Annotated in this window: 47 protein-coding genes, 1 pseudogene and 1 other annotated feature (2 of these 49 cut by a window edge); of the genes and pseudogenes, 17 read left to right on the top strand and 31 right to left on the bottom strand. The window is 55.8% G+C overall.

Translation table 11 applies throughout. The annotated features are described in order from the left end of the window. The 5 genes from araA to rluA all read left to right on the top strand — a co-directional run. Positions 1–1,169 carry the 3' portion of an L-arabinose isomerase gene (gene araA, locus AC2FAJ_RS12110; RefSeq protein WP_485454213.1) on the top strand. Its footprint begins 334 nt before the window's first position, so 1,169 of the gene's 1,503 nt are visible here — the last part of the coding sequence; the start codon falls outside the window, past its left edge; the stop codon is at positions 1,167–1,169. A 47-nt stretch (positions 1,170–1,216) separates the two neighbouring features. After that, on the top strand, positions 1,217–1,912 hold the full coding sequence (gene araD, locus AC2FAJ_RS12105; protein WP_028015487.1) for an L-ribulose-5-phosphate 4-epimerase: 696 nt from the start codon (positions 1,217–1,219) through the stop codon (positions 1,910–1,912). Between the two features lie 74 nt (positions 1,913–1,986). Beyond that, positions 1,987–4,344 (top strand): DNA polymerase II, encoded by a 2,358-nt coding sequence (gene polB / locus AC2FAJ_RS12100; RefSeq protein WP_319880057.1) that lies wholly within the window; start codon positions 1,987–1,989, stop codon positions 4,342–4,344. 128 nt (positions 4,345–4,472) lie between these two features. After that, positions 4,473–7,379: an RNA polymerase-associated protein RapA gene (gene rapA / locus AC2FAJ_RS12095; protein WP_485454184.1), complete on the top strand. Its 2,907-nt coding sequence runs from the start codon at positions 4,473–4,475 to the stop codon at positions 7,377–7,379. Between the two features lie 12 nt (positions 7,380–7,391). Next, entirely contained in the window at positions 7,392–8,051 is a 660-nt protein-coding gene (rluA, locus tag AC2FAJ_RS12090; protein WP_485454183.1) for a bifunctional tRNA pseudouridine(32) synthase/23S rRNA pseudouridine(746) synthase RluA, read from the top strand. A 30-nt stretch (positions 8,052–8,081) separates the two neighbouring features. Here rluA and djlA read toward each other — a convergent pair whose 3' ends face one another. Further along, a complete protein-coding gene (gene djlA, locus AC2FAJ_RS12085) occupies positions 8,082–8,897 on the bottom strand; it encodes a co-chaperone DjlA (RefSeq protein WP_028015483.1) in 816 nt (271 codons plus the stop codon). A 239-nt stretch (positions 8,898–9,136) separates the two neighbouring features. On the opposite strand from djlA, the gene lptD reads away from it, so the two are divergent. Genes lptD through apaH form a run of 6 tightly spaced genes read left to right on the top strand, consistent with a single transcriptional unit; the run spans position 9,137 to position 15,866 of the window. Then, the gene (lptD, locus tag AC2FAJ_RS12080; RefSeq protein ID WP_041911258.1) at positions 9,137–11,488 is read left to right on the top strand and encodes an LPS assembly protein LptD; all 2,352 of its coding nucleotides are present in this window, start codon (positions 9,137–9,139) and stop codon (positions 11,486–11,488) included. A gap of 53 nt (positions 11,489–11,541) precedes the next feature. After that, positions 11,542–12,828, top strand: coding sequence for a peptidylprolyl isomerase SurA (gene surA, locus AC2FAJ_RS12075; protein ID WP_028015481.1), 1,287 nt, complete (start codon positions 11,542–11,544; stop codon positions 12,826–12,828). Further along, positions 12,828–13,814 (top strand): 4-hydroxythreonine-4-phosphate dehydrogenase PdxA, encoded by a 987-nt coding sequence (pdxA, locus tag AC2FAJ_RS12070; RefSeq protein WP_041911259.1) that lies wholly within the window; start codon positions 12,828–12,830, stop codon positions 13,812–13,814. Before surA ends, pdxA begins: the two co-directional genes overlap by 1 nt. Then, on the top strand, positions 13,811–14,632 hold the full coding sequence (gene rsmA, locus AC2FAJ_RS12065; protein ID WP_028015479.1) for a 16S rRNA (adenine(1518)-N(6)/adenine(1519)-N(6))-dimethyltransferase RsmA: 822 nt from the start codon (positions 13,811–13,813) through the stop codon (positions 14,630–14,632). The genes pdxA and rsmA overlap by 4 nt, the downstream gene beginning before the upstream one ends. 3 nt (positions 14,633–14,635) lie before the next feature. After that, complete coding sequence (apaG, locus tag AC2FAJ_RS12060; RefSeq protein ID WP_014882505.1) at positions 14,636–15,013, top strand: Co2+/Mg2+ efflux protein ApaG; 378 nt, start codon at positions 14,636–14,638, stop codon at positions 15,011–15,013. A 4-nt stretch (positions 15,014–15,017) separates the two neighbouring features. Then, complete coding sequence (gene apaH, locus AC2FAJ_RS12055; RefSeq protein WP_028015478.1) at positions 15,018–15,866, top strand: bis(5'-nucleosyl)-tetraphosphatase (symmetrical) ApaH; 849 nt, start codon at positions 15,018–15,020, stop codon at positions 15,864–15,866. Positions 15,867–15,901: 35 nt separating this feature from the next. Here the strand turns inward: apaH and folA are convergent, their stop codons facing one another. From folA to kefF, 3 genes are all read right to left on the bottom strand, one after another. Next, positions 15,902–16,381: a type 3 dihydrofolate reductase gene (gene folA, locus AC2FAJ_RS12050; RefSeq protein WP_006173915.1), complete on the bottom strand. Its 480-nt coding sequence runs from the start codon at positions 16,379–16,381 to the stop codon at positions 15,902–15,904. 114 nt (positions 16,382–16,495) lie between these two features. Then, positions 16,496–18,361, bottom strand: a complete 1,866-nt coding sequence (kefC, locus tag AC2FAJ_RS12045; RefSeq protein ID WP_045631139.1) for a glutathione-regulated potassium-efflux system protein KefC — start codon at positions 18,359–18,361, stop codon at positions 16,496–16,498. Further along, positions 18,354–18,884: a glutathione-regulated potassium-efflux system oxidoreductase KefF gene (gene kefF / locus AC2FAJ_RS12040; protein ID WP_045631138.1), complete on the bottom strand. Its 531-nt coding sequence runs from the start codon at positions 18,882–18,884 to the stop codon at positions 18,354–18,356. The genes kefC and kefF overlap by 8 nt, the downstream gene beginning before the upstream one ends. 373 nt (positions 18,885–19,257) lie before the next feature. On the opposite strand from kefF, the gene AC2FAJ_RS12035 reads away from it, so the two are divergent. Next, positions 19,258–22,161, top strand: a complete 2,904-nt coding sequence (locus AC2FAJ_RS12035) for an autotransporter family protein (RefSeq protein ID WP_485454182.1) — start codon at positions 19,258–19,260, stop codon at positions 22,159–22,161. A gap of 47 nt (positions 22,162–22,208) precedes the next feature. Here the strand turns inward: AC2FAJ_RS12035 and AC2FAJ_RS12030 are convergent, their stop codons facing one another. The 10 genes and pseudogenes from AC2FAJ_RS12030 to AC2FAJ_RS11985 all read right to left on the bottom strand — a co-directional run bounded on the left by AC2FAJ_RS12030 (position 22,209) and on the right by AC2FAJ_RS11985 (position 34,469). Continuing rightward, positions 22,209–22,442 (bottom strand): YgdI/YgdR family lipoprotein, encoded by a 234-nt coding sequence (locus AC2FAJ_RS12030; RefSeq protein WP_021240552.1) that lies wholly within the window; start codon positions 22,440–22,442, stop codon positions 22,209–22,211. Between the two features lie 180 nt (positions 22,443–22,622). Then, positions 22,623–25,847 carry a carbamoyl-phosphate synthase large subunit gene (carB, locus tag AC2FAJ_RS12025; RefSeq protein WP_041911263.1) on the bottom strand — a complete coding sequence of 1,075 codons (3,225 nt, stop codon included), beginning with the start codon at positions 25,845–25,847 and terminating at the stop codon, positions 22,623–22,625. Between the two features lie 18 nt (positions 25,848–25,865). Then, positions 25,866–27,014, bottom strand: coding sequence for a glutamine-hydrolyzing carbamoyl-phosphate synthase small subunit (gene carA, locus AC2FAJ_RS12020; protein WP_048957861.1), 1,149 nt, complete (start codon positions 27,012–27,014; stop codon positions 25,866–25,868). A gap of 454 nt (positions 27,015–27,468) precedes the next feature. Further along, positions 27,469–28,290, bottom strand: coding sequence for a 4-hydroxy-tetrahydrodipicolinate reductase (gene dapB, locus AC2FAJ_RS12015; RefSeq protein WP_333043315.1), 822 nt, complete (start codon positions 28,288–28,290; stop codon positions 27,469–27,471). Positions 28,291–28,495: 205 nt separating this feature from the next. Continuing rightward, positions 28,496–29,446: a 4-hydroxy-3-methylbut-2-enyl diphosphate reductase gene (gene ispH / locus AC2FAJ_RS12010; RefSeq protein WP_028015471.1), complete on the bottom strand. Its 951-nt coding sequence runs from the start codon at positions 29,444–29,446 to the stop codon at positions 28,496–28,498. A gap of 1 nt (position 29,447) precedes the next feature. Continuing rightward, a complete protein-coding gene (fkpB, locus tag AC2FAJ_RS12005; RefSeq protein ID WP_003856450.1) occupies positions 29,448–29,897 on the bottom strand; it encodes an FKBP-type peptidyl-prolyl cis-trans isomerase in 450 nt (149 codons plus the stop codon). Between the two features lie 57 nt (positions 29,898–29,954). Next, a complete protein-coding gene (gene lspA, locus AC2FAJ_RS12000) occupies positions 29,955–30,455 on the bottom strand; it encodes a signal peptidase II (RefSeq protein WP_028015470.1) in 501 nt (166 codons plus the stop codon). Further along, on the bottom strand, positions 30,455–33,271 hold the full coding sequence (gene ileS / locus AC2FAJ_RS11995; RefSeq protein WP_047363421.1) for an isoleucine--tRNA ligase: 2,817 nt from the start codon (positions 33,269–33,271) through the stop codon (positions 30,455–30,457). Before ileS ends, lspA begins: the two co-directional genes overlap by 1 nt. 45 nt (positions 33,272–33,316) lie before the next feature. Further along, positions 33,317–34,243 carry a bifunctional riboflavin kinase/FAD synthetase gene (gene ribF, locus AC2FAJ_RS11990; RefSeq protein WP_047363419.1) on the bottom strand — a complete coding sequence of 309 codons (927 nt, stop codon included), beginning with the start codon at positions 34,241–34,243 and terminating at the stop codon, positions 33,317–33,319. Positions 34,244–34,250: 7 nt separating this feature from the next. Further along, positions 34,251–34,469: pseudogene (locus tag AC2FAJ_RS11985) on the bottom strand (DUF2575 domain-containing protein). Between the two features lie 101 nt (positions 34,470–34,570). On the opposite strand from AC2FAJ_RS11985, the gene rpsT reads away from it, so the two are divergent. Next, a complete protein-coding gene (gene rpsT / locus AC2FAJ_RS11980) occupies positions 34,571–34,834 on the top strand; it encodes a 30S ribosomal protein S20 (protein WP_003856458.1) in 264 nt (87 codons plus the stop codon). A gap of 57 nt (positions 34,835–34,891) precedes the next feature. Here the strand turns inward: rpsT and nhaR are convergent, their stop codons facing one another. The 4 genes from nhaR to dnaK form a co-directional block, all read right to left on the bottom strand. Beyond that, positions 34,892–35,791 (bottom strand): transcriptional activator NhaR, encoded by a 900-nt coding sequence (gene nhaR, locus AC2FAJ_RS11975; RefSeq protein ID WP_028015467.1) that lies wholly within the window; start codon positions 35,789–35,791, stop codon positions 34,892–34,894. Between the two features lie 58 nt (positions 35,792–35,849). Then, entirely contained in the window at positions 35,850–37,025 is a 1,176-nt protein-coding gene (gene nhaA / locus AC2FAJ_RS11970; protein ID WP_041911268.1) for a Na+/H+ antiporter NhaA, read from the bottom strand. Between the two features lie 169 nt (positions 37,026–37,194). Next, positions 37,195–38,340 carry a molecular chaperone DnaJ gene (gene dnaJ / locus AC2FAJ_RS11965; RefSeq protein WP_008502040.1) on the bottom strand — a complete coding sequence of 382 codons (1,146 nt, stop codon included), beginning with the start codon at positions 38,338–38,340 and terminating at the stop codon, positions 37,195–37,197. Between the two features lie 87 nt (positions 38,341–38,427). Further along, positions 38,428–40,341, bottom strand: a complete 1,914-nt coding sequence (dnaK, locus tag AC2FAJ_RS11960; RefSeq protein ID WP_028015465.1) for a molecular chaperone DnaK — start codon at positions 40,339–40,341, stop codon at positions 38,428–38,430. 298 nt (positions 40,342–40,639) lie between these two features. Here dnaK and satP point away from each other — a divergent pair, with 298 nt between their 5' ends. Then, on the top strand, positions 40,640–41,206 hold the full coding sequence (gene satP, locus AC2FAJ_RS11955; protein ID WP_041911269.1) for an acetate uptake transporter: 567 nt from the start codon (positions 40,640–40,642) through the stop codon (positions 41,204–41,206). On the opposite strand, the gene AC2FAJ_RS11950 is transcribed toward satP, so the two are convergent. The 3 genes from AC2FAJ_RS11950 to tal form a co-directional block, all read right to left on the bottom strand. Further along, on the bottom strand, positions 41,183–42,505 hold the full coding sequence (locus tag AC2FAJ_RS11950; protein WP_485454181.1) for an MFS transporter: 1,323 nt from the start codon (positions 42,503–42,505) through the stop codon (positions 41,183–41,185). The two genes, satP and AC2FAJ_RS11950, sit on opposite strands and share 24 nt — an antisense overlap. A gap of 122 nt (positions 42,506–42,627) precedes the next feature. Next, positions 42,628–43,215 (bottom strand): molybdopterin adenylyltransferase, encoded by a 588-nt coding sequence (gene mog, locus AC2FAJ_RS11945; RefSeq protein WP_041911271.1) that lies wholly within the window; start codon positions 43,213–43,215, stop codon positions 42,628–42,630. Positions 43,216–43,325: 110 nt separating this feature from the next. Beyond that, the gene (tal, locus tag AC2FAJ_RS11940; RefSeq protein WP_003856481.1) at positions 43,326–44,279 is read right to left on the bottom strand and encodes a transaldolase; all 954 of its coding nucleotides are present in this window, start codon (positions 44,277–44,279) and stop codon (positions 43,326–43,328) included. 262 nt (positions 44,280–44,541) lie between these two features. On the opposite strand from tal, the gene AC2FAJ_RS11935 reads away from it, so the two are divergent. Next, positions 44,542–45,972 (top strand): alanine/glycine:cation symporter family protein, encoded by a 1,431-nt coding sequence (locus tag AC2FAJ_RS11935; protein ID WP_485454180.1) that lies wholly within the window; start codon positions 44,542–44,544, stop codon positions 45,970–45,972. 66 nt (positions 45,973–46,038) lie between these two features. Next, on the top strand, positions 46,039–46,812 hold the full coding sequence (gene yaaA / locus AC2FAJ_RS11930) for a peroxide stress protein YaaA (protein ID WP_028015460.1): 774 nt from the start codon (positions 46,039–46,041) through the stop codon (positions 46,810–46,812). 32 nt (positions 46,813–46,844) lie between these two features. On the opposite strand, the gene AC2FAJ_RS11925 is transcribed toward yaaA, so the two are convergent. The 7 genes from AC2FAJ_RS11925 to yjjY form a co-directional block, all read right to left on the bottom strand. After that, positions 46,845–47,138, bottom strand: a complete 294-nt coding sequence (locus AC2FAJ_RS11925; protein ID WP_028015459.1) for a DUF2502 domain-containing protein — start codon at positions 47,136–47,138, stop codon at positions 46,845–46,847. Between the two features lie 247 nt (positions 47,139–47,385). Further along, positions 47,386–48,672, bottom strand: coding sequence for a threonine synthase (gene thrC / locus AC2FAJ_RS11920; protein WP_045259424.1), 1,287 nt, complete (start codon positions 48,670–48,672; stop codon positions 47,386–47,388). 3 nt (positions 48,673–48,675) lie between these two features. Next, positions 48,676–49,605, bottom strand: a complete 930-nt coding sequence (thrB, locus tag AC2FAJ_RS11915) for a homoserine kinase (RefSeq protein WP_041911275.1) — start codon at positions 49,603–49,605, stop codon at positions 48,676–48,678. A gap of 1 nt (position 49,606) precedes the next feature. After that, complete coding sequence (gene thrA / locus AC2FAJ_RS11910) at positions 49,607–52,069, bottom strand: bifunctional aspartate kinase/homoserine dehydrogenase I (protein WP_045631127.1); 2,463 nt, start codon at positions 52,067–52,069, stop codon at positions 49,607–49,609. Positions 52,070–52,094: 25 nt separating this feature from the next. Continuing rightward, positions 52,095–52,212, bottom strand: a sequence feature (Thr leader region). Then, positions 52,151–52,219, bottom strand: a complete 69-nt coding sequence (thrL, locus tag AC2FAJ_RS11905; RefSeq protein WP_015572623.1) for a thr operon leader peptide — start codon at positions 52,217–52,219, stop codon at positions 52,151–52,153. It overlaps the preceding feature by 62 nt. 211 nt (positions 52,220–52,430) lie before the next feature. Continuing rightward, a complete protein-coding gene (locus AC2FAJ_RS11900; RefSeq protein WP_485454179.1) occupies positions 52,431–53,117 on the bottom strand; it encodes a tRNA/rRNA methyltransferase in 687 nt (228 codons plus the stop codon). A 399-nt stretch (positions 53,118–53,516) separates the two neighbouring features. Then, on the bottom strand, positions 53,517–53,657 hold the full coding sequence (yjjY, locus tag AC2FAJ_RS11895; protein WP_085928893.1) for a YjjY family protein: 141 nt from the start codon (positions 53,655–53,657) through the stop codon (positions 53,517–53,519). A gap of 95 nt (positions 53,658–53,752) precedes the next feature. On the opposite strand from yjjY, the gene arcA reads away from it, so the two are divergent. Then, entirely contained in the window at positions 53,753–54,469 is a 717-nt protein-coding gene (gene arcA / locus AC2FAJ_RS11890; protein WP_003856501.1) for a two-component system response regulator ArcA, read from the top strand. Positions 54,470–54,514: 45 nt separating this feature from the next. Here the strand turns inward: arcA and creD are convergent, their stop codons facing one another. The 3 genes in view from creD to creB are tightly spaced (at most 56 nt apart) and all read right to left on the bottom strand, a layout consistent with a single transcriptional unit that may run on beyond the window. Continuing rightward, positions 54,515–55,867 carry a cell envelope integrity protein CreD gene (gene creD / locus AC2FAJ_RS11885; RefSeq protein ID WP_041911278.1) on the bottom strand — a complete coding sequence of 451 codons (1,353 nt, stop codon included), beginning with the start codon at positions 55,865–55,867 and terminating at the stop codon, positions 54,515–54,517. Between the two features lie 56 nt (positions 55,868–55,923). Further along, a complete protein-coding gene (creC, locus tag AC2FAJ_RS11880; RefSeq protein ID WP_485454178.1) occupies positions 55,924–57,348 on the bottom strand; it encodes a two-component system sensor histidine kinase CreC in 1,425 nt (474 codons plus the stop codon). Continuing rightward, positions 57,348–57,671, bottom strand: the 3' end of a protein-coding gene (creB, locus tag AC2FAJ_RS11875) for a two-component system response regulator CreB (RefSeq protein ID WP_049137697.1). Its footprint extends 366 nt past the window's final position; the window shows 324 of its 690 coding nt (coding positions 367–690); the start codon falls outside the window, past its right edge; its stop codon occupies positions 57,348–57,350. Before creB ends, creC begins: the two co-directional genes overlap by 1 nt.

Genomic DNA, 57,671 nt, shown 5'->3' with positions numbered 1-57,671 from the left:
CGTGGGACAGCATCGACATGGACTTTATGAACCTGAACCAGACCGCGCACGGCGGCCGCGAGTTCGGCTTCATCGGTGCGCGCATGCGCCAGCAGCACGCTGTGGTCACCGGCCACTGGCAGGACGGCAAGGCGCAACAGCGTATCGGCTCCTGGATGCGTCAGGCGGTCTCTAAGCAGGATACCCGCCACCTGAAAGTGGTGCGTTTCGGCGACAACATGCGTGAAGTGGCGGTGACCGACGGCGATAAAGTCGCGGCGCAGATCAAGTTCGGCTTCTCCGTGAATACCTGGGCGGTGGGCGACCTGGTGCAGGTGGTGAATGACATCAGCGACGGCGACGTGAGCGCGCTGGTGGACGAGTACGAAAGCAGCTACCGCCTGACGCCTGCGGCGCAAGTTAACGGCGACAAGCGCCAGAACGTGCTGGATGCCGCACGCATTGAGCTGGGCATGAAGCGTTTTCTGGAACAGGGCGGCTTCCATGCTTTTACTACCACTTTCGAAGACCTCCACGGCCTGAAACAGCTGCCGGGTCTGGCAGTACAACGTCTGATGCAGCAGGGCTACGGCTTTGCGGGTGAAGGCGACTGGAAAACTGCCGCTCTGCTTCGCATCATGAAGGTGATGTCGACCGGTCTGCAGGGCGGCACCTCCTTTATGGAGGACTACACCTACCACTTCGAGAACGGCAACGATCTGGTGCTCGGTTCGCACATGCTGGAAGTGTGTCCCTCCATCGCGGTTGAAGAGAAACCGATCCTTGACGTGCAGTACCTCGGCATCGGCGGCAAAGCGGATCCGGCCCGTCTGATCTTCAACACCCGTACCGGTCCGGCCATCAACGCCAGCCTGATCGACCTCGGCGACCGCTTCCGCCTGCTGGTGAACTGTGTCGATGCGGTTGAAACTCCGCACTCTCTGCCGAAGCTGCCGGTCGCCAATGCCCTGTGGAAAGCGCAGCCGGACCTGCCAACCGCGTCAGAGGCGTGGATCCTGGCGGGTGGCGCGCACCACACCGTCTTCAGCCACGCGCTGGACCTGAACGATATGCGCCAGTTTGCCGAGCTGCACGATATCGAGCTGACCGTGATTGATAACGACACCCGTCTGCCAGCCTTTAAAGACGCGCTGCGCTGGAACGAAGTCTATTACGGTTCAAAACGCTAAGTACGTAATGCCCGGTGGCGCTGCGCTCGCCGGGCAGGGAGACAACGATGTTAGAAGATCTCAAACGTCAGGTACTTGAAGCTAACCTGGCGCTGCCAAAACATAACCTGGTGACCCTGACCTGGGGCAACGTCAGCGCCGTTGACCGGGAAAAAGGGGTATTCGTGATCAAGCCTTCGGGCGTGGATTATACGGTGATGACCGCAGAGGATATGGTCGTGGTCAGCATCGAAACGGGTGAAGTGGTGGAAGGTAACAAAAAACCGTCGTCCGATACGCCCACCCACCGTCTGCTGTATCAGTCCTTCCCGACTATCGGCGGCATCGTGCATACCCATTCGCGTCACGCGACCATCTGGGCGCAGGCGGGCCAGTCCATTCCGGCCACCGGCACCACCCACGCGGACTACTTTTACGGCACCATTCCCTGCACGCGTCTGATGACCGATGCGGAGATTAACGGTGAGTACGAATGGGAAACCGGGAACGTGATCGTCGAAACCTTTGAAAAACAGGGGATCGACGCGGCGCAAATGCCCGGCGTACTGGTGCATTCCCACGGCCCGTTTGCCTGGGGTAAAAACGCGCAAGACGCAGTGCATAACGCAATAGTGCTGGAGGAAATCGCCTACATGGGGATCTTCTGCCGCCAGCTGGCACCGCAGTTGCCGGATATGCAGCAAACCCTGCTGGATAAACACTACCTGCGCAAGCACGGCGCGAAGGCCTATTACGGACAATAAACTGTATATATCCCCAGCATAAAACATTCAACCAGGCTATAATCAGGCCTGGTTTTGTTTTATGGGATGGCGGCGTGGCACAGGCGCAAGAAGGCTTTTTACTGACCCGACACTGGCGGGATACCCCTCAGGGCACCGAGGTTGCGTTCTGGCTGGCGACAGATAACGGCCCGCTGCACGTTACGCTTCCTCCTCAGGAATCCGTGGCGTTTATCCCTGAACATTACGTCGAGAAGGTAAAACAACTGCTGCGCGATGAGAACGGCTGGCGCCTCACTCCTCTTGAGCTAAAAGATTTCCATCGTCAGCCGGTGTATGGCCTATACTGCCGCGCCCATCGCCAACTGATGCGCTACGAAAAATTACTACGCGAAGCGGGCGTGACGCTCTATGAAGCGGACATTCGTCCGCCGGAACGCTTTCTGATGGAGCGGTTTATTACCGCCCCCGTCTGGGTTTACGGCGCTGAGCAAAACGGCACCCTTATCAACGCTCGCCTGAAGCCTAATCCGCATTATCGCCCCCCGCTAAAGTGGGTTTCCCTGGATATCGAAACCACCCGTCACGGCGAGCTATACTGCATCGGCCTGGAAGGCTGCGGGCAGCGGGTTGTCTATATGCTCGGGCCGCCGAACGGCGATGCGTCCGCGCTCGATTTTCAGCTTGAGTACGTCAACAGCCGACCGCAGCTGCTGGAGAAGCTTAACCAGTGGTTTGCCGAGCACGACCCGGACGTGCTGATCGGCTGGAACGTGGTGCAGTTTGACCTGCGCGTACTGCAAAAACACGCAGAGCGGTATCGCATCCCACTGATGCTCGGGCGCGGAAATACGGAGCTGGAGTGGCGCGAGCACGGCTTTAAGAACGGCGTGTTCTTTGCGCAGGCCAACGGCCGCCTGATTATCGACGGCATCGAGGCGCTGAAATCCGCGTTCTGGAATTTCTCCTCCTTCTCTCTGGAAGCGGTAGCGCAGGAATTGCTCGGTGAAGGCAAATCCATCGACAATCCGTGGGACCGCATGGACGAGATTGACCGGCGCTTCAACGAAGACAAACCGGCGCTCGCCACCTATAACCTGAAAGACTGCGAGCTGGTGACGCAGATATTCCACAAAACCGAGATCATGCCGTTCCTGCTGGAGCGCGCGACGGTAAATGGCCTCGCGGCTGACAGGCACGGCGGCTCGGTAGCCGCCTTTAGCCACCTCTATTTCCCACGAATGCACCGTGCGGGCTATGTTGCGCCCAACCTCGGGGACGTGCCGCCGCAGGCCAGCCCTGGCGGCTACGTGATGGACTCACGGCCCGGGCTGTATGACTCGGTTCTGGTGCTGGACTACAAAAGCCTCTACCCGTCAATTATCCGCACTTTCCTTATTGACCCGGTGGGGCTGGTGGAGGGGATGGCGCAGCCAGACGACGCGCACAGCACCGAAGGTTTTCTCGGGGCACGCTTCTCGCGCGAAAAACACTGTCTGCCGGAGATTGTGGGGAACATCTGGCACGGCCGCGACGAGGCGAAACGTCATGGCAACAAGCCGCTCTCGCAGGCCCTGAAAATTATTATGAACGCTTTCTACGGCGTGCTGGGTACCAGCGCCTGCCGCTTCTTCGATCCGCGTCTGGCGTCGTCCATCACCATGCGCGGACACGACATCATGCGTCAGACCAAAGCGCTGATTGAATCCCGGGGCTATGACGTTATCTACGGCGACACGGATTCAACCTTTGTGTGGCTTAAGGGCGCACATTCAGAAGACGACGCCTCACGAATCGGCAAAGAACTGGTGGCCTTCGTAAACGACTGGTGGCAGGAACATTTGCAAAAAGAGCGGTTAACCAGCGCATTAGAACTGGAATTTGAAACCCATTTTGCCCGTTTTTTAATGCCCACCATCCGCGGAACCGACCAGGGCAGCAAGAAGCGCTACGCCGGGCTGATCCAGGAGGGTGAAAAGCAGAGAATGGTCTTTAAAGGCCTGGAGACGGTGCGCACTGACTGGACGCCGCTGGCACAGCAGTTCCAGCAGACGCTCTATCTGCGGATCTTCCGCAACGAGCCCTATCAGGACTACATCCGCGAAACCATCGCCAGCCTGATGGCCGGCGAGCTGGATGACCAGCTGGTATATCGCAAGCGCCTGCGCCGCCCGCTGGCGGAGTACCAGCGCAACGTCCCGCCCCACGTGCGCGCCGCGCGCCTGGCGGACGAAGAGAATATACGCCGGGGACGCGCGCCGCAGTATCAGAACCGGGGGACGATAAAATATGTCTGGACAACGAACGGGCCGGAGCCCGTTGATTACCAGCAGTCGCCTCTCGATTACGATCACTACCTGACCCGCCAGCTTCAGCCGGTTGCGGAGGGAATTTTACCGTTCATCGATGACGATTTTGCTACACTTGTGACAGGGCAACTTGGCCTATTTTGACGCGTGACGAAATGGCTGCCATCCAGTACCATAGCGCCCTTTCCATTCCCGGACCCATTTTTCGATGACCGTCTTTTTTGACGGGGGTCGAACTATTGCCTGCAATTAAAGATTAGAGCCGAACAACTATGCCTTTTACACTTGGTCAACGCTGGATCAGCGATACAGAAAGCGAACTTGGATTAGGAACCGTCGTTGCCGTTGATGCGCGCATGGTTACCCTCCTCTTCCCTGCTACCGGTGAAAACCGCCTGTACGCCCGCAATGACTCCCCTGTGACCCGCGTAATGTTCAATCCGGGCGACACCGTGACCAGCCACGAAGGCTGGCAGCTAAAGGTTGAAGACGTAAAAGAAGAGAATGGACTGCTCGCCTACATCGGAACGCGTCTTGATACCGACGAGACGAACGTCATCCTGCGTGAAGTGCTGCTCGACAGCAAACTGGTGTTCAGCAAGCCGCAGGACCGCCTGTTTGCCGGGCAAATCGACCGTATGGATCGCTTCTCCCTGCGCTACCGCGCGCGTAAGTTCCATAGCGAACAGTACCGCATGCCGTGGAGTGGCCTGCGCGGCCAGCGCACCAGCCTGATCCCCCACCAGCTGAATATCGCCCATGACGTGGGCCGTCGCCATGCGCCCCGCGTGCTGCTTGCTGACGAAGTGGGCCTGGGTAAAACCATCGAAGCGGGCATGATCCTGCACCAGCAATTGCTCTCTGGCGCTGCCGAGCGCGTGCTGATTGTCGTGCCGGAAACCCTCCAGCACCAGTGGCTGGTGGAGATGCTGCGCCGCTTTAACCTGCGCTTCTCCCTGTTCGACGACGAGCGCTATGCCGAAGCGCAGCACGACGCGGACAACCCGTTTGAAACCGAACAGCTGGTAATCTGCTCGCTGGATTTCGTGCGCCGCAGCAAGCAGCGTCTTGAGCATCTGTGCGATGCCGAATGGGACCTGATGGTCGTCGACGAAGCGCACCACTTGGTGTGGAGCGAAGATGCCCCAAGCCGCGAATATATGGCGATTGAACAGCTTGCCGAGCGCGTGCCCGGCGTCCTGCTGCTGACCGCAACGCCGGAGCAGCTCGGTCTGGAAAGTCACTTCGCCCGTCTGCGCCTGCTCGATCCAAACCGTTTCCACGACTTCGCTCAGTTCGTGGAAGAGCAGAACAACTACCGTCCGGTTGCGGATGCCGTCGCGCTGCTGCTGGCGGGTAAACGTCTCTCAAACGATGAACTTAACACTCTGAGCGATCTGATTGGCGAGCAGGATATCGAACCGCTGCTGCAGGCTGCGAACAGCGACAGCGAGAATGCGGGATCCGCGCGTAAAGAGCTGATCGACATGCTGATGGACCGTCACGGCACCAGCCGCGTACTGTTCCGCAACACCCGTAACGGCGTGAAAGGGTTCCCAAAACGCGAACTGCACACCATCAAGCTCCCGCTGCCGACGCAGTATCAGACGGCGATTAAAGTCTCCGGCATTATGGGGGCGCGCAAAACCCAGGAAGAGCGCGCGCGTGACATGCTCTACCCGGAACAGATTTATCAGGAATTTGAAGGGGATACCGGCACCTGGTGGAACTTCGACCCGCGCGTGGAGTGGCTGATGGGCTACCTGACCGCGCACCGCTCCCAGAAAGTGCTGGTGATCTGCGCCAAAGCCGCCACCGCGCTGCAGCTGGAACAAGTTCTGCGCGAGCGCGAAGGCATTCGTGCCGCCGTGTTCCACGAAGGCATGTCCATCGTCGAGCGCGACCGCGCGGCGGCGTGGTTCAGTGAAGAGGACAGCGGCGCGCAGGTGATGCTGTGCTCCGAAATCGGTTCTGAAGGGCGTAACTTCCAGTTCGCCAGCAATCTGGTGATGTTCGATCTGCCGTTCAACCCGGATCTGCTGGAGCAGCGTATCGGCCGTCTGGATCGTATCGGCCAGGCGCATGATATTCAGATCCACGTGCCGTACCTGGAAAAAACCGCTCAGTCGGTACTGGTGCGCTGGTTCCACGAAGGTCTGGATGCGTTTGAGCATACCTGCCCAACGGGCCGCACCATTTATGACCAGGTGCATGGCGATCTGATCGGTTACCTGGCCGCGCCGGAAAATACCGACGGTTTTGACGATCTGATTAAATCCTGCCGCGAGAAACATGAAGCGCTGAAGGCGCAGCTTGAACAGGGGCGCGACCGCCTGCTGGAGATCCACTCCAACGGTGGCGAAAAAGCGCAGGCGCTTGCCGAGAGCATTGAAGAACAAGATGACGACACCAGCCTGATCGGCTTCTCCATGAACCTGTTCGACATTGTCGGGATTAACCAGGACGATCGTGGCGAGAACCTGATCGTGTTAACCCCATCAGACCACATGCTGGTGCCCGATTTCCCGGGTCTGCCGGAAGATGGCTGTACCATCACCTTCGAGCGTGACGTGGCGCTGTCCCGCGAAGATGCTCAGTTCATCACCTGGGAACACCCGCTGATCCGCAACGGGCTGGATCTGATCCTCTCCGGAGATACCGGCAGCAGCACCATCTCCCTGTTGAAAAACAAGGCGCTGCCCGTAGGCACGCTGCTGCTGGAGCTGATCTATGTTGTGGAAGCGCAAGCGCCGAAACAGCTGCAGCTCAACCGCTTCCTGCCGCCAACGCCGGTGCGTTTGCTGCTGGATAAAAACGGTACGAACCTGGCAGGACAGGTGGAGTTCGAAAGCTTCAACCGCCAGCTGAGCGCGGTGAACCGCCATACCGGCAGCAAGCTGGTGAACGCGGTGCAGCAGGACGTGCACGCCATTCTCCAACAGGGCGAAATCCAGATTGAAAAAGCGGCCCGAGACCTGATTGACGCCGCGCGCAATGAAGCCGACGAGAAACTGTCTGCGGAGCTGTCCCGTCTGGAAGCGTTAAAAGCGGTCAACCCGAACATCCGCGACGACGAACTGGCGGCGATTGAAAGCAACCGTCAGCAGGTGCTGGAAAGCCTGAATCAGGCGGGATGGCGTCTCGATGCCCTGCGTCTTATCGTTGTGACGCATCAGTAAACGGAGCGCAAGATGGTGATGGAGCCGTATAATCCGCCGCAGGATCCCTGGCTGGTCATTCTGTATCAGGATGAACACATTATGGTGGTCAACAAGCCGAGCGGCCTGTTGTCCGTGCCGGGCCGTCTGGATGAGCACAAGGACAGCGTGATGACGCGCATTCAGCGCGATTATCCGCAGGCCGAGTCCGTCCATCGCCTGGACATGGCCACCAGCGGCGTGATTGTGGTGGCGCTGAATAAAGCAGCGGAGCGCGAGCTGAAGCGTCAGTTCCGCGAGCGCGAGCCGAAGAAGCAGTATGTTGCCCGCGTCTGGGGCCACCCGTCGCAGGCGGAAGGGCTGGTGGATTTACCGCTGATTTGCGACTGGCCGAACAGGCCAAAGCAGAAGGTGTGTTATGAAACCGGCAAGGCCGCGCAAACCGAATATGAAGTGCTGGAGTACGCGCCGGATAACACCGCGCGCGTCCTGCTTAAGCCGATTACCGGGCGTTCACACCAGCTGCGCGTGCATATGCTTGCGCTGGGTCACCCGATTCTGGGTGACCGCTTCTACGCCCCGCCGGAGGCCCTGGCGTTAGCGCCACGCCTGCAGCTCCATGCGCAGACGCTCACCATCACCCACCCTACTTTCGGTAACGCGATGACGTTTAAAGCCCCGGTGGACTTCTGAAAAAAAAGCCCGACATTGTCGGGCTTTTTCTTATTTGAAACCTTTCTTCTCTTTAATGAGCTCGTACGCCTTCTGGATTTCCTGCGCTTTTTGCTTCGCCATCTCCATCATTTCCGGCGGTAAACCTTTCGCCACCAGCTTGTCAGGATGATGCTCGCTCATCAGCTTACGGTAGGCACGTTTAATCGTGGTTTGATCGTCCGTGGGCTTCACGCCAAGCACGTTGCAGGCATCTTCCAGCGTCGGGCCACGCTGCGCCTGCTGCCATGCACCGCCGGAAGACTGCTGGTGATAGCCGCCGCCAAACTGGGCGCCGCCCTGCATCATGCGCAGGAACTGGTCAAACTGCATACGGGAGATACCCAGTTCTTCCGCAATAACGTACAGGACATCGCGTTCATTGGGGTGAAGCGAGCCGTCGGCAAACGCCGCCTGGATTTGGATTTCCAGAAACATCCGAATTAAATCAAAACGTCCGAAGCAGATGCTGCGGAACTGGCGCATCTTTTCACGCAGCGGATAGTTATCCGATTTACCTATGCGAAACGCATTCTGCGCCGCCAGGCGGGACTCACCATGCAGGTTCATGCGATCCATAAAAACGCTGGCAATCTGAATATCCGCTTCGGTCACGCGTCCTTTGGATTTGGTTAAGTGCCCCATGACCTCAAAGGTGGTGGAGAAAAAGAGCGACTGGCGCTCGCGCTGATTGGCAAACCAGGCCATTTTGCGGCTGCGTGCCTTATCAAACATATGGCCAATGATAAGCCCAAGCACAATTCCCCAGAACCCGGCACCCATGATGATGGCGAACGCAACGCCGATTATTTTACCCCAATACTGCATATACTCCCCGGATAGTCATATTCCCTGCCGACGCAACGTCATCATCACAGTGTTCAAGCCACGGTCAATTGAAGGACATCGCCTATAATTTGCTTTATCATACTCGTCATTCGATAGCGAGCCTAACACTCTGGCGCGCAAACGGGCAGGATTAACGCTGGTACTGCGCTGATGAGTAAGATAGTCTCTGAGCGTTTGTAAGCCGTAGCCACTGATGACGGAACAATAAAATATAACGTATGAAAAAACGTATCCCCACCCTCCTGGCCACAATGATTGGCTCCGCCCTGTACAGTCAACAGGGGCTGGCGGCCGATCTCGCCTCGCAGTGTATGCTTGGCGTCCCAAGTTATAATCGCCCACTGGTGGAGGGCGATACAAATAGCTTGCCGGTAACCATTACTGCCGATAGCTCCAAAGGTACTTATCCTGACAATGCCACGTTTACGGGCAATGTGGATATTAACCAGGGCAATAGCCGCCTGCAGGCTGATGAAGTGCAGTTGCACCAGAAGCAGCCGGAAGGCGCGGTCGAGCCGGTACGAACGGTGGATGCGCTGGGTAATGTGCACTATGACGACAATCAGGTCATCCTGAAAGGTCCGAAAGCCTGGTCAAACCTGAATACCAAAGATACTAACGTCTGGGAAGGTGATTACCAGATGGTGGGTCGCCAGGGACGCGGTAAAGCGGACCTGATGAAACAGCGCGGTGAAAACCGCTATACGATTCTGGAGAATGGCTCCTTTACATCATGTCTGCCGGGCTCAAATACCTGGAGCGTGGTCGGGAGCGAAGTTATCCATGACCGTGAAGAGCAGGTCGCAGAGATCTGGAACGCACGCTTTAAGCTGGGTCCGGTGCCGGTATTCTACAGCCCTTATCTCCAGCTTCCCGTGGGTGACAAGCGTCGCTCGGGCTTCCTGATCCCGAATGCCAAATACAGCACCACGAACTACTTTGAGTTCTACCTGCCGTATTACTGGAACATCGCGCCCAACATGGACGCCACGATCACGCCGCACTATATCCACAAGCGCGGCAACATCATGTGGGAAAACGAGTTCCGCTATCTGACTCAGGCCGGTGCTGGCCTGATGGAGCTGGATTATCTGCCGTCGGATAAGGTCTTCCAGGATGAGCATCCCACAGAAGGCGATAAACACCGCTGGCTATTCTACTGGCAGCATGCCGGAGTGATGGATCAGGTGTGGCGCTTTAACGTTGACTATACCAAAGTTAGCGACTCATCTTATTTTAACGACTTCTCGTCTAAATACGGTTCGAGCACGGATGGCTATGCCACGCAGAAGTTCAGCGTAGGCTATGCGGTGCAGAACTTTGATGCAACCGTCTCAACCAAACAGTTCCAGGTATTCTCTGACCAGTCCACGCCTACCTATGGTGCAGAGCCGCAGCTGGACGTTAACTGGTATCAGAATAACGTAGGTCCATTCGACACCCGGGTTTACGCTCAGGCGGTACATTTCGTGAACACGGATTCGGACATGCCGGAAGCTACGCGTGTTCACCTGGAGCCGACGATCAATCTGCCGTGGTCTAACAACTGGGCAAGCCTGAATACCGAAGCCAAGCTGATGGCGACGCACTATCAGCAAAAAAATGTTGATAATTACAACACCACGAACAATGCGCATCTGGAAGAGTCGGTTAACCGAACGCTCCCGCAGTTCAAAATGGACGGGAAGCTGATCTTCGAGCGTGATATGGGCCTGCTGGCGGATGGTTATACCCAGACGCTTGAGCCGCGTATGCAGTATTTGTACGTGCCATATCGCGATCAGAGCAAGATTCAGAACTACGACTCGTCTTTACTGCAGTCTGACTATAGCGGCCTGTTCCGTGACCGTACTTACGGCGGTCTGGACCGTATCGCCTCCGCTAACCAGTTAACGACCGGCGTCACAACACGCGTTTATGATGATGCCGCCGTTGAACGTTTTAACGTTTCTGTTGGTCAAATCTACTATTTCACCGAGTCACGTACCGGTGATGACAACATTAACTGGGAGAAGGACAACAAAACGGGCTCGCTGGTTTGGGCGGGAGACACGTACTGGCGCATGACTGACCGTTGGGGCCTGCGTGGTGGTGTGCAATATGACACTCGCCTCGATAATATCGCCACAAGCAGTGCCGCTATTGAGTACCGTCGCGATGAAGACCGCATGGTACAGTTGACGTATCGTTATGCCAGCCCGGAATATATTCAGGCAACATTGCCTTCTTATGCAGGCGCAGAACAGTATAAAGACGGCATCTCGCAGGTTGGTGGTGCAGCAAGCTGGCCTATCGCCGACCGCTGGTCAATCGTAGGCGCTTACTACTTTGACACCAACGCGAATAAGCCAGCGGACCAGATGGTTGGTCTGCAATATAACTCCTGCTGTTACGCGCTGCGCGTCGGTTACGAGCGTAAGCTTAACGGCTGGAACACTGTAAACAATCAGAGCAAATACGATAACGTGATTGGCTTTAATGTCGAACTGCGCGGCCTGAGCTCCAACTACGGCCTGGGCACGCATCAGATGCTGCGTTCGAACATTCTGCCGTACAGTAGTTCTTTGTAATGTGCTTGATTTACAACGTAATCCGCTTTGCGGTTAATTGAAATGGAAAAAGTATGAAGAACTGGAAAACGCTGCTGCTTGGTGTCGCTATGGTTGCGAATACCAGCTTCGCGGCCCCCCAGGTTGTTGATAAGGTCGCCGCTGTCGTTAACAACGGCGTCGTGCTCGAAAGTGACGTTGATGGTCTGATGAAATCCGTGAAGCTCAATTCGGGCGAAGCGGGTCAGCAACTTCCGGATGACGCCACGCTGCGCCACCAGATCCTGGAGCGTCTGATCATGGATCAGATTATCCTGCAGATGGGTCAGAAAATGGGCGTGAAGGTGACCGACGAGCAGCTCGATCAGGCTATCGCTAACATTGCAAAGCAGAACAACATGTCGCCGGACCAGATGCGCAGCCGTCTGGCCTATGACGGCATCAGCTACGCTACCTACCGTAACCAGATCCGTAAAGAGATGCTGATCTCGGAAGTGCGTAATAATGAAGTCCGTCGCCGCGTTACCATCCTGCCTCAGGAAGTGGATGCGCTGGCAAAACAGGTGGGCAACCAGAACGATGCGAGCACAGAGCTGAACCTGAGCCACATTCTGATCCCACTGCCAGAGAACCCAACGTCAGATCAGGCTGCTGAAGCAGAAAGTCAGGCACGTTCAATTGTCGATCAGGCGCGTAACGGCGGCGACTTTGGCAAGCTGGCTATCACCTACTCTGCTGACCAACAGGCCCTGAAAGGCGGCCAGATGGGCTGGGGACGTATCCAGGAGCTGCCATCTATCTTTGCTCAGGCGCTGAGCACGGCGAAGAAAGGCGATATCGTCGGTCCAATCCGTTCAGGGGTGGGCTTCCACATTCTGAAAGTGAACGATCTGCGCGGTCAGAGCCAGAATATCTCCGTGACTGAAGTTCACGCTCGCCACATTCTGCTGAAGCCGTCACCGATCATGACTGACGATCAGGCGCGTGCGAAGCTGGAGCAAATTGCCGCAGATATTAAGAGCGGTAAAACGTCGTTTGCCAATGCAGCGAAAGAGTTCTCTCAGGATCCTGGCTCTGCGAACCAGGGCGGCGATCTGGGCTGGGCGGCTGCGGACATTTACGATCCTGCCTTCCGCGATGCGCTGATGAAGCTGAATAAAGGCCAGATCAGTGCCCCGGTTCACTCTTCATTTGGCTGGCATCTGATCGAGCTGATGGACACCCGCAACGTGGACAAAACGGATGCGGCGCAGAAAGACAGAGCCTACCGTATGCTGTTTAACCGTAAGTTCTCCGAAGAAGCGGCAACCTGGATGCAGGAACAGCGCGCCAGTGCTTACGTGAAAGTCCTGAGCAACTAATGAAACAGCATCGTGTTGTTATCACTCCCGGCGAACCCGCCGGGATTGGGCCTGACCTCGTTGTCCAGCTCGCCCAGCGCAGCTGGCCAGTAGAATTGGTTGTCTGCGCGGATGCAACACTGTTACAAGACCGGGCGAATCTGCTCGGTCTGCCCTTAACGCTCATCCCCTACGTTGAAGGCCAACAGCCCGCACCACAGCAGGCCGGTACGCTCACTCTTCTTTCTGTTCCCCTTCGTACTCCCGTTGTTCCAGGCCAGCTCAGCACGGAAAATGGCCACTACGTCGTGGAAACCCTTGCCCGCGCCTGCGACGGTTGCCTGAAGGGCGAATTTGCCGCTCTGATTACCGGCCCCGTGCATAAGGGCGTCATCAACGAAGCGGGCATCCCTTTTACCGGGCATACGGAGTTCTTCGAAGAGCGCTCGCACAGCCCGAAAGTGGTGATGATGCTGGCGACGGAAGCGATGCGCGTTGCTCTCGTGACCACCCATCTACCGATCAAGGCCATTCCTGATGCCATCACCCCGGAACTGCTGCGGGAGATCATCGGGATCCTGCATCACGATCTGCAGACAAAATTCGGGATCCCGCAGCCGCATGTGCTGGTCTGCGGCCTCAATCCGCACGCCGGCGAAGGCGGGCACATGGGCACCGAAGAGATCGACACCATTATTCCGGTGCTTGAAGAAATGCGCGCCAAAGGGATGAATCTCAGCGGGCCGCTGCCTGCGGACACCCTTTTCCAGCCAAAATACCTGGATAATGCCGACGCCGTCCTCGCGATGTACCACGATCAGGGTCTGCCCGTGCTAAAATATCAGGGTTTTGGCCGCGGGGTGAATATCACCCTCGGTTTACCCTTTATTCGAACGTCCGTTGACCACGGCACTGCGCTGGATCTGGCAGGCCAGGGGAAAGCGGATGTCGGCAGTTTTATTACGGCGCTTAATCTCGCCATCAAAATGATTGTTAATACTCAATGACTAATCGAGTCCATCAGGGCCACTTAGCCCGTAAACGCTTCGGGCAAAACTTTCTCAACGATCAGTTCGTGATCGACAGCATCGTCTCTGCTATTAATCCGCAGAAGGGTCAGGCTATGGTCGAAATCGGCCCGGGCCTTGCCGCACTGACCGAGCCGGTAGGCGAACGCCTCGACGAGCTGACCGTTATCGAACTGGACCGCGACCTGGCCGCACGCCTGCAAACGCACCCGTTCCTCGGACCAAAGCTGACCATCTATCAGCAGGATGCCATGACCATGAACTTTGGCGAACTGTCGGAAAAAATGGGTCAGCCGCTGCGCGTGTTCGGCAACCTGCCGTATAACATCTCCACGCCGCTAATGTTCCACCTCTTTAGCTATACTGATGCCATTGCCGACATGCACTTCATGTTGCAAAAAGAGGTTGTTAACCGTCTGGTTGCAGGGCCGAACAGTAAAGCGTATGGTCGTTTAAGCGTGATGGCACAATATTACTGCAACGTGATCCCGGTACTCGAAGTACCGCCATCAGCGTTCACGCCGCCACCGAAAGTAGATTCTGCGGTTGTGCGCCTTGTGCCGCACAAAACGAAACCGTATCCGGTTAAAGATCTGCGTGTACTGAGCCGCATCACCACGGAAGCCTTTAACCAGCGCCGTAAAACGATCCGTAACAGTCTGAGCAATTCGTTTACCGTTGAGGTGTTAGCAGAGCTGGGGATCGACCCGGCAATGCGTGCGGAAAACATTTCCGTAGAGCAGTACTGCAAGCTGGCTAATTACATCAGCGAAAATGCGCCGCCGAAGGAGAGTTAAGCCATGATTGATTCGCCCCGCGTATGTGTCCATGTACAAAGCGTCTATGTTGAATCGCAATCCTCGCCGGATGAAGAGCGTTTTGTCTTTGCTTACACCGTGACCATTCGCAATCTGGGGCGGATGCCCGTGCAGCTGCGCGGGCGCTACTGGCTTATCACCAACGGCAATGGCCGCGAAATTGAAGTTCAGGGTGAAGGTGTGGTCGGTGAACAGCCCCACATCGCCCCTGGCGAAGAGTATCAGTACACCAGCGGCGCGGTAATTGAAACGCCGCTGGGTACCATGCAAGGCCATTATGAAATGGTCGACGTCGATGGCAATGTGTTCCGCGTTGCTATTCCTGTGTTCCGTCTCGCCGTAACCACACTCATTCATTAATCTAATGTCTACATATCTGATTGGCGACGTTCACGGTTGCTACGATGAACTGATCGCATTGTTAAAACAGGTCGACTTTACGCCAGGACAGGACACGCTCTGGCTGACGGGCGATTTAGTCGCGCGTGGCCCTGGCTCGCTTGAGGTTTTACGTTTCGTCAAATCTCTGGGCGACAGCGTGCGCATGGTGCTGGGCAATCACGATCTTCACCTGTTGGCCGTATTTGCCGGGATCAGCCGCAACAAACCTAAAGATCGCCTCTCTCCCCTGCTGGATGCGCCAGACGCGGACGAACTGATTAACTGGCTGCGCCGCCAGCCTTTACTGCAGGTCGATGAGGAGAAAAAGCTGGTTATGGCTCATGCCGGGATCACCCCGCAATGGGATCTTGAGACGGCTAAAACCTGCGCGCGTGACGTTGAGGCGGTGCTGGCGAGCGACTCGTACCCCTTCTTCCTTGATGCCATGTACGGCGATATGCCGAATCACTGGAGCGAGGATCTCAGCGGTCTGGCCCGCCTGCGTTTTATTACCAACGCTTTTACGCGCATGCGTTTCTGCTTCCCGAACGGGCAGCTGGACATGTATTCCAAAGAGACGCCGGAAAGCGCGCCTGCCCCGCTCAAACCGTGGTTTGCCATTCCTGGACCCGTGACAAGCGAGTACAACGTCGTCTTTGGCCACTGGGCTGCGCTGGAAGGAAAAGGCACGCCGGACGGGATCTACGGTCTGGATACCGGATGCTGCTGGGGCGGAGAGTTGACCTGCTTACGCTGGGAAGATAAAACTTACTTTGTTCAGCCGTCCAACCGACAGCTGGACTTAGGGGAAAGTGAGGCCGTTGCCTCCTGAATCATTCCCTCTCCCGGGCGGGAGAGGGACATCACTTAACGACGTTCCAGAATCTCGAAGCAGTAGCTGTGGGAGTTCTGTGCATCCGCGTCGTGGAACTCGCTGAATACCGATTCCCACTCGTCCGGATCGTAATCCGGGAAATGGGTGTCCCCTTCCACTTCCGCATCAATGTGGGTCAGATACAGCTTCTGCGCTTTTGGCAGGAACTGCTCATACACGCGGCCGCCGCCGATCACCATGATCTCTTCGGCGTCACCGCAGGCGGCAATTGCTTCATCAACGGACTTAACCCATTCGACGCGATCGTCAGTGCCCGGCTGGCTACTGATAACGATATTCTTACGGCCCGGCAATGGACGACCAATCGACTCCCAGGTCAGGCGGCCCATCACTACCGGCTTGTTTAACGTAGTACGTTTAAACCATGCGAGATCGGCAGGCAGGTTCCACGGCATGGCATTTTCCATACCGATAACGCGGTCCACCGCCAGCGCTGCAATCAGACTGATCATTGAAAATTTCCCGGATGCAAAAAATTGCCGCCACTATACGGAAAGCTTAATCTTTCGTCGACTGGCGGCAGAGTAAAGATACAGAAATTTTTTATTATTGCTGGCAACTCCACTTCACGCGGAAGGTTTACTCTCGGGCTCGTCAGCCGGATCGCCGGTATGCTTGCCCTCTTCCGTGCCCTGCCAGCCATGACGTTGGATCAGCGACAGGTGATTGCGGTCCTCGTTAATGATTTCTGTAAGCATTGCGCTGGTGCGTTTAAACACCGCCGCACGCTCCGTGGCCGTACTGCCCGCCATCGCCGCCATCTCTTCCACCATCTCAGTATTAAAGCGACGGAACAGGTCCGCACGCTCGCGCGCTTCGTACGCGCCGAGCCCCAGATTTTCCAGCGCCATACGGCCGGATTTCAGCGCGCCTTCAAAGGTTTCACGCTCCGGAGCTTCTACCCCCGCCTGCCGCAGCCGGATATAGTGATCCACATCGCGGGCGCGGGAGATAATGGTCAGATTCGGGAAATGTTCTTTCGCCATTTCCACCATCTGCATGCTGGTCTCCGGATCGTCAATGGCGTTAATCAACACCTCCGCTTTTGCCGCCCCGGCAGATTCCAGCAGATCGACGCGGGTCGCATCGCCGTAAAACACCTTCATATCAAATTTTCGCAGGGTGTCGACATGGTCGGGGTCGTGATCGAGGATAACCATTTTCACCCCGCTGGACAGCAGCAGACGGCCAACGATCTGCCCGTAGCGGCCAAATCCGGCAATGATGACGCGCGGCTGCTCTTCGTCAATTTCATCGGCTTCGCGCTCCTGCTCGCTACCCGATTTTTCCAGACGCGTCAGCACCACCAGCAGAATAGGCGTCGCGGCCATCGACAGCGCAACCGCGAGCGTCAGCGCTTTCGCCCATTCCGGGTCGAGGACGTTTGCCATCTGTGCTGCGCCAAAGACCACAAACGCAAATTCGCTCCCCTGCCCCAGCAGAACCGCAAACCAGCTGCGCTGCTTATTTGGCACCTTGAGCGGACGCGCAATCAGCCACAGCATCGCCATTTTAATGATCAGGAAGCCGACCAGCAGGACGACGATCCGCAGCGGGTGCGTCACCAGCGTGCCGAAGTCGACGGACATCCCCACGCCGATGAAAAACAGCCCCAGCAGCAAGCCTTTAAACGGCTCGATATCGCTTTCCAGCGCGTGACGGTATTCAGAACTCGCCAGCAGAACGCCTGCGAGGAACGCCCCCATCGCCATCGACAGCCCGGCTTCCTCCAGCAGCAAACCAAAGCCAAACACCAGGAACAGCGCCACGGCGCTGAACACTTCGCGAAGGCCCGAGCGGGCAACGAACCGCAGCAGCGGACGGGTGACGTAGCGACCAAGCAGCACCACCAGCGCCAGCGCCCCCACTACTTTTAATGCCGACAGCGCGAACGCCCCCAGCGTTGTCGAGGAACCGCTGGCCGCCAGCAGTGGAATCATCGCCACCAGCGGGATAGCGGCAATGTCCTGGAACAGCAGCACCGAGAACGCGCTGCGTCCCATCTGGGAGACCGTCAGATTGCGCTCGTTCATGGCCTGCATGGCAATGGCCGTCGAGGAGAGCGCCAGCGTCATGCCGATAAGCTCTGCCACTTTCCAGTCCATGCCCAGCAGGATGCAGAACCCACCCAGCAGCAGGCCGCAGGCCACCATCTGCAGCGCGCCGCCACCAAACACCGAGGCGCGAAGCTTCCACAGGCGCTGCGGATCGAGCTCCAGACCAATCACAAAGAGCATCAGCACAACGCCAATTTCAGCGAAATGGAGGATTGCCTCTGCATCCGTCACCAGTCGAAAGCCCCACGGCCCAATGACGCAGCCCGCAATCAGGTAGCCGAGAACAGAGCCCAGCCCCAGGCGAACCGCCACGGGTACAATCAGCGCCGCCGCGCCGAGGTATATCAGCGCCTGTATCAGCGTATGGCTATCCATGGTGCGCCTCCTGCCATTCAAGCAAGCGTTGTTTATAATGGCGAGCCTGCGCCTGCAGCGTTTCGTCGTCGCAGACAAAGGTGCAGTGCATCGCAAAAGGCGGGAGCCAGTTCAGGCCACAGTAAAGGGCTGTTGCCTGGAGCGGCTGCGCCAGCACATCAAATCCGGGGAAATCGCCGATCTCAAAGTGGCTTTGCCCTCCGCCGGTGGTAACAGCCCACATCAGGCTTTTTCCCTGAAGCGCCTTGCCGTTGTGTCCGTATGCCCAACCGTGGGAGAGAACTTTATCGATCCACAATTTCAGCAGCGGAGGCGTGCTGTACCACTGCATCGGATGCTGCCAGACGATCAGATCGGCACGAGAAAGCGCCTCCTGTTCGGCGGCAATATCGATGTTGAAATCGGGATAGAGTTGATAGAGGGAACGTATCTCGACGTTTTCTAGCGTCCTTGCCTGCTCAAGCATCCGCTTATTCGCATGCGAGTGCTGCGGATAAGGGTGCGCATAAATTATCAGAACCATGAATATGCCTGTCTTTTACTTTTCTTGTAGCAATGAGTGTAGACAGTTCCTCTCCCGACTTAAAGGGGCTGTCTTACGCTTCAAAGTAAAATGCAAGCATTGACAACCGCCCCCGCTTTAGCTGCAACAGTGGCGCAAAACAAGAAGAACCATGCGCGCGATAAATTCACCCCACAAAATAGTTATGCCTACTCATATTATTAGTAGATATTTTTAGAGAGACTTAAATCATTATTTAACAAATCAACCTGTACATAACCCATTGAAAAAATAATAATTTTATGCTTTTTGTTTTGAGCTTACGTCTTTAAGACGGCCAATATACATTTTCGCACGTTATCTGATGTTCCTTCTCTCTCAAATGGATGTGTACATGAGCAACAAATTCTTCAAATTAAATAATACAACCAAAACGCTGGGAAAGATATTTCCTGCCTTGTTGATATGCACTCCTGCGGTTGCGTTTTCTGCAACGATTGACCAATCAACTTCTGTTCCTCAAGATTTCTCATCCGATGCTGAATATGTTATTAATAAAGACGTGACGATATCTTCCGCAGATAGTGAAGCGGCAGTGTCAGTCACTGGGTTTACTGTCAACAATGTCACAAACGAAGGGAATATTTCCGGTAGGGAAACTGGCCTGAATATAAATACTGGTGCGCAAAGTGTTGTTATTAATAACGACATCGGTGCAAACATTTCTTCCACCACCGCGAATGCTGTAAATATTCAGTCATTACTCGGTGAATTCAAGAATAATGGAAATATCATAGGTGCGGAAAATGGCATTTTTATCAGTGAAAACTCCTCCGCAGTAAATATTACTAACTCCAGCACTGGAATGATAAAAGGAAAAACAGGTCTGAACTCTCAGACCGGCATTGGTATTAATAACAGTGGTACAATTATCGGTACAAGCGGTGACGCTATCACACTAGGTACTGGCAATACAAAGATATTTAACAGTGGTACCGTGCAGGGAACCCAGATTGGCATTAATGTAAAAGATACTGCAAAAGTAGATATTACAAATAGCGGAACGATTAGTGGTGATACAGCCGCTGTTATGTTTGCCAGCAATAAAAATAACACGCTGGTGCTTGATACGGGTTCCACTCTTATCGGTGACGTTATTTCCACCAATTCCACGGGAAACACTCTCACCCTGATCGGCACCGGTACGGAAGACAGTAACTTTGTCGGTCTGAACGAAGGCGACGGTTTTGCCAGTATAAAAATGATGGGCGAAAATTGGGCGCTGTCGGGCGATCTCGACATTATTGGCTCTGGCGATTCTTTGCTGATAGACACGGGCGCGTTAACCCTGTCAGGCGCGGTTTCGAATACCGGTAATACACGGGTGGCCAAAAATGCCTCGCTGCAACTGGGCGATGGCGAAAAAACCGCGACCCTCAGCGGTGGGCTCACCAACAACGGTACCGTTATTTTTAATCAGGGAAGCGATTTCACTTTCGCCACCAACATGACCGGTAGCGGTAACGTCGAAAAAGTGGATTCCAATACGCTGACCCTGACGGGCAAAAATAGCTATACCGGGGATACGGTACTGCACTGCGGTACTACGCTGGTATCTTCCGGGGCAACGCTCGGCGTTAAGGGCAGTAACGCCACCGTTACCGTTGAAAACGGCGCGACCTTTGCCACCGCAGGCGAAGTGAACAACAACATCGCGATTCTTAGCGGCGGTACGCTGGCGGCATGGAATGCAGTTCAGGGTAACGCCACGCTCAGCGCTTCCGGCGTCGATACCATCAACGGCAACGTGACTAACGGCGGCACACTGTTACTCAGTGCGGCTGATAATAGCGTTGGCAACAATTTTACGATTGATGGCGACTACACCGGCTCTTACGGTAGCCAGATTGTGATGAACAGCACCCTGGGTGAAGATAACTCACCCACTGACCACCTCACCATTACGGGTAGCAGCTTCGGTCAGTCCGGCGTCAGCATTACCAACATTGGCGGCGCAGGCGCGCAAACCATTAACGGGATGGAAATTGTCAGTGTCGGCGGCAGCTCCGAAGCCCAGTTGACCCTTGCCAAACCGGTGGTTGCCGGTGCGTGGGAATATAATCTCTATCAGCACAGCAACGGCAACTGGTACCTGGAGTCAAAGGCCACGCCTTCCGATGAACCGTCTGATAATACCGATGATGGCGATAACACCGACAACGGTGATAACACCGACAACGGCGGCAACACCGACAACGGCGGTAACACTGACAACGGCGGTAACACCGACAACGGTGATAACACCGACAACGGCGGTAACACCGACAACGGCGGTAACACCGACAACGGCAGCAACAGCGGTCCTGAAGTCATGGCTCCGGAGGTTGGCGCTTACTTAGGCAACTACCTTGCCGCGCAGAGCATGTTCCTGCACAAGCGTGACGATCGCGATCAGATCACCTTCCGTAATGAAGAAGACCTCAACACCTGGATGTACGTCAAAGGTCGCTACCATGAAAACAATGCAGGCGGCGACAAAGTCAGCTATGACACCACCACCACCGTGCTTCAGGTAGGCAGCGACTTTATGAGCAAGCCTATGGACAACGGTATTCTGCGTGCGGGCGGCATGTTCGGGGCCGGTCAGGCGAAAACTCACTCTGATGCAAAACACAACGTGCGTGATGCGCAAGGCAAAGTGGACGGCTTTAACGTCGGCCTGTATGCAACCTGGCAGGAAGATCAGAAGCTGCGCCTGGGCAGCTACGTTGATACCTGGGCCGCCTACAGCTGGTACAACAATAAAGTGACCAGCAACCGTAATGATGAAGACTACGACAGTGAGGGCTTCGCGGCATCCGTCGAAGTGGGCCATGCATGGGTGATTGATTCAGAAAATGAGCGCACCTGGAAAATCGAACCGCAGGCGCAGGTTATCTACAGCTATCTGGATCAGGAAAACCATACCGATCGCGACGGCGTGCGGGTGACAACGCTGGACAACGACGGTCTGTTTGGTCGTCTGGGCGTCAAATCAAGCTACTTCCAGCAGAAAGATGTTAAAGCCTGGCAGCCGTACGTTGCCGTGAACTGGCTGAAAGGTGCGGGTCAAAACGATCTGGCGTTTAACGGCGAGACCGTCAGCAACGATACGCCGGAAGATCGCGGTCAGTTAGAGCTAGGCGTCACCGGTAACCTGAACGACACCACCACGCTCTCCCTGCGCGCCAGCGCCGAGTGGGGTGAAAACAGCTATGCTGCTTATGGTGGTCATATCCTGCTGAACCACCGCTGGTAATCGTTCCTGAAAGACTAAAAGCCGTGGCAAACGCCACGGCTTTTTTATTAGTTATCCAGTTCGCCCATTGATTTAACCTGATCGCGGTTGATCTGCTCGGTCTGACCCGTTTCCGCATTTTTATACGACACCAGACCGGTATCATCATCGACCTGTGGTTTCCCGTCGGTGACAATGGTTTTGCCATCGGTGGTTTTCACTGCCTGGTTAGAGGAACAGCCCGCGACGGTAAACGTTGCAGTGGCGGCAAGAAGGGTGGCGATCAGTAATTTATTTTGCATGGTGTTTTCCCCTGCTCTCAGTTGAATTTCGTTATCGACCTAATAATTTTAGGCTAACTCACTGAATGCGGATGAAAAACCAGAAGGTTCTGAAGATGGATAAAGAAAAAAGGAGGGCGGGTAAGCGAAGCGCCACCCGCCATTTGCCCGGCGGCGCTACCGCCGCCGGGCCTACGCAGATTACTTGCTAATCTGCGCGTGCATTTCCTGAACCGAAATCACCTTCTCGGTGGCATCCGCGTTCAGCGCCATGGCTGTTGCGAAACCGCCGTTCAGGGTGGTGTCGTAGTGCACTTTGTATTGCAGCGCGCTGCGGCGAATCAGCTTGGAGTCTTCAATCGCCTGGCGTCCTGCGGTGGTGTTGATGATGTAGGTATATTCGCCATTCTTGATACGATCCTGAATGTGCGGACGACCTTCATGCACCTTGTTCACCAGACGCGGGTTTATGCCCGCTTCGCCCAGCACAATCGCCGTACCGTGGGTTGCGTCCAGCTCGAAGCCCTGTTTCAGCAGCTTGGCGGCCAGGTCAACCACGCGCTCTTTATCGCCTTCGCGAACGGAGAGCAGCGCACGGCCCGATTTTCTCATGGTAGAGCTGCTGCCCAGCTGCGCCTTGGCAAACGCTTCTGCGAAGGTGCGGCCCACGCCCATTACTTCCCCGGTCGAGCGCATCTCTGGCCCTAACAGCGGGTCAACGCCCGGGAATTTGTTGAACGGCAGCACCACCTCTTTCACCGAGTAATACGGCGGGATGATCTCTTTGGTTACGCCCTGCTGAGCCAGCGTCTGGCCAGCCATCACGCGCGCCGCCACTTTCGCCAGCGGAATACCGGTCGCTTTAGAGACGAACGGTACGGTACGCGCCGCACGCGGGTTGACTTCAATCAGATAAACTTCGTTGTCTTTCACCGCGAACTGGACGTTCATCAGGCCGCGAACCTGCAGCTCAAAGGCCAGCTTCTGCACCTGCTGGCGCATCACGTCCTGAATCTCCTGGCTCAGGGTGTACGCAGGCAGAGAACAGGCAGAGTCACCGGAGTGCACGCCCGCCTGCTCGATATGTTCCATGATGCCGCCAATCAGCACCATTTCGCCGTCGCAGATGGCGTCAACGTCTACTTCTACCGCATCGTCGAGGAAGCGGTCGAGCAGTACTGGCGCATCGTTGGAGACGCTCACCGCCGTCTGGAAGTAGCGACGCAGGTCGGCTTCGTCGTAGACGATTTCCATCGCGCGGCCGCCCAGGACGTAGGAAGGGCGCACCACCAGCGGGTAACCAATCTCTTTCGCCTTCTCAACGGCCATTTCAATGGCGGTCACCGTGGCGTTCGCCGGCTGCTTCAGCTTCAGACGGTCAACCGCCTGCTGGAAACGCTCACGATCTTCCGCGCGGTCAATCGCGTCCGGGCTGGTACCGATAACCGGTACGCCTGCCGCTTCCAGCGCGCGCGCCAGCTTCAGCGGGGTCTGACCGCCGTACTGCACGATAACGCCTTTTGGCTTCTCGATGCGCACGATTTCCAGCACGTCTTCCAGGGTAACCGGCTCGAAGTAGAGGCGATCGGAGGTGTCGTAGTCGGTAGAAACGGTTTCCGGGTTACAGTTGACCATGATGGTCTCGTACCCGTCTTCGCGCAGCGCCAGCGAGGCGTGTACGCAGCAGTAGTCGAACTCGATGCCCTGGCCGATACGGTTTGGACCGCCGCCCAGCACCATAATCTTGTCGCGGTCGACGGACGGGTTCGCTTCGCACTCGTCTTCATAGGTGGAGTACATGTACGCGGTATCGGTCGAGAACTCTGCTGCACAGGTGTCCACGCGCTTGTAAACCGGGTGCAGGTCATACTGGTCGCGCAGCTTGCGGATTTCCGCTTCGCGCACGCCCGCCAGTTTAGCCAGACGCGCATCGGCGAAGCCTTTACGCTTCAGCATGCGCAGGAAGTCTGCATCCAGGCCGTTGATACCCAACTCCGCCACTTTCTCTTCCAGACGCACCAGCTCTTCAATCTGCACCAGGAACCAGCGGTCGATGTTGGTCAGGTTAAATACGCCGTCGACGGACAGGCCCGCGCGGAAGGCATCGGCGATGTACCAGATACGCTCTGCGCCCGCGTCTTTCAGCTCGCGGCGGATTTTGGTCAGCGCTTCCGGGTCGTCCAGGCTCACTTTCGGGTCAAAGCCGGTGGCGCCCACTTCCAGACCGCGCAGCGCTTTTTGCAGGGATTCCTGCTGCGTGCGGCCAATCGCCATCACTTCACCCACAGATTTCATCTGGGTCGTCAGACGGTCGTTTGCGCCCGCGAATTTCTCGAAGTTAAAGCGAGGAATTTTAGTCACAACGTAGTCGATGGACGGCTCGAAGGACGCAGGCGTGCGGCCACCGGTGATGTCGTTCATCAGCTCGTCGAGGGTGTAACCCACTGCCAGCTTCGCCGCCACTTTCGCAATCGGGAAGCCGGTGGCTTTGGAGGCCAGCGCGGAGGAGCGGGACACGCGCGGGTTCATTTCGATAACAATCAGACGGCCGGTTTTCGGGTTAACGGAGAACTGCACGTTAGAGCCGCCGGTTTCCACGCCGATTTCACGCAGTACCGCCATCGAGGCGTTACGCATGATTTGATACTCTTTGTCGGTCAGCGTCTGGGCTGGCGCAACGGTGATGGAGTCGCCGGTGTGGATACCCATCGCATCGAAGTTTTCGATGGAGCAGACGATGATGCAGTTGTCGTTTTTATCACGCACCACTTCCATCTCGTACTCTTTCCAGCCAATCAGCGATTCATCAATCAGCAGCTCTTTGGTTGGGGAGAGATCCAGACCGCGCTCGCAAATCTCTTCGAACTCTTCGCGGTTGTAGGCGATACCGCCACCGGTGCCGCCCATGGTGAACGATGGACGGATGATGCACGGATAGCCCACTTCAGCCGCAACGGCCAGCGCCTCTTCCATGTTATGCGCAATACCGGAGCGCGCGGTGTCGAGGCCGATTTTCTTCATCGCCACGTCAAAGCGGCGACGGTCTTCTGCTTTATCAATCGCATCGGCGGTCGCACCAATCATGGTGACGCCAAATTCAGCCAGCACGCCCTGACGCTCCAGCTCCAGCGCGCAGTTCAGCGCCGTCTGGCCGCCCATGGTTGGCAGCACCGCGTCCGGGCGCTCTTTTTCGATGATTTTACGCACCACTTCCCAGTGAATCGGCTCGATGTAGGTGGCATCCGCCATTTCCGGGTCGGTCATGATGGTCGCCGGGTTAGAGTTAACCAGGATAACGCGGTAACCCTCTTCGCGCAGCGCTTTACACGCCTGCGCGCCGGAGTAGTCGAATTCGCAGGCCTGGCCGATGACGATCGGGCCAGCGCCAAGGATCAGGATGCTTTTTATGTCTGTACGTTTTGGCATGGTCTTCTCGGCTCCTGATTATTTAGCGGTCTTACGGTATTGCTCGATAAGTTCGATGAAGTGATCGAACAGCGGCGCGGCGTCGTGCGGGCCCGGGCTGGCTTCCGGGTGGCCCTGGAAGCTGAACGCTGGCTTATCGGTACGGTGGATACCCTGCAGGGTGCCATCGAACAGTGATTTGTGCGTCACGCGCAGGTTAGCCGGCATAGAGGCTTCATCGACGGCGAAACCGTGGTTCTGCGCGGTAATCATCACCGTATTGTTATCAATGTCTTTCACCGGGTGGTTACCACCGTGGTGGCCAAACTTCATCTTGACGGTGTTCGCACCGCTCGCCAGCGCCAGCAGCTGATGGCCGAGGCAGATGCCGAATACCGGGATGTCGGTTTCCAGGAAGGACTTGATGGCGTCGATAGCGTAATCGCACGGTGCCGGGTCGCCTGGGCCGTTAGAGAGGAAGATGCCGTCCGGGTTCATCTTCAGCACGTCTTCAGCGGAGGTTTTCGCCGGTACCACCGTCAGGCGGCAGCCGCGGTCAACCAGCATGCGCAGGATGTTGCGCTTGGCACCAAAATCATAGGCCACCACGTGGAACGGCAGTTCGCTCTCTTTTTTCGCTTCCGGCAGGTCGCCTTCCAGCGTCCAGCTCCCCTGCGTCCAGCTGTAGGCTTCGGCGGTAGTCACTTCTTTCGCCAGGTCCATGCCGTTCAGGCCCGGGAAGGCTTTCGCTTTTTCCAGCGCCAGCGTCGCATCGAGGTTATCCCCTGCGATGATGCAGCCGTTTTGTGCCCCCTTCTCGCGCAGCAGACGCGTCAGCTTACGGGTATCGATATCGGCAATCGCCACGATGTTATGGCGCTTCAGATAAGAAGAGAGGTCTTCAGTGTTGCGGAAGTTGCTGGCAATCAGCGGCAGGTCGCGAATGACCAGGCCTTGCGCATGTACCTGAGAGGATTCTTCGTCAGCCGCATTGGTGCCGACATTGCCGATATGAGGATAAGTAAGAGTAACGATTTGGCGAGAATAGGAAGGATCAGTGAGGATTTCTTGATAACCGGTCATTGAAGTATTGAAAACGACTTCCCCAACCGCCGAACCCGTTGCCCCTATGGCCCGACCGATAAACTGGGTTCCGTCTTCCAGAACCAATAGCGCTGACTTAATCAAAACACCCTCCAGAGAATATTCACTCACTTTATTTGCATATTAATTCATGACTATGTCATAGATCAATGCAAATGTGTTGCCAGCGGATTTTTGGCAAACGGCGGCATTCTGGAGATTTGGTGGGTAAAAGTCAACTTAAAACGGATATTTTGTTTATTCTTTTGCAGGACTGGCAGCTTGAATGGGATTTAACGGGCAAAAAGATCAGGTAAATCATCCTGGAAAACGCTTGCGCGGTAGGTTTTATGGAAATTAAGAGACGAGAGCGACAAAAAGTGGACCAAATGGTCAAAATTTACATTCACTTCACATAACAATGGCATAAAAGTCAGATTTATGGCCATTAACAACAAAAATCCATCTAAAACAAATAAAATAAGAGGGCAATAAATTATTGCCCTATGCAATCAATATATTACGACTGCAACAACCACATCACGATGGGTAATAAAGCTTACAAACTGTTGAGATCCAGCACATCTCGCATATCAAAAAGGCCCTTTCCTTTCGATTTCAGCCACAACGCGGAGCGTACTGCGCCATTGGCGAACGTCATGCGGCTTGACGCTTTGTGCGTAATCTCAACACGTTCACCAATATCGGCGAACATCGCCGTGTGTTCGCCGACGATATCGCCTGCCCGGACGGTTGCGAAACCAATGGTGCCCGGCACGCGTTCTCCGGTATGCCCTTCACGGGAATAGACTGCGATGTCTTTTAAATCTTTATCCATTGCATAAGCAATCGCTTCGCCCATCGCCAGCGCCGTGCCTGATGGAGCATCAACTTTATGGCGGTGGTGCGCTTCAATAATCTCAATGTCGGTGTAGTCGCCCATCACCTTCGCCGCTTTTTCCAGCAGCTTCAGCATGACGTTAACGCCTACGCTAAAGTTCGCGGCAAAGACAATCGCAATGTCGGTGGCTGCATCCTGAATGGCCTGTTTACCCGCATCATCGAAGCCGGTGGTGCCAATCACCATCCCTTTACCGTGCTGGCGGCAAAACGCCAGGTGAGTCAGGGTGCCTTCGGGACGGGTAAAGTCGATGAACACGTCAAAGTCATCTTTCACCGCATCAAGGCAGCTCTGAACGGTAACGCCTGTCTTGCCCGCGCCGGCCAGTTCACCCGCATCGGATCCCAGCAGGGATGAACCTTCACGCTCCAGCGCCGCGCCGAGTGCCACGCCATCCATTTGTATTGCCGCCTGAATCAGCTGGCGACCCATACGTCCACCCGCGCCCGCAATGGCGACACGGATCTGTGCATCATGCATAGTTATTCTCTTACGTTAAAATGATGTAAACCGTTTTCAGATTAACCAGCCTTCGTAAAGGCTGCCAACTGAAAACACCAATAATTAGAATTTAACGTGAAACCGACTCAGATATCAGTAAAAGACATGATTTTGTCGTCACGATAAAGTCCGGAGCAAAAAAAAGGCCAGCACAGGAGGTGCTGGCCTTTCATCAGAAAAGAAATTATTCCACTTCGCGGGCGTCGATACGAAGCTCTTTCGGCACTTCGAAGACGATATTCTCTTCGCGTCCTTCCAGCGGAACCGCTTCGCCCCCGCCCAGCTCCTGCAGACGAGCAATCACGTTCTGCACCAGGATATCCGGCGCGGAAGCGCCTGCGGTAACGCCAACGCAGGCCGCATTTTTCACCCACGCTTCCTGGATGTCCGTCGCGTCGTCGATTAAAAACGCCGCTTTCCCCATACGCTGCGCCAGTTCGGCCAGACGGTTGGAGTTAGAGGAGTTTTTAGAGCCGACAACCAGCACCACGTCCGCCTGTTCAGCCAGCGCGCGCACCGCTTCCTGACGGTTAGTGGTGGCGTAACAGATATCATCCTTACGCGGCCCGACGATTTTCGGGAAGCGCTGGCGCAGGGCGTCAATCACGTCAGAGGTGTCGTCTACGGAGAGCGTGGTCTGGGTCATAAACGACAGACGCGCTTCGTTTTTCACGTTCAGCGTCAGTACATCTTCCGGTGACTCCACCAGGTACATTCCCCCTTCCGGGTTGCTGTACTGGCCCATGGTGCCTTCAACTTCCGGGTGACCGGCGTGGCCAATCAGAATCGACTCTTCACCGCGACGGCTGGCGCGCGCCACTTCCATATGCACTTTTGTCACTAATGGACAGGTGGCATCGAATACGGTCAGATCGCGGCTTTTCGCTTCGTTACGGACCGCCTGAGAGACGCCGTGCGCAGAGAAGATCAGGATCGCACCGTCCGGCACTTCGCTGATCTGCTCGATGAAAATAGCACCGCGCTCGCGCAGGCTGTCGACCACGTAGCGGTTATGCACCACTTCGTGACGCACGTAAATCGGCGCGCCGTAAATCTCCAGCGCGTTTTCAACAATGCTGATAGCGCGGTCTACACCGGCGCAGAAGCCGCGCGGGTTAGCCAACAGGATCTGCATTTCAGGCCTCCAGTGCCGGATCAATCTCCAGCACTTCAACATCAAAATGAACGGTACGCCCGGCAAGCGGATGGTTGAAGTCAACGGTGATAGAGTCGCCGTTAATCTCGCGGATCACGCCAGGCATTTCGCTGCCGTCCATAGCGGTAAAGAGCATAATCGCCCCGATTTCCGGTTCGCCCGCGTCCATAAACTCGCGGCGCGAGAAATACTGAATCAGGTCCGGGCTTGGCACGCCAAACGCGGCATCCGGCTCCAGCGAGAACGCTTTTTTCTCACCCTCTTTCAGGCCCAGGAGCTGCTGCTCAAGACCTTCAGACAGGGAGGTATCGCCGAGACGAAACAGGGCAGGTTTGCCGTTATTGCGGGTGGATTCAGCCGTGGAGCCGTCATCCAGCTTCAGCGTGAAGTGAACGAGAACCGCGCTGTTGCTCTGTACGGATTTAGACATACACATTGCTCTTTAATGTTGTGCCGGGTGGCGCAGCGCATCACCCGGCATTGACAATTACGCCTGCTCTTTCGCTGCGGGTTTAGGCAAGAAGCCTTCCAGCACGATTAACGCCGCACCGATGCAGATGGCGGTGTCGGCCAGGTTAAAGGTCGCGAAGTGCCAGTCGCCGACGTAGAAGTCGATCATATCGACCACAAAACCGTGCCACAGGCGGTCAAACAGGTTGCCCAGCGCGCCGCCAATGATCAGCGCGTAGGCGATGTTATTCAGCTTTTGCGTGGCCTTCGAGCGGTACATCAGCACAGCCAGTACCACGCAGATACCGAGAGCGATACCCGCGAAGAACCAGCGCTGCCAGCCACCGCTGTCGGCAAGGAAGCTAAACGCCGCGCCGTAGTTGCGCGCATAGTGCAGGTTAAGCGACGGGAACAGCGAAACCGTCTCCCCCAGAGCGAAATTCTGGAGAATCAGGAACTTGCTGCCCAGATCGATAATCAGCACCACCACAACCAGCCACAGCCAGCGCAGTCCTGTTGAACAGAGAGTTTTACTCATCAGGCAAACTTACGTTTTTCGCCGTCACCGGCGACGTTGCTTACACAGCGTCCGCAGATGTCTGCGTGTTCCGCCACCTGGCCGATATCGGTAGTGTAATGCCAGCAGCGCGGGCACTTCTCACCTTCGGCTTTGCTCAGTGCGACTTGCAGGCCTTTGAGCAACTCGCTCTGCTGAGCATCAGCAGAAGCCTCGGCATAATCCGCAACTTTTGCACCGGAGGTCAACAGGACAAATCGTAATTCATCGCCCAGCGCGGTCAGCTTCGCCGCCAGCTCCGGTTCGGCGTACAGGGTCACTGCCGCTTCCAGAGAGCCACCGACTTTTTTATCCGCACGCGCCTGCTCGATTACTTTGTTCACTTCGCCACGCACTTTCAGCAGCTCGTCCCAGAAGGCATCGTTCATTGCTTCGGTGCTGGAGAGATCGAACAGACCTTCATACCACTCGCCGGTGAAGACATACTTCTCACGGTCGCCCGGCAGATAACCCCAGATTTCATCCGCGGTGAAGGACATGATCGGCGCCATCCAGCGCACCAGCGCTTCTGCGATGTGGAACAGCGCGGACTGGCAGCTACGGCGAGCCACGCTGTCCGCCTTCGCGGTGTACTGGCGATCTTTGATGATGTCGAGGTAGAACGAGCCCATCTCGATGGAGCAGAAGCGCATCAGGCGCTGCACCACTTCGTGGAAGTCGTAAGACTCATAGGCTTTCAGGATATCTTCCTGCGCCGCTTTCGCGCAGCCTACCGCCCAGCGGTCCAGCACGACCATCTCTTCCGGTTTCACCATGTCTTTCACTGGATCGAACCCGTTCAGGTTCGCCAGCAGGAAGCGCGCGGTGTTACGGATACGACGATAGCTGTCGGCAGCACGCTTCAGGATCTCGTCAGACACCGCCATTTCGCCAGTGTAGTCGGTTGAGGCTACCCACAGACGCAGGATGTCCGCGCCCAGCTTGTTCATCACGTCCTGCGGCGAAACGGTGTTGCCGATAGATTTAGACATCTTACGGCCCTGACCATCCACGGTGAAGCCGTGGGTCAGTACCTGACGGTAAGGCGCTTTACCTTTCATCGCGGTGGAGATCATCAGGGATGACATGAACCAGCCGCGGTGTTGGTCGGAACCTTCCAGATACATGTCGGCAGCGTGACCGGCAAACTCCGGACGCACGTCAACTACGGAGGCGTGAGTCGACCCGGAGTCGAACCACACGTCCAGGGTGTCTGGCACTTTCTCATAGTTGTCCGCGTCCGCGCCCAGGATGTCACGGGCGTCGAGATCCCACCACGCCTGAATGCCGTCAACTTCGACGCGCTTCGCCACTTCTTCCATCAGTTCCAGGGTGTTCGGGTGCAGCTCATGCGTCTCTTTATGCACGAACAGCGACATCGGCACGCCCCAGGTACGCTGACGAGAGATACACCAGTCAGGACGGTTAGCCACCATGGATTCGATACGCGCCTGGCCCCAGTCCGGGATCCACTGCACGCCTTTGATCTCTTTCAGAGACTGCTCGCGCAGGCCTTTCTGATCCATGCTGACGAACCACTGCGGGGTCGCACGGAAGATGATCGGCGTCTTGTGGCGCCAGCAGCACGGATAGCTGTGCTGCATTTTCTCAACGTGCAGCAGCGCGCCGCTGGTGCGCAGCATGTCAACGATGATGTCGTTGGCTTTGAAGACGTTGATACCATCCAGCGCCGGGTAGGTGCCAGGCAGGTAAGAACCGTCCGGGCCTACCGGGTTGGCAATTTCCAGGCCGTATTTCAGGCTGATGTTGTAGTCGTCAGGACCGTGGCCACCGGCGGTATGTACCGCACCGGTACCCGCGTCCAGCGTGACGTGGTCGCCCAGGATCGCCGGAACGTCGAAGTCCAGGAACGGGTGTTTGAAGCGCATCAGCTCCAGCGCGTCGCCTTTTACGGTGCCCAGCACGGTGTAGTCGGTGATATTCGCGCGTTTCAGCACGCTTTCAACCAGATCTTTCGCCAGGATAACCGCGCGGCCATCAATCTGCACCAGCGCATATTCGAACTCGCCGGAAAGAGAGATTGCACGGTTGGCTGGCAGCGTCCACGGGGTAGTGGTCCAGATCACCAGAGAGATCGGGCCGCTAACGCCAGGCAGACCGAATTTACCTTTAATGGCATCCTGATCGACCGCTTCGAAGGCCACGTCGATAGAAGGTGAAGTTTTGTCGTAATATTCCACTTCCGCTTCTGCCAGCGCAGAACGGCAGTCCACGCACCAGTGCACAGGCTTTGCGCCTTTATGCAGGTGGCCGTTACCGATGATTTTGCCCAGCGCACGGATGATGTTGGCTTCGGTTTTGAAGTCCATGGTCAGGTACGGGTGCGACCAGTCGCCCAGCACGCCCAGACGGATAAAGTCAGCACGCTGGCCTTCAACCTGGGTGGCCGCGTATTCGCGGCACTTCGCGCGGAACTCTGCAGCGGTGAATTTCTCACCTGGCTTGCCAAACTCTTGCTCCACTTTCAGCTCGATCGGCAGACCGTGGCAGTCCCAGCCCGGCACGTAAGGCGAGTCAAATCCCGCGAGTCCTTTGGACTTCACGATAATATCTTTCAGAATCTTGTTTACGGAGTGACCAATATGAATGCTGCCATTCGCATATGGAGGGCCATCATGCAGAATGAAGGTTTTTTTGCCTTTTTTGGCTGCACGAATGATGCCGTACAGGTCATCATCGGTCCAACGCGCCAGCATTCCCGGTTCACGCTTGGCGAGATCGCCGCGCATCGGGAACCCTGTTTCCGGCAAATTCAGGGTTGATTTATAGTCACTCATCAGATTCTCGGTTCCGTATTTATCACGTAGGCAGTTAAGCCGGTTCTAAAGCCCAAAAAACTCGCGGGCCGTTAATTCATCTCGCGCGATTTGCGCCTTAAGTTCATCCAGCGAAGCAAATCGCTGCTCGTTGCGTATTTTTTTACGCAGTATTACATCTATATGGCGACCATAAAGGTCCATTACAACGTCCAGCAGGTGCACTTCTAGCTGTTGACGCACACCGGCAACGGTAGGACGCGTGCCAATGTTGGCAACGCCGTAAAACGACTTATCGCCCAGTCCTGCCACTTCCACCGCATAGACCCCTTTAACCGGGGAAACCTGACGACGCAGCGGTATATTCGCCGTCGGGAAACCAATCGTGCGGCCCAGCGCATCGCCATGAACCACGCGGCCAGAGATGGTGAACGGATGGCCCAGCAAATTTTCTGCCGTCTCCAGTTCATCATTAGCCAGCGCCTGCCGCACCGCCGTGCTGCTGACGCGCACGCCGCCTTCACAGAAGGTCATCGCGCTGGTGACGTCAAAACCGTACTCCAGACCAGCCTTCTGTAATAGCAAGAAATCGCCCTGACGACCAGCGCCAAAGCGGAAATCATCCCCCACGGCGAGAAACTGAACGCCAAGACGCTTAACCAGCAGGTCGCTGACAAAATTTTGTGCTGTCAGTGCGGCAAAGCGGCGATCGAAACGCACACACAATACGTAGTCCACGCCGGACTCCGCCAGGTAGCGCAACTTTTCGCGCAGGCGAGTGAGGCGAGCGGGAGATTTATCGCCCGCGAACAGCTCCAGCGGCTGTGGCTCGAAAATCATCACCACAACGGGCAGGCCACGGGCCTCCCCTTCTTTACGCAATCCCTGCAACAGCGCCTGATGACCACGATGCACGCCGTCGAAATTACCAATGGTCAGCACGCACCCGTTTGGCGCTCTGCTGAGATTATGTATGCCGCGTATCAGCTTCATGTCTGGCTCAAAACAGTGAAAATCGCCAAAGTATACCTTGTACAGCGGTTAAGGTTAACCGGCGATTGTTCGCGCAAAACAGAAAGCCGTAATGATTTCATCAGGCTGACCTTTCACAGCGAAAAAATCTGCCCGTGAACTGCGATTTTTACGCCGAAAGGCTGTATTCACGAAAGACAAGCTGGTAGAATCCTGCGCCATCACTACGTAACGTAGCGTCGCTAATTAACGGCGCTTATTTGCACAAATCCATTGACAAAAGAAGGCAAAGAGGGCATATTCCTCGGCCTTTGAATTGTCCACATAGAACATATTTGGGAGTTGGACTTGGCTAATATCAAATCAGCTAAGAAACGTGCCGTTCAGTCTGAAAAGGCTCGTAAGCACAACGCAAGCCGTCGCTCTATGATGCGTACTTTCATCAAGAAAGTATACGCAGCAATCGAAGCTGGCGACAAAGCTGCAGCGCAGAACGCATTTAACGAAATGCAACCAATCGTGGATCGTCAGGCTGCTAAAGGTCTGATCCACAAAAACAAAGCAGCGCGTCATAAAGCAAACCTGACCGCGCAGATCAACAAACTGGCTTAATCGCTACTTGTTGTTGCTTGTTTAAAGAACCCGCTTAACGCGGGTTTTTTTATGTCTTCAGAATGCCGGTGGCGTAAACAGCGCCGAGTAGTCACGGTTGCAGATTCGCTGCACCGCCGGGTGTTGAATCATCCTTTCGGCGAATATGGCGTGGTACTCCTCCATCACGTTATCTACTCTGCCAATCTCCGTAATCTTATCGTCTGAATAGAGATCGTGCGCGTAGAGCGTTGGCGCCACGAAGATCGCATTATGCGCTTCGCCAAAGGCTTTCATCAACGCCGCATCGTCGAACTCGCCGAGGATCTCCACGTTCAACCCCTGCGAATTAAACCAGTTCAGCAGCTTGCGTCCGAGCATGGAACGCCTTCCCGGCACCAGCAGGCGACGCTCTTCCAGACAGGCCGGGAAAGGTTTCTCCGGCGGTGGATTGATGCACCAGAAGCTCACGCCGCATTCGCCAATTTTCACCGAGAACAGCCCCTCCTGCTGCGTGGAGTCGATGGGGCAATCCGAGATAATCATGTCCAGCTTGTGCTGGCTCAGCTGCTCCAGCAGCATCTCGTGTGTGGATTCAAAGCAGCGCAGATGGATTTGTTCATCCTCTACCACGGCGGCATCCAGCACGCCGCTTACCAGCCGTTTGGACAGTGCATCCGCCACCCCCACGTCAAAGAGCAGGTTCGACTCTTTGCGGTAGTTGACGATATCCAGCATCTCCTGGCTGAGGGTAAACATTTTGTCCGCATAGCGGAAAACCAGTTCACCCAGTTCGCTGGGCTCAATCCCACGGCCCTTGCGCTTGAAGAGCTTACCCTGCAGCCGTTCTTCAAGAGCCTTGATTTGCCCGGTGATGGTTTGCGGCGTCAGGTAAAGCGCCTCTGCCGCCCCCACGACCGAGCCCTGTTTGTAAACGTGCCAGAAGTAGTAAAGATGGTTGTAATTCAAATGAGGCATCGCGTCTTCGCTCCCTGAGTGTGTATCGGGAGAAGAGTGACCTTCTCCCGGTGTTCCGTTATGCCTGGACGGCCTGTCCGGACAACTTCACCTTCAACAAAGTATACCCAATCACTGCCGCCAGTAATGACCCGATGAGAATGCCGAGCTTCGCCCAGACGATGAGCTCTGGCGCGTTTGCACCAAACGCCAGCGTCGAGATAAAGATCGACATGGTGAATCCAATACCGCACAGTATGCCGACAGCCATGATCTGACTAAAGGTTGTACCGTTCGGCAACGATGCCAGCTTCATCTTCAGCGCCAGCCAGCAGAAGAGGCTGATCCCCAGCGGCTTACCGATAAACAGCCCGGCAATAATCCCCAGCGGCAGGACAGACGTCAGCCCGTCCAGCGTGACCCCCTGCAGGGAAACGCCCGCGTTGGCAAACGCAAACAGCGGCAGGATCATAAAGGCGACCCACGGGTGCAGCACGTGTTCCAGCTGTTTAGCGGGTGACTTACCGTCCTGCGGCTTAAGCGGCACGAAGAAGCCCACAATCACGCCGGCCAGCGTGGCGTGCACGCCGGATTTCAGCACCGCCGTCCACAGCACCATCCCCACCAGGATATAGATACCGATGCGGCGAACGTTGAAGATGTTCAGCACCGCCAACACCGCAATCGCCCCGGCGGCCACGCTCAGGGACAGGATCGACAGATCGCTGGTGTAGAACAGCGCGATAATCACAATGGCGCCCAGGTCATCAATGATCGCCAGCGCCATCAGGAAGATTTTCAGCGCAACCGGCACGCGGCTGCCGAGCAGAGCTAAGACACCGAGCGCAAAGGCGATATCCGTTGCGGCCGGGATCGCCCAGCCGTCACGCGCGACAGGATCCTGCCAGGTAAATGCGAGGAAGAGCAGCGCTGGAACGACCATCCCACCGAGCGCGGCAATAACCGGGAACGCCGCACGCTGGCGGCTGGCTAGCGAACCTAGCACCAGCTCGCGCTTAACCTCAAGACCAACGAGCAGGAAGAACACCGCCATTAGCGCATCGTTGATCCACAGCAGCATGTTCTTGTTAATTTCCAGCGCCCCGACCTTCAGCTCGACGGGCGTTTCCAGAAATGCGTGATAGAGATCGCGGGTCATGCCCAGGTTAGCCAGCACCATCGCGGCGGCCGCGGCAATAATCAGGATCACACCACCGGACGCCTCACTGCTAAAGAAACGGTGTAGTAATTTCATTTATGTTCTCTCTTTTACAACGATACCTCGATAAAACCATAATACCAAGCCAAATAGCTCGGCAAAAACAGATTAATATTGGGTATAGACTCAGTTTTACCGATCTATAACTGCGAAAAAAAGCCCGGAATCGCTTCCGGGCTTTTTGAAGTTAGACACAGCTAACGAATTAGCGGGTCAAATCATCGAAGAATTTTTTGACGCCATCAAAGAAGCTTTTGGAGCGCGGGCTGTTTTTCTCACCCGTTGGGCCGCCAAAGCTCTCCTGAAGCTCTTTCAACAGCTGTTTCTGCTTGTCGTTCAGGCCAACCGGCGTTTCCACGACGACGCGGCACAGCAGGTCGCCCTGCGCACCACCGCGAACGGATTTCACGCCTTTGCCGCGCATGCGGAACAGCTTGCCGGTCTGGGTTTCACCAGGGATTTTCAGATTGACGCGACCGTCCAGCGTCGGCACTTCGATTTCACCGCCGAGAGCCGCCATCGCAAAGTTGATCGGCACTTCACAGTACAGGTTATTGCCTTCACGCTCGAAGATGGCGTGCTGCTTCACCTGAACCTGAACGTACAGATCGCCTGCCGGCGCGCCGTGCTCGCCTGCTTCGCCCTCACCCGCCAGACGGATGCGGTCGCCCGTATCAACGCCAGCCGGGATCTTAACGGACAGGGTTTTGGTTTTCTCAACGCGACCGTGGCCGTGACACTTGGTGCACGGATCTTTAATCAGCGTACCGCGTCCGTGACAGTGCGGACAGGCCTGCTGTACCGCGAAGAAGCCCTGACGCATCTGTACCTGGCCGGAGCCATGACAGGTTGGACAGGTCTGTGGCTGGGTACCCGCTTTCGCGCCACTGCCGTGGCAAACGTCACACTCTTCCAGCGTCGGGATACGGATCTCTTTCGTGACGCCACGAACGGCCTCTTCAAGAGTGAGATCCATGTTGTAGCGCAGGTCCGCGCCGCGCGCTGCGCGCTGACGACCACGACCGCCGCCGAAGATATCGCCGAACACGTCGCCAAAGATGTCGCTGAAATCCGCACCGCCGCCAAAGCCGCCGCCACCGAATCCACCGCCGCCCATGCCGCCCTGTTCAAAGGCCGCGTGGCCGTACTGGTCATAGGCCGCACGTTTTTGTGCATCGGTCAGGACTTCGTAGGCTTCTTTGATCTCTTTAAATTTTGCTTCAGCCTCTTTGTCACCCTGGTTACGGTCCGGGTGGAATTTCATGGCCAGGCGCTTATACGCCTTTTTGATTTCACGCTCTTCCGCAGTTTTCGGAACGCCTAAAATCTCGTAATAGTCTTGCTTTGCCATTGGTTTTTTTAAGCCCCTTAACATGCGAGCACGGGCGTGGAGAGTTCTCCTACGCCCGTGCCGATTAATTACCCTGCATCAGGGCGATTATTTTTTGTCTTTAACTTCTTCGAACTCAGCGTCGACAACGTCGTCGTCTTTCGCGTTGTTCGCAGAAGCGTCAGCGCCTGCCTGCTGCTGTGCGTGCTGCTGCTGAGCGATTTCCATCAGCTTCTGGGAAGCCTGTGCCAGCTCCTGCATCTTCGCTTCGATATCCGCTTTGTCTTCGCCTTTCAGAGACGTTTCCAGCGCGGTCAGTGCAGCTTCGATAGCAGTTTTGTCTTCCGCTGGCAGTTTATCGCCCGCTTCTTCAACCTGCTTACGGGTGCTGTGCAGCAGATGGTCACCCTGGTTACGGGTCTGAACCAGCTCTTCGAACTTACGGTCGGATTCCGCGTTAGCTTCGGCATCGCGAACCATTTTTTCGATTTCCGCTTCATTCAGGCCAGAAGATGCCTTGATGGTGATCTTCTGCTCTTTACCGCTGTTTTTGTCTTTCGCAGACACGTGCAGGATACCGTCAGCATCGATGTCGAAGGTAACTTCGATTTGCGGCATGCCGCGCGGTGCCGGGTTGATGCCGTCCAGGTTAAACTGACCCAGAGACTTGTTATCAGACGCACGCTTACGCTCACCCTGCAGCACATGGATGGTTACCGCAGACTGGTTGTCTTCAGCGGTAGAGAACACCTGGCTGTGCTTGGTTGGGATGGTGGTGTTTTTGTTGATGAGCGCAGTCATCACACCGCCCATGGTTTCGATACCCAGAGACAGCGGGGTAACGTCCAGCAGCAGTACGTCTTTCACTTCACCAGTCAATACACCACCCTGAACCGCCGCACCGATAGCTACCGCTTCGTCCGGGTTCACGTCTTTACGTGGCTCTTTACCAAAGAATTCAGCCACTTTCTTCTGAACCATTGGCATACGGGTCTGACCACCCACCAGGATAACGTCCTGGATGTCAGATACAGACAGGCCAGCATCCTGCAGTGCAACTTTCAGCGGCTCGATAGAACGGTTCACCAGGTCTTCTACCAGGCTTTCCAGTTTCGCACGGGTCACTTTGATGTTCATGTGTTTAGGACCGGTCGCGTCTGCGGTGATGTACGGCAGGTTCACGTCGGTCTGCTGAGCAGAAGACAGTTCGATCTTCGCTTTCTCAGCGGCTTCTTTCAGGCGCTGCATCGCCAGCGGGTCGTTACGCAGGTCAATGCCCTGATCTTTCTTGAACTCGTCAACGAGGTAGTTGATCAGACGGGTATCGAAGTCTTCACCACCCAGGTGGGTATCACCGTTGGTTGCCAGAACTTCGAAGGTTTTTTCGCCGTCAACTTCGTCGATTTCGATAATAGAGATATCGAAGGTACCACCACCCAGGTCGTAAACCGCGATAGTACGGTTGCCGACTTCTTTATCCAGACCGTAAGCCAGTGCAGCCGCGGTTGGTTCGTTGATGATACGTTTTACTTCCAGACCTGCGATACGGCCAGCATCTTTGGTTGCCTGACGCTGAGCATCGTTGAAGTAAGCAGGAACGGTGATAACAGCTTCAGTTACCGGCTCACCCAGGTAATCTTCAGCGGTTTTCTTCATTTTTTTCAGCACTTCAGCAGAGATCTGCGGTGGTGCCGTTTTGGTGCCTTTCACATCAAGCCACGCATCGCCGTTATCTGCTGCGATGATTTTGTAAGGCATGATAGAAACGTCACGCTGAACTTCTTCGTCCTGGAAGCGGCGGCCAATCAGGCGTTTGATCGCAAACAGGGTGTTTTGCGGGTTTGTCACTGCCTGACGTTTAGCCGGCTGACCAACCAGAGTTTCACCATCCTGGGTATAAGCAATGATAGAAGGCGTGGTGCGATCGCCCTCGGCGTTCTCCAGCACGCGTGCAGTAGTGCCGTCCATAATCGCTACACAAGAGTTGGTAGTACCCAGGTCGATACCAATAATTTTACCCATCTAAACGTCTCCACTAAAAATTCAGTCAACATGTGGTTGTGTACCTGTAATAAGGGCAGAACGTGCTTTTTCAACTGCCCAGATTTGATTTTTTTTCAGGTCCACACACTGCGGTTGACTACAAGATGGGGTCGCGACGGCATCCATCAAGGGGCAAGCATAAAAAAAATTTTAATTTCACCCTGATGAGATCATAGACGGCGTCGATGCCGCCCATTATGATGCCGCGCCCCGTCAGGGAGTATTGACGCGGGTTTAACCATTTCACCATTTTAATGATGATTTTTTTTGAGGACTTATGGGCAACACTAAGTTGGCTAATCCGGCTCCGCTGGGCCTGATGGGTTTTGGCATGACCACCATTCTGCTGAACCTGCACAACATCGGGATGTTCCCGATGGACGGCGTAATCCTGGCGATGGGCATTTTTTACGGCGGTATCGCGCAAATCTTCGCGGGCCTGCTGGAATATAAGAAAGGCAACACCTTCGGCTTAACCGCCTTCACCTCTTACGGCTCGTTCTGGCTGACCCTGGTCGCCATCCTGCTGATGCCTAAAATGGGCCTGGCAGACGCGGCAAACGCCCACTTCCTGGGCGTCTATCTGGGCCTGTGGGGCGTCTTTACCCTGTTCATGTTCTTCGGCACCCTGAAAGGCAACCGCGCGCTGCAGTTCGTCTTCCTGAGCCTGACCGTACTGTTCGCCCTGCTGGCAATTGGCCACCTGGCGGATAACGAAGGCATCGTTCACGTAGCAGGCTGGATTGGCCTGGTGTGCGGCGCAAGCGCTATCTACCTGGCAATGGGTGAAGTGCTGAACGAACAGTTTGACCGCACCATTTTACCTATTGGTGAAAAACACTGATCCCTCTGTCGTGCCCGCCTCGCGGGCACGATATTCCCCCGCCTGACGAAGCCAAACCCCTAATCCCAGCCCCATCAGCGAGAGCGCGAGTACATACCAGGCAGGCGCCATCGGCGACACCCCCATCATCACCGTGACCACTATCGGCGTCAGCCCGCCGAAAATGGCATACGCGACGTTATAAGAGAACGATATCCCGGTGAAGCGAACCTCCGGCGGGAAGGCGCGCACCATGACGTAAGGCACAGCCCCCACGACGCCCACGCACAGTCCGACCACGCCGTACAGCAGGAACAGCTGTTCAGGATGGCTGCCCGCAAGATGGTAAAACCCCCAGCTCGACGCGGCCAGCAGCAGGCTGCCGACAATAAAGGTCAGGCTGGCACCGAAACGATCCGCCGCCAGCCCGGCGGCCAGACAGCCAAAGCAGAGCATGATTGTCGCAATACTGTTTGCCTGTAAGGTCACTGCAGGGGCGAAACCGTACTGTTTCTGCAGCCACACCGGCGACATCAAAATCACCACCACGATGCCCGCCGACAGCAGCCAGGTGAGCAGCATCGACACCACCACCGCTTTTTTATGACGCACCACAACGGCTTTGACCGGCAACTCCTGCGCCAGCGCTTTACGCTGCTGCATTTCGAGGAAAATCGGCGTCTCCTGCAGCCAGCGGCGCAGGTACATTGCCACCAGGCCGAACGCCCCGCCCAGCAGGAACGGAATACGCCAGCCCCAGTCGTGCACGGCCTGCTGCGTCATGCTGGTGTTGACTATCGTCGCCACCACCGACCCCAACAGGATCCCGACGGTCAGCCCCGCCGTTAACGTTCCGCAGGCGATCCCGATGCGGCGGGCAGGAACGTGCTCCGCCACAAACACCCAGGCCCCCGGCACTTCCCCGCCGATGGCCGCGCCCTGAAGAATGCGCATCAGCAGCAGCAATAGCGGGGCGAGAATGCCCATGGAGGCATAGTTGGGCAGCAGGCCGATGGCCAGCGTCGGCACCGCCATCAGCAGGATGCTCAGGGTAAACATCTTCTTACGCCCGACAAGATCGCCAAAGTGGGCCATGACGATGCCGCCCAGCGGACGTGCCAGATACCCGGCAGCAAAGATGCCGAAGGTTTGCACCTGACGCAGCCATTCTGGAATATCCGCCGGGAAGAAGAGCGCCCCCACCACGGCGGCGAAGAAAACAAAGATGATGAAGTCGTAAAACTCCAGCGCGCCACCTAAGGCGGCGAGCGTAAGCGTTTTGTAGTCCTGTCGATTCAGAGGTCGGGTGTTATGTGACATAGCGAACCATTGTGCATGTGTTGTGGATTATTTTTTACAGCAATCGTAAAGAAAAAATTACTATATCGTAAATCCATTTACACGCTACTGCAGCTGGCGCTAATGTCACATTTTAGTAAATTTCAGGAGATTGTCTCGCGGCGTGCGCTTTTAGGACGAAATGCTGCTACCACTTTGTCGTCAGTTTCCACGTACGGCCCGTCAAGCAGCTGTATACAATACGGTACACTTGCAAATATGCCGTGCACGATGACGCTACCGTCCTCGGCTTTTAATCCTTCCAGCGTCTCTTTGATCGACTTTGGCTGCCCCGGCAGGTTCAGTATCAGCGCCTGTTTGCGGATCACCCCCACCTGGCGGGAAAGGATTGCCGTCGGGACAAAGTGTAGACTGATCTGGCGCATCTGTTCGCCGAAGCCCGGCATTTCACGGTCGGCGATAGCCAGCGTCGCGTCCGGCGTCACATCACGACGCGCGGGGCCGGTTCCACCCGTGGTGAGCACAAGGTGACAGCTCATCTCATCCACCAGCTCACACAGGGTCTGCTCAATGATCGGCTGTTCGTCGGGGATAAGGCGAGTCTGGATCTCAAACGGGGTGGTCAGCGCGCTTGCCAGCCACTCTTCCAGAGCAGGGATGCCTTTATCCTGGTAAACGCCGCTGGAGGCGCGGTCAGAAATCGACACTAAGCCGATGCGTAAGGTATTCATATCCATTCCATTCAAAAAGTACTGATTAATGGGAATGATACACGCAGAGGGAAAATTCAGACAGAGGACAGAAGAAGACGCGTGACCGGGAGCCCGGTCACGCAGAATGATTACAGCAGGTCGCCGATCATTTTTTCCAGTTTTTCCTGGTCGATAGCAAACTTACGGATACCGTCCGCCAGTTTGTCTACAGCCATTGGATCCTGGTTGTGCTGCCACAGGAACTCGGATTCGGTGATGCGCTCCGGGCGCGCCTTCACTTCGCCGGTGTAAGACAGCTTACGCTCGATAGCACCTTCGCTTTCTGCCAGCTCTTTCAGCAGCGCAGGGGCGATGGTCAGACGGTCACAGCCAGCCAGCTCAATGATTTCGCCCACGTTACGGAAGCTTGCACCCATAACCACGGTCTCATAGCCATGCTGTTTGTAGTATTCGTAGATTTCAGTCACGGAAATCACGCCTGGATCTTCAGACGCCGCGTACTCTTTCTTGTCGGTGTTGGCTTTGTACCAGTCCAGAATACGGCCCACGAACGGAGAAATCAGGTACACGCCTGCTTCCGCACATGCACGCGCCTGCGCGAAGGAGAACAGCAGGGTCAGGTTACAGTTGATGCCTTCTTTTTCCAGCTGCTCGGCAGCGCGAATGCCCTGCCAGGTCGACGCCAGTTTGATCAGGATACGGTCGTTGCTGATGCCCGCGTCGTTGTACAGTTTGATCAGGCGTTTTGCTTTCGCGATTGACGCTTCGGTGTCGTAGGAGAGACGTGCATCCACTTCGGTAGAGATACGGCCCGGAACCAGCTTCAGGATTTCCAGACCGATGTTCACTGCCAGTTTATCGGTAGCATCCACAACCTGCTGCGCACGGTCATTGCTCTGTGCTTTCGCCCAGGTCACAGCCTCGTCAATCAGTTTGCGATACTCAGGGATCTGTGCGGCGTTAAGGATCAGAGAAGGGTTAGTTGTGGCATCCTGCGGCTGGTACAGCTTCATTGCCGCGATATCTCCGGTGTCAGCTACGACAGTGGTGAACTGACGAAGGGAGGTCAATTTATCCGTCATGATAGTGTTTCTCTTTTAACGTGCCCTGGATAATTCACGCTACCGACAGCATGCCTGCAGCGGAAAAATGACAGGTTTACTTGTTAGGGGGATGTAACCGGTCTGCCCTGATGATAACACGACGGAGGGGTAGCGCAACCGCAGACAGTGCGCTTAGGCAGAGTATGATAAACTCAAAATATTAACAGGCTGCTAAGCAACAGCATGCCCAATCAGTGGTAGCGCTTACATATTCACGTTGGCATCAACAAGAGGGACGTTAATGCCTGATTTCCTTTTCTTTATTAACGAAGTCCTCTGGGGTTCGATAATGATCTACCTGCTTCTGGGAGCAGGTATCTGGTTTACGCTACGCAGTGGGTTTATCCAGTTTCGCTATATTCGCAAGTTTGGCAGAAGTCTGAAAAACAGCGTCACGCCCCAGCCGGGCGGATTAACGTCGTTTCAGGCGCTGTGTACCAGCCTGGCTGCCCGCCTCGGTAGCGGAAACCTGGCGGGCGTTGCGCTGGCCATCAGCGCCGGTGGGCCAGGCGCGGTGTTCTGGATGTGGGTCACGGCGCTTCTCGGAATGGCTACCTCTTTTGCCGAAAGTTCACTGGCGCAGATCTACAAAGAGAAAGACAGAAACGGGCAGTTTCGCGGCGGTCCGGCCTGGTATATGGCGCGTGGCTTAGGAATGCGCTGGATGGGCGTTCTGTTCTCGCTTTTTTTACTGCTCGCGTACGGTCTTATTTTTAATACCGTGCAGTCAAACTCCGTCGCCCATGCCCTGCGCTATACCTTCTCCTGCCCGGAGTGGATCACCGGCATCGGTTTAGCCCTCTTTGTTTTGCTCACCATTTCTGCCGGCCTGAAAGGCGTTGCCCGCCTGATGCAGTGGCTGGTTCCCATCATGGCGCTGCTCTGGGTTGCCGCGAGCCTGGTCGTCGCTGCGCTGCATGCCGACCAGGTTCCGGGCGTGATTGCGACCATCTTTAAAAGCGCCTTTGGCTGGCGTGAGGTGGCGTCAGGCGCGCTGGGTTACACCCTGAGCCAGGCGCTGATGGCAGGTTTTCAGCGAGGCATGTTCTCCAATGAAGCCGGGATGGGCTCCACTCCCAACGCCGCCGCGGCCGCCTCTTCCTGGCCGCCGCACCCGGCAGCGCAGGGTATCGTGCAGATGATAGGCGTGTTTATGGATACCGTTATTATCTGTTCCGCCAGCGCCATGATCCTCCTGCTGGCCGGTCCTGTGGCGCATGACTCGGATATCGACGGAATACAGCTTCTCCAGCAGGCGCTGGTGAACCTGACCGGCGGCTGGGGTTCGGGATTTGTCTCGCTCATTCTGATGCTGTTCGCCTTCAGTTCGATTGTGGTGAATTACCTGTACGCCGAAAATAACCTTATCTTCCTGAAATACGACTCTCGTCCTGCCATCCTCCTGCTTCGCCTGGGCGTAGTACTGATGGTGATCGCGGGCTCCCTTCTGAATATGCCGCTGGTCTGGCAGCTGGCGGATGTCATTATGGCGCTAATGGCAATCACTAACCTGACGGCGATCCTGCTGCTCTCGCCCGTTGTGAACCTTATTGCCAGGGATTATCTTCGCCAGCGCAAGCTGGGCGTTCCCCCGGAATTTGATGCCGCACGCTATCCCGAAATTCAGTCACAGCTTGCCCCCGGCACCTGGGATGATTTGCCCCGGCGATAACAGCTATCGATCAATTCAGGGCGATTTTTTGTTAAAGTCGCTCTAAATTTCCTGCAAGGACTGGATATGCTGATTCTGATTTCACCTGCAAAAACGCTCGACTACCAGAGCCCGCTCGCCACCGAGCGTTATACCCAGCCAGAACTGCTGGACTATTCGCAACAGCTGATCCGCGAAGCGCGCAAGCTCTCTGCGCCGCAAATCGCCTCGCTGATGAGCATCAGCGACAAGCTGGCAGACCTGAACGCGACCCGGTTCCACGAGTGGCACCCGGATTTCACCCCCGCCAACGCGCGCCAGGCGATCCTGGCGTTTAAGGGCGATGTTTACACCGGCCTGCAGGCGGAAGATTTTAGCGAAGCCGACTTTGATTTTGCCCAGCAGCATCTGCGCATGCTGTCGGGCCTGTATGGCGTACTCCGCCCGCTGGATCTGATGCAGCCATATCGTCTGGAGATGGGGATTCGCCTGGAAAACGCCAAAGGCAAAGACCTTTATCATTTCTGGGGCGACATCATCACCGACAAGCTGAACGCGGCGCTGCATGCTCAGGGTGATAACGTGGTGGTTAACCTGGCATCCGATGAGTACTACAAGTCGGTGAAGCCGAAAAAGCTGAACGCGGAGATCGTTAAGCCGGTCTTCCTTGATGAGAAGAACGGCAAGTTCAAGGTCATCAGCTTCTATGCGAAAAAAGCGCGTGGCCTGATGAGCCGCTACATCATTCAAAACCGCCTGACGAAGCCGGAGCAGTTAACGGGATTCAACACCGACGGCTATTTCTTTGACGAGGCGTCGTCAGGGAAAGGTGAGCTGGTATTTAAGCGCCACGAGCAGTAAAACTAAACCCCGCCATCTGGCGGGGTTTTGCGTTAATGGTGCTTCCAGTCCGGGCCCGGACGGTGGTCGTCGTGATGATGGTCGTGTCGGTCATCACGATCGCGATGCTCGTCATGCGGACGCCAGTGGTTATCGCGCCAGTCATAATGCGCCTTCCACCAGTCGTGGTCGCGCCAGCGGCCGCCATCCCAGTAATGCCCGCTATTGTCCCGATCGCCAATCTGCAGTTTTACCGCAGGTACGAGAGTAATTTCAGATGCCTGTACCGCCATGGGGGCGACCAGCACCAGAGAAAGCGCGATGAGTGCAGGTTTTAGTGTAGACACAGGTGACTCCTTATTCTTCTTGCCCAACGTGGGCCGATGTAAGGAGAGTACGCGAGGGGAACGGTGGATGTTATTCTCTGCAATCCTAAACGCTAAGTGACCGCATTTATTGGGAATTTCTGCTTTTTTCCTGCAATTTTTCTCCTTAATTTCTTCATAAAAAAGCCGGGTGGCGCTGCGCTTACCCGGCCTACGGTCATCTCGTCGTTGTAGGCCCGGTAAGGCGTAGCGCCACCGGGCAACAAAATCACGCGCGCGTCATCATCAGATTCCGCAGTGCCGCGAAATCCGCCGGCAGCTCATGAGACAGCAGCGGCAGGTCGGCGCGCTCGGCCAGCTCTTTTGGCAGCGGCAGCGTTTCGCCCAGAATATCTTCCACGCTCTCTTTGAACTTCGCCGGATGCGCGGTGCCCAGGAACAGGCCATATTCACCCGGGTTAAGCTGGTCGCGCAGCGCGCGGTATGCAATTGCCGCGTGCGGCTCAGAGGTGTAGCCCACCGCTTTCAGCTCGCGCATGGTGGCTTTGGTGGTTTCGTCCGTCACCGCAGCGTAGCCCAGGTCACCCAGACGCCACACCTTGCGGCGGAACAGCTCTTCCACGCGCGGCCAGTTGTTCGGCTGCGACACGTCCATGGCATTGGAGAGCGTCGCCTGCGTAGCGTTAGGCGCCCATTTGCCGTCTTTCAGGAAGCGCGGCACGGTATCGTTGGCGTTGGTGGCAGCGATAAAGCGTTTCACCGGCAGACCGAGAGATTTCGCCAGTAGCCCCGCCGTCAGGTCGCCGAAGTTGCCGCTTGGTACGGAAACTACCAGCTGATTGCGCGCTTCCTGCGGCAGCTGAGCCACCGCTTCGAAGTAGTAGCAGATCTGCGCCAGCAGGCGGCTGATGTTGATGGAGTTCGCCGAGTTCAGCCCCAGCGCGGCCTTCAGCTCTTCATCATCGAACGCCTGCTTGACCAGCGCCTGGCAGGCATCGAAATCGCCGTCGATCGCCACGGTTTCAATGTTGCCGCCGAGGGTGCAGAACAGTTTTTCCTGCAACGGGCTGATCTTGCCTTTCGGATAGAGGATCACCACGCGGACGTTTTTCAGGCCGTAGAACGCGTGTGCCACCGCCGCACCGGTATCACCGGAGGTCGCGGTCAGGATGGTCACCGGCTTATCGCCGCTGATGTGGGTCAGCATCTGCGCCATAAAGCGGCCGCCGAAGTCTTTAAACGCCAGGGTCGGGCCGTGGAACAGCTCCAGACAACCGACGTCAGGCTCCACCTGCTTAACCGGAGCCGGGAAAGCAAACGCCGCACGCACGCGCTCTTCCAGCAGCTCCTGCGGGATTTCATCGCCAATAAACGCAGACAGAATTTTGGTGCTGCGGGTGACAAAGTCCAGCTTCAGCAGCTCATCGATTTCGGTCAGCTGAAATTCCGGCAGGTCGTGCGGGAAAAACAGCCCCTGATTTTTGCCCAGCCCCTGAGTCACCGCCTGCGCGAAGCTGACCTGCTCGTTATGATCTTTAAGGTTGTAGAGTTTCATTTGTTATCCCAGTACTCGTGCGCCAGCCGTGTCCAGACGGCAAATATGAACAAAGCCTTCCTGATTTTGCAGGTAGTGTTTAGAGAGCCAGTCCGCCACGCGCTGCGCGGTGTCTGGCTTATCGCACAGGGCGAACAGCGTCGGGCCGGAGCCGGAGATGCCGCACGCCTGCGCGCCGATATCCATTGAAGCCTGTCGCGCCTCGTTAAAGCCGGGCAGCAGCTTCGTACGGTACGGCTCGGCAATGACGTCTTTCATCAGCTTCGCCGCCAGCTGCGGCTGGCGGGTGTAGCAGGCGTGAATAAAGCCCGCCAGGTGACGCCCGTGGGCGATACAGTCCTGGCGACGATACTGCGCCGGCAGGATGGCACGCGCTTCCGCGGTAGAGACCTTGATGCCCGGATACGCCAGCACCCACAGCCATTCATCAAACCCTGGCACCTGCTGGCTGATGATGCCATTTTCTTCAATCATCAGCTGCATGCCGCCGAGGAAGCACGGCGCCACGTTATCGTAATGAATACTGCCGGAGATGCGTCCTTCCAGCTCGCCCATCAGCGCCAGCAGACGGCTATTGTTCAGCGGCTTGCCGCAGTGCTCGTTCATCGCCACCAGCGCGGCGACAACCGAGCAGGCGCTGGAGCCCAGGCCCGAGCCAATCGGCATGCTTTTTTCCAGCGTCATGGCGACCGGCACGTTTTTGCCGATCTCCTGACAGAAGCGCTCCCAGCACTGATAAACGATATTCTCGCGTGGTTCAGGCGGCAGCTTACTGGCGAAACGGCCGACGTTATTCAGGCTGAAGCTTTCTGCCGCCTCAACCGTTACCGTATCGCCCAGCAGCGAACCGTCCACCGGCGTCACCGCCGCACCCAGCACGTCAAATCCGACGCTCATATTGGCGCTGGAAGCCGGGGCATATACTTTAACCATCTTAAACTCCTAACTTCCATGACAGGGTACGCAGCAGGTCGGCAAACACGCCCGCCGCCGTCACATCATTCCCTGCGCCATAGCCGCGAAGCACCAGCGGCAATGGCTGATAATAGTGGCTGTAAAACGCGAGGGCGTTTTCGCCGTTTTTGACTTTGTACAGCGGGTCGTTACCATCCACTTCGGCAATCTTCACCCGGCATACGCCGTCCTCTTCAATGTTGCCAACATAGCGCAATACCTTACCTTCATCACGGGCTTTCGCAACGCGTGAGGCAAAGGCATCGTCAAGCTGAGGTAAATTCGCCATAAAGGTGCTGACATCGCCGCTGGTGTCAAACTCGGCTGGCAGCACCGGTTCAATCACGATATCCGAAAGCTCCAGCTCGCGGCCCGTTTCGCGCACCAGGATCAGCAGCTTGCGCGCCACGTCCATCCCGGAGAGATCGTCGCGCGGATCTGGCTCGGTGTAGCCCAGCTCGCGCGCGGCACGGGTGGCTTCCGACAGGCTCATCCCTTCATCCAGCTTGCCGAAGATAAACGACAGGGAGCCGGAGAGGATGCCGGAGAAACGCTGCAATTCGTCGCCCGCGTTAAGCAGGTTCTGCAGGTTCTCGATGACCGGCAGGCCGGCACCGACATTGGTGTCGTACAGGAACTTGCGGCGCGACTTGCTCGCCGCCAGGCGCAGCTGGTGATAGTAATCCATCGACGAGGTGTTGGCCTTTTTGTTCGGCGTCACCACGTGGAAGCCTTCGCGCAGGAAGTCGGCGTACTGGTCGGCCACCGCCTGGTTCGAGGTACAGTCAACGATAACCGGGTTAAGCAGGTGATACTCTTTCACCAGACGGATCAGGCGCCCCAGGTTGAACGGCTCTTTCGCTTCTTCCAGCTCCGCCTGCCAGTTCTCCAGGTTCAGACCGTGAACGTTAGTAAGCAGCGCTTTCGAGTTCGCAATTCCGCAGACGCGCAGATCGATGTGCTTTTTCTTGAGCCACTCCTGCTGGCGCTTCACCTGCTCCAGCAGCGCACCGCCGACGCCGCCCACGCCAATCAGGAATAGCTCGATAACCTGATCGGTGTTGAACAGCATCTGGTGAACCACGCGCACGCCGGTAGTGGCGTCATCGTTATCCACCACCACGGAGATTGAACGCTCGGACGAGCCCTGGGCAATCGCCACGATGTTGATATTGGCTCGCGCCAGCGCGGCAAAGAATTTGGCGGAGATACCGCGCAGCGTGCGCATACCGTCGCCAACCACGGAAATCACCGCCAGGCGCTCCTGAATGGAGAGCGGCTCCAGCAGTTCCTCTTTCAACTCCAGATAGAACTCTTCTTCCAGCGCGCGGCGGGCGCGCAGACAGTCGACCTGAGGCACGCAGAAGCTGATGCTGTACTCGGAAGAGGACTGGGTGATCAGCACCACCGAGATACCGTTGCGTGACATGGCCGCAAAAACGCGCGCCGCCATGCCGACCATCCCCTTCATCCCCGGACCGGAGACGCTGAACATTGCCATATTATTCAGGTTGGAAATGCCTTTCACCGGCAGACCATCTTCATCGCTGCTGGCACCAATCAACGTGCCTGGCGCCTGCGGGTTACCGGTGTTTTTAATCAGGCATGGGATCTGGAACTGGGCAATGGGGGAGATGGTACGCGGGTGAAGCACTTTGGCGCCGAAGTAGGAAAGCTCCATCGCTTCCTGGTAGGACATCGACTTCAGCAGCCTGGCGTCCGGCACCTGGCGTGGATCGCAGGTATAGACGCCGTCGACGTCAGTCCAGATCTCACAGCAGTCTGCGCGTAAACAGGCGGCCAGCACGGCGGCAGAGTAGTCGGAGCCGTTACGGCCCAGCACTACCAGTTCACCCTTCTCATTTCCTGCGGTAAAGCCCGCCATCAGGATCATATGGTCAGAGGGGATTTTGCTCGCGGCAATACGGCGGGTTGATTCGGCAATATCAACGGTAGATTCGAGGTAGTGGCCCGCTGCCAGCAATTTCTCAACCGGATTGATCACGGTAACGTTGTGGCCGCGCGCTTCCAGCACGCCCGCCATGATGGCGATGGAGAGTTTTTCGCCCCGGCAGATCAGCGCCGCGTTGACGCTGTCCGGGCACTGGCCCAGCAGGCTGATGCCGTGCAGCACATGTTTGATCTGAGCAAACTCCTGCTCAACGAAGGACTTCAGCTGCGCGAGCGGGAAACCAGGCTGTGCCTCTGCCAGCCCCTGCAGCAGCTCGGCGAAGATACGCTCAGCATCGCTGATGTTCGGGAGTGCATCCTGGCCACCGATGGTCTTTTCAATCATCGCCACCAGATGGTTTGTGATTTTTGCCGGGGCAGAGAGCACGGTCGCAACCTGCCCCTGCCTGGCGTTGCTCTCCAGGATATCGGCAACACGCAGAAAACGTTCTGCATTTGCCACTGATGTACCGCCGAACTTCAACACTCGCATGGTTCTACCTCGTTTCCTTTAGCCGAAAAAAAAAGCCCGCACTGTTCAGGTGCGGGCTTTTTTCTGTTTTTCCTGTACGCGTCAGCCCGCATCGTTACCTGTGGTAATGATGATGGTTGTGGTAATGGTGGTGATGCTGATGCGTTTCATGGATGTTGTGTACTCTGTCATTATTATCTGTCTGTGCTGTATTCTTTTAGGGTTAAAGGATCGGGCACCTTAAGTCAATGAATTTTTAATTTGATCACAATTCCGCGGACGTTCACGTCACGCTGCGTGACGTTTTATTTTCATCCGAATCCCCCAGCCGCAACCCTCCACGACAGACCATTTCGCCATAGTAAAAACTTATGACAGCATTTTACTCGGCCAATTTTTTTTCAATATCGTGCAGCAAACGGTGCAACATGGCGGTGTCCCGCTGCTCAAGACGTCCAAGGCGCTGCTGTAGCCAGTCGGCCATTTTTTGATCGTCCGCAACGCCAAGGCTCGATAAAAGACGCTCTACGCGAGCACGAAGCGCGGCCAGCTGATTTTCATTGGCGGCTTCTGTCCGGGGTTGAGGGATTTGCATTAGGGAAGCTAATTGATAGCAATAGACCATTACCGCCTGGCCTAAATTCAGGGAAGGATAATCGGCTACCATCGGCGCACCGGTGAGAACGTCCGCCAGCTCAAGCTCTTCGTTGGTGAGCCCGGAATCTTCACGACCAAATACCAGCGCGGCTTTCTCAAGCCACTGGCTTTTCTCTTCCAGCATGGGCACCAGTTCAGCAGGCGTGGCGTAGTAGTGGAACTTCGCCCGGCTGCGTGCTGTGGTGGCAACGGTAAATGAAATGTCATGCAGCGCGTCGGCAAGCGTAGCGTAAGTCGTTATATTATCGAGAATATCCCCCGAACCGTGCGCCACCCAGCGGGCGGCAGGCTCCAGGTGTGCAGTGCTGTCCACAATACGTAAATCGGTAAAACCCATGGTCTTCATGGCACGCGCCGCAGCGCCTATATTTTCGGCTCTGGCTGGAGCAACCAGTACAATCGACAGATGCATTTATGCTCTCTTTTTAATCAGTTAGCGGAGAAAAGTGTGATGCACTTCAACATATTACGCAGCACGAATTTACAAATTTGCAACACAAATCACCGAAATAGCGTTTCATAACAAATTAAAGACGCTAAACTATTTTGTGTCTGAACAATCAGTTAGAATGTTAACAGAAGCCTATTATCCCTATGTTTTATAATGATAATGGCAACGTGAATACCCTGTTCTGATTGGATTCGCTTTGTTTATAAATCAATCTCCGCAACTAGTTGGTTTATTGAAAAATTGTGACAAAGGCTAGCATTCGGCTACGATGATTTCATCAAACTGTTAACGTGCTACAATTGAACTTGATATATGTCAACGAAGCGTAGTTTTATTGGGTGTCTGGTGTCACTTAGCCTGTTATGTTGCTGTTAAAATGGTTAGGATGACAGCCGTTTTTGACACTGTCGGGTCCAAAGGGAAAGTACCCAAGACCAAGCTAATGATGTTGTTGACGTTGATGGAAAGTGCATCAAGAACGCAATTACGTACTTTAGTCACGTTAAGCCGATCATGTTAATTTGCGACATGTATCAGGCAGGTCAGGGACTTTTGTACTTCCTGTTTCGATTTAGTTGGCAATTTAGGTAGCAAACATGCAGACCCCGCACATTCTTATCGTTGAAGACGAGTTGGTAACACGCAACACGTTAAAGAGCATTTTCGAAGCAGAAGGCTACGATGTCTTTGAAGCGACCGATGGCGCAGAGATGCATCAGATCCTTTCTGAAAATGATATCAACCTGGTGATCATGGATATCAACCTGCCGGGCAAAAACGGTCTTCTGCTGGCGCGCGAACTGCGTGAACAGGCGAACGTCGCGTTAATGTTCCTGACGGGCCGTGATAACGAAGTTGATAAAATTCTTGGCCTGGAGATCGGTGCGGATGACTACATCACCAAACCGTTCAACCCTCGCGAGTTAACCATTCGTGCACGCAACCTGCTGTCCCGCACCATGAACCTGGGCACGGTCAGCGAAGAGCGTCGTAGCGTCGACAGCTACAAATTCAACGGCTGGGAACTTGATATCAATAGCCGTTCGCTGATTAGCCCGAACGGTGAGCAGTATAAGCTGCCGCGCAGCGAATTCCGCGCGATGCTGCACTTCTGCGAAAATCCGGGCAAAATTCAATCCCGTGCAGAACTGCTGAAGAAAATGACCGGTCGTGAGCTGAAGCCTCATGACCGTACCGTAGACGTGACCATCCGTCGTATTCGTAAGCATTTCGAATCGACGCCTGATACGCCGGAAATCATCGCCACCATCCACGGCGAAGGGTACCGTTTCTGCGGTGATCTGCAGGAATAATCCCGCAGTTAACGCATGAAAAACGGCGCATTTGCGCCGTTTTTTTTATTTCCAGATCCGCATTGTGTCGTTATCAGGCTCTGCGGGTGGCGCAGGCCGCTTCGGCTGTGAAAGCGAATACCAGTCGAAATGACGAGTCAGGTACATGACGGCGAACAGCGCCAGCGCGAGAACTGCAGACCCCAACAGCAGTGCGCTATCCTCCGAGCGCAGCAGGAACCACATCACCACGTCCAGCCCCAGCAAAGCCAGCACAAACAGTCCGCTGCGCTTCCAGCTTTTCAGCACGGCCTGCAGGTACATTCCGTTCATCGCCGCACCAACCAAACTTGCAACTACCCAGGCTGGCGTAAACCCGACATGTTCTGATAGCGCCAACAGCACCAGATAGAACAGCACCAGCGACAGCCCCACCAGCAGATACTGCATCGGATGCAGGCGCAGCCCGGTTAAGGTCTCGAAAACAAAGAAGGCCATAAACGTCAGCGCAATCAGCAAAATGGCGTACTTGATCGCCCGGTCAGTCAGCTGATACTGATCGGCGGGCGTGGCTACCGTAACGCTGAAGGCGGGGATCGACTCCCATGACGGTGACTCACTTCCGTTGAACCAGCTCTCAAGATTGTTCGCAAACCAGCTGCTCTGCCAGTTCGCCTGAAAACCGGCGTCACCAATTTTATGCTTCACCGGCAGATAATTACCCATAAAGCCAGGATGCGGCCAGTTGCTGTTCAGCGCCATTTCACTGCTACGTCCTACAGGTACCACGGCAAAACTTCCTGTTCCCGTCAGATTCAGCGAAATATCCATAGCAAACGTTTTTAATTCCAGCGCTTTGTCAGTCAGCGGGATATGGATACCGGAAAGCGCGCCATACACGCCTGTACCCGGCTCCACACTTAGCGTCTCGCCGTTGATACTAGAGACTTTCACCGTGCCAATGCCTCGAGCATCGCCCACGCCAACAACGATAAACGGCTGCCCCAGGGTCATCGACTCCCCTTTCAGCTGCGTCATTTTTTCCGTGTTGAATCGGGCTTTTATGTTGAGGTCGGTATTCCAGATCTGTCCGTCATAGATGCCGATATTTCGCGACTCAACGCGCTGGTTACCCTCAACGCGCAGAGACTCCGGCAGGATAAAATGCATATAGCTTTTCTTGTACTCGACTTTTTTCTCATCCTCTAACTTATAAAAAACCTCGGTTACCGGGATCGCAATCAGCGGGCCGACCAATTTTTGCGGCCCGCTGGTGCTCTGGCGAAGCGTATTTTCGACATCGTTGCGGTAGCTTTCACGCTCTGAAATGAGGTTACTCACCATAAACAGTGGGACTAACAACAGCAGGATGCACCCCAGCAGGGTGCTTACTTTCCAGAACAGGGGGGATTTCATCATTACGTCTCCTTTGTGATGTGGAGAGCGTAACCAGGCTGTGTGGGGCCAGTTTGAAGTTATGTGAAGGGACGGTGAAGTGTCAGCGTGGCTATCACGCCACCTTCATCACGATTACGCAATGTAATTTCTCCGTGGTGCAAACGCGCCACCTCCTGAACAAACGCCAGCCCGAGTCCGCTACTTTTCAACCCGTTCTCGCGCGGCAGGGAATAAAAGCGCTCAAAAATACGCTCCAGCGCATAATCCGGGATCCCGCTTCCGCTGTCGGTGACGATCAGCCGTATCTGCCCCTGCTCTTCCCGGGCCGCCAGTTCAATGGCGCCGCCCTGTTGGGTAAAATCGATAGCATTATCCAGTAAATTACCGAGCGCCTGTTCGAGCAGGTCGGGATCGCCTTCAACAAGAAGCGAAGCGGGCTGGAGGGTCAGCGCAATCTCTTTTGCCGCCAATAGCGCCGAACGCGCGTCGGCAAGCCGTGTAAACAGCAGGTCGACGCGGACGGCCTGAGGCGTAATCTCGACCCGATTTTCAAGCCGCGCCTGAGTCAGCAGTTTTTCAACCAGCGACTGCATACGCGCGTTTTGCACCAGAATATTATCGATAAACCGCGCGGCCACCTGCGGCGGCGGCTGCTCGGTGAGAATTTCTGCCGCGCCGCGTATGGCGGCTATTGGGCTTTTCAGCTCGTGGGTCAGCGCATGGACATAATGTTCAATGTAGTTTTTCCCCTCAAGGCGAATACGCATATTTTCCAGCGCCTGAGCCAGCTTGTGCAGTTCGCTACTGCCTGGATTAGGCAGCGGGAGAGGCGTATCAGTGGTCACCGAGTCGGCATAGCGCGATAACGTACTGATGGAACGATTGATCCACCAGGCGACGAGAAAACCGATCAGTAAAGCAATGCCAAGCAGCGCCCCGCCAGCCCACAGAATCCGCCTCTCGCTGCGTTGGATAACCGGCGCCATCGCACTGTTAGGTTTCCCGACCGACAGCACGCCGATAATCTTGCCCTGCTCCACAACCGGTGCGGCAACATACATCACCGTGCTCTCCGGATCGTCGGGATGGCTCTGGGTACTGCGCGCGCCGTATTGGCCGCGAAGCGTCAGCCAGACATCGTTCCAGCGAGAGTAATCTTGCCCCACGGCCAGGCCGGCAGAATCAAACACGACGCGGCCCTGCGCATCGGTCATGTAGACGTGATACTCGTTGCGCACCTTATGAATGCCGCCGATATTGGCGCGGAAAGGCCGCTGATGGAGCTGTAAAAAGGCCTGCGCCAGTCTGCCCTGCTGCGCATTGCCCGAAAGAAGATCCTCACGCCCAACTTCGGCGAGCAAGGTCGCGGTATCGATCAACGTGCCCTCGGTTGCCCTGCGCACGCCGGGCTTCACTTCCTGAACAAAGATCGACAGCACAAACCATGCGGCGATGGCGACGATCAGGAAGTACCCCAGCAGCAAACGCATTCCGATGCGCATTAATAAAGCCCCAGGCTATAGCCCATACCGCGATGGGTGCTGATGGGTGACAGTTCCTCATTCACTGCCCGCAGCTTGGCGCGCAGGGTCTTGATGTGAGTGTCCACGGTACGATCGTAACTGTCGCCGTCTTCGCCCCACACCTTGTCCATTAACTGTTGCCGAGAGAAAACCCGTCCCGGAGCCTGTAGTAACGTTTTAAGCAGCAAAAACTCATAGCGCGTGAGCGGTAATGCTTCACCGCACCAGCTAATTCGGGCGGCAGCTTCGTTCAGCTCAAACTGTCCGATACGCACCGTCTCCGCTGGGGCGGCGGATTTTTG

The organism is Enterobacter cloacae complex sp. 385G4 (genome assembly GCF_057320665.1).
Note: the sequence above shows the minus strand (reverse complement) of the source record. Positions and strands in the feature narration are given on the sequence as shown.

Bases quoted from the DNA above. Each gene is read 5' to 3' on its own strand.
- araD (WP_028015487.1), top strand. From the start codon at position 1,217: ATGTTAGAAGATCTCAAACGTCAGGTACTTGAAGCTAACCTGGCGCTG.
- rapA (WP_485454184.1), top strand. From the start codon at position 4,473: ATGCCTTTTACACTTGGTCAACGCTGGATCAGCGATACAGAAAGCGAA.
- rluA (WP_485454183.1), top strand. From the start codon at position 7,392: ATGGTGATGGAGCCGTATAATCCGCCGCAGGATCCCTGGCTGGTCATT.
- djlA (WP_028015483.1), bottom strand. From the start codon at position 8,897: ATGCAGTATTGGGGTAAAATAATCGGCGTTGCGTTCGCCATCATCATG.
- lptD (WP_041911258.1), top strand. From the start codon at position 9,137: ATGAAAAAACGTATCCCCACCCTCCTGGCCACAATGATTGGCTCCGCC.
- surA (WP_028015481.1), top strand. From the start codon at position 11,542: ATGAAGAACTGGAAAACGCTGCTGCTTGGTGTCGCTATGGTTGCGAAT.
- pdxA (WP_041911259.1), top strand. From the start codon at position 12,828: ATGAAACAGCATCGTGTTGTTATCACTCCCGGCGAACCCGCCGGGATT.
- rsmA (WP_028015479.1), top strand. From the start codon at position 13,811: ATGACTAATCGAGTCCATCAGGGCCACTTAGCCCGTAAACGCTTCGGG.
- apaG (WP_014882505.1), top strand. From the start codon at position 14,636: ATGATTGATTCGCCCCGCGTATGTGTCCATGTACAAAGCGTCTATGTT.
- apaH (WP_028015478.1), top strand. From the start codon at position 15,018: ATGTCTACATATCTGATTGGCGACGTTCACGGTTGCTACGATGAACTG.
- folA (WP_006173915.1), bottom strand. From the start codon at position 16,381: ATGATCAGTCTGATTGCAGCGCTGGCGGTGGACCGCGTTATCGGTATG.
- kefC (WP_045631139.1), bottom strand. From the start codon at position 18,361: ATGGATAGCCATACGCTGATACAGGCGCTGATATACCTCGGCGCGGCG.
- kefF (WP_045631138.1), bottom strand. From the start codon at position 18,884: ATGGTTCTGATAATTTATGCGCACCCTTATCCGCAGCACTCGCATGCG.
- AC2FAJ_RS12035 (WP_485454182.1), top strand. From the start codon at position 19,258: ATGAGCAACAAATTCTTCAAATTAAATAATACAACCAAAACGCTGGGA.
- AC2FAJ_RS12030 (WP_021240552.1), bottom strand. From the start codon at position 22,442: ATGCAAAATAAATTACTGATCGCCACCCTTCTTGCCGCCACTGCAACG.
- carB (WP_041911263.1), bottom strand. From the start codon at position 25,847: ATGCCAAAACGTACAGACATAAAAAGCATCCTGATCCTTGGCGCTGGC.
- dapB (WP_333043315.1), bottom strand. From the start codon at position 28,290: ATGCATGATGCACAGATCCGTGTCGCCATTGCGGGCGCGGGTGGACGT.
- ispH (WP_028015471.1), bottom strand. From the start codon at position 29,446: ATGCAGATCCTGTTGGCTAACCCGCGCGGCTTCTGCGCCGGTGTAGAC.
- fkpB (WP_003856450.1), bottom strand. From the start codon at position 29,897: ATGTCTAAATCCGTACAGAGCAACAGCGCGGTTCTCGTTCACTTCACG.
- lspA (WP_028015470.1), bottom strand. From the start codon at position 30,455: ATGAGTAAAACTCTCTGTTCAACAGGACTGCGCTGGCTGTGGCTGGTT.
- ileS (WP_047363421.1), bottom strand. From the start codon at position 33,271: ATGAGTGACTATAAATCAACCCTGAATTTGCCGGAAACAGGGTTCCCG.
- ribF (WP_047363419.1), bottom strand. From the start codon at position 34,243: ATGAAGCTGATACGCGGCATACATAATCTCAGCAGAGCGCCAAACGGG.
- nhaR (WP_028015467.1), bottom strand. From the start codon at position 35,791: ATGCCTCATTTGAATTACAACCATCTTTACTACTTCTGGCACGTTTAC.
- nhaA (WP_041911268.1), bottom strand. From the start codon at position 37,025: ATGAAATTACTACACCGTTTCTTTAGCAGTGAGGCGTCCGGTGGTGTG.
- dnaJ (WP_008502040.1), bottom strand. From the start codon at position 38,340: ATGGCAAAGCAAGACTATTACGAGATTTTAGGCGTTCCGAAAACTGCG.
- dnaK (WP_028015465.1), bottom strand. From the start codon at position 40,341: ATGGGTAAAATTATTGGTATCGACCTGGGTACTACCAACTCTTGTGTA.
- satP (WP_041911269.1), top strand. From the start codon at position 40,640: ATGGGCAACACTAAGTTGGCTAATCCGGCTCCGCTGGGCCTGATGGGT.
- AC2FAJ_RS11950 (WP_485454181.1), bottom strand. From the start codon at position 42,505: ATGTCACATAACACCCGACCTCTGAATCGACAGGACTACAAAACGCTT.
- mog (WP_041911271.1), bottom strand. From the start codon at position 43,215: ATGAATACCTTACGCATCGGCTTAGTGTCGATTTCTGACCGCGCCTCC.
- tal (WP_003856481.1), bottom strand. From the start codon at position 44,279: ATGACGGATAAATTGACCTCCCTTCGTCAGTTCACCACTGTCGTAGCT.
- AC2FAJ_RS11935 (WP_485454180.1), top strand. From the start codon at position 44,542: ATGCCTGATTTCCTTTTCTTTATTAACGAAGTCCTCTGGGGTTCGATA.
- yaaA (WP_028015460.1), top strand. From the start codon at position 46,039: ATGCTGATTCTGATTTCACCTGCAAAAACGCTCGACTACCAGAGCCCG.
- thrC (WP_045259424.1), bottom strand. From the start codon at position 48,672: ATGAAACTCTACAACCTTAAAGATCATAACGAGCAGGTCAGCTTCGCG.
- thrB (WP_041911275.1), bottom strand. From the start codon at position 49,605: ATGGTTAAAGTATATGCCCCGGCTTCCAGCGCCAATATGAGCGTCGGA.
- thrA (WP_045631127.1), bottom strand. From the start codon at position 52,069: ATGCGAGTGTTGAAGTTCGGCGGTACATCAGTGGCAAATGCAGAACGT.
- AC2FAJ_RS11900 (WP_485454179.1), bottom strand. From the start codon at position 53,117: ATGCATCTGTCGATTGTACTGGTTGCTCCAGCCAGAGCCGAAAATATA.
- arcA (WP_003856501.1), top strand. From the start codon at position 53,753: ATGCAGACCCCGCACATTCTTATCGTTGAAGACGAGTTGGTAACACGC.
- creD (WP_041911278.1), bottom strand. From the start codon at position 55,867: ATGATGAAATCCCCCCTGTTCTGGAAAGTAAGCACCCTGCTGGGGTGC.
- creC (WP_485454178.1), bottom strand. From the start codon at position 57,348: ATGCGCATCGGAATGCGTTTGCTGCTGGGGTACTTCCTGATCGTCGCC.